Raw genomic sequence first — 55,188 nt, 5'->3', positions numbered from 1 at the left:
AGACGATTCCGATGACGCCGACGAGGGAGAGGGCGACGCTGGAGAGGTCCCAGGGGCCGTGGCTCGGGCTCTTCGACTCGGGGATCAGCCTGGCGCCGACGAGGACGAGGACGGCCATGACGGGCAGGTTGATGAGGAAGACCGAGCCCCACCAGAAGTGCTCCAGGAGGAACCCGCCGACGACCGGTCCGACGGCGGCGCCGGCCGAGGCCATGGCGCCCCAGATGCCGATGGCGAGGCTGCGCTCGCGCGGGTCGTGGAAGAGGTTCCGGATGAGCGCGAGGGTCGACGGCATGAGGGTCGCGCCGGCGACGCCGAGGAGGGCGCGGGCGACGATCATCATCTCGGGGCTGGTCGCGTAGGCGTTCAGGACCGAGAGGGCGCCGAAGGCGGTGGCGCCGATCAGCAGCAGCTTCTTGCGGCCGATGCGGTCGCCGAGGCTGCCCATGGAGACCAGGAGTCCGGCGATGACGAAGGAGTAGACGTCGCCGATCCAGAGGAGCTGGGTGCCGGAGGGCTTGAGGTCCTCGGAGAGGAAGGGCGTGGCGAGGCCGAGCACCGTGGCGTCGACCGCCACGAGCAGGACGGCCAGGACGAGCACGGAGAGGGCGAGCCACCGGCCGGGGCGGCGCACGCCCTCGGTATGGCTCTCGGTACTGATGCTGCTGGTGATCACTTCTCCACGCTCCTGCGCGCTCCGCCGAGCAGCAGCTCGACGATCATGTACTGGAAGTCCTTGGCGGCGACCCGGCCGTCCTGCACGGCCCAGGCGCCGGAACCGACGAGCCCGTAGAAGGCCTCGGTGAGCCAGGCGGGGGTCAGGTCGATGCGGAAGACGCCCTGTTCCTGGCCGCGCCGGAAGAGCGCGGAGACGCGGGCGTCGAGGCGTTCCCAGCCCTCGTTCTGCTGGTCGCCCTCGAAGAGCTGGTTCTCGGTGACGAGGAACGACAGCAGGGGCGCGACGGGCTCGACCTCGGCGACGAGCCGCCGTACGGCTCCGTCGGCGGGTCCTTCGTCGATGCGGGCCCGGTCGTGGGCCGCCTCCAGCTCCTGGAGCCCGAGCTCCTCCAGCGCCCGCACCAGGGCGTCCCGTCCGGCGAAGTGCCGGTGCAGCGTGGCGCGCCCGATCCCGGCGGCCCGGGCGACCTCGTCCATGGTGGCGGTCGCCTTGCGGGTGAGGAGGGCGGCGGCGGCGCGGAGCACCTGGGTGCGATCGACTGACATGAGACAAGAGTACACCGACTGAGACACCAGTGTCTCATTCGATATTTCGAAGCCTCATCGGGTCGGGGAAGGAATGCCGTGATCATGAGGAAGCCACTGCTGCTGATCGACGTCGACGGGCCGCTGAATCCGTACGCGGCGCAGCCCGAGCGGCGCCCGGCGGGGTACGAGACCCACCGGATGAGCCCGACGGGCTGGACGGGGGCGAAGCCGCTGCGGGTGTGGCTCGATCCGGAGCACGGCGACGAGCTGCTCGCGCCGGCGGAGGCGTACGAACCGGTGTGGGCGACGACCTGGAAGGGCGAGGCGAACGAGTGGATCGGGCCCCGGCTCGGGCTGCCGGAGCCGCCCTGGATCGACTGGCCCCGGATGCACGGGAAGGCCCCTCGCGGGACCTTCCGGAAGACGCAGTACGTCCTGGAGTACGCGGCGGGGCGGCCGTTCGCCTGGATCGACGACGACATCACCCCGTACGACCGCGAGTACGTGGAGCGGAACCACCTCGCCGCCGCCCTGTTGCTGCGCGTCGACGAACGGATCGGGCTGACCCGGCCGGACTTCGACGCGCTCGCGGAGTGGGCGGCGGCGCTGTGACGTGCTGAGGACTACTTCTTGGCCTCGGCCCAGGCGTGCTGGATCACCAGGTCCGCCTTGACCTCGATCAGCTGGGTGGCGACCGCCGAGGGGGCGGTGCCGCCGCGGCCGTTGCGGGAGGCGAGGGCGCCGGGGACGTTGAGGACGGTGCGGACCTCGGGGGTGAGGTGCTCGGAGATCTTGGCGAACTGCTCGTCCGTGAGCTCGTCCAGCTCCTTGCCCTCGGACTCGGCGACCTTCACGCACTCGCCGGCCACCTCGTGCGCCACGCGGAACGGCACGCCCTGCTTGACCAGCCACTCGGCGATGTCGGTGGCGAGGGAGAAGCCGGCCGGGGCCAGTTCCTCCATCCGGTCGCGGTTGACCGTGAGCGTCGCCATCATGCCGGTGAACGCCGGGAGCAGGACCTCCAGCTGGTCGCAGGAGTCGAAGACCGGCTCCTTGTCCTCCTGGAGGTCCCGGTTGTAGGCGAGCGGAAGGGCCTTGAGGGTGGCCATCAGGCCGGAGAGGTTGCCGATGAGGCGGCCGGACTTGCCGCGCGCCAGCTCGGCGATGTCCGGGTTCTTCTTCTGCGGCATGATCGACGAGCCGGTGGAGAAGGCGTCGTGCAGGGTCACGAAGGAGAACTCCTTCGTGTTCCAGATGATGATCTCCTCGGCGATCCGCGAGAGGTTGACGCCGATCATCGCCGTGATGAAGGCGAACTCGGCGACGAAGTCGCGGGAGGCCGTGCCGTCGATCGAGTTGCCGGCCGAGCCCCGCTCGAAGCCGAGGTCCTTCGCCACCGCCTCCGGGTCGAGCCCGAGGGAGGAACCCGCGAGGGCGCCGGAGCCGTACGGGGAGACGGCCGTCCGGGTGTCCCACTGCCGCAGTCGCTCGGCGTCCCGGGAGAGGGCCTGGGCGTGGGCGAGGACGTGATGGGCGAAGAGCACCGGCTGCGCGTGCTGGAGGTGCGTACGGCCGGGCATGGCGACGTCCGGGTGGGCCTCGGCGAGGCCGACCAGGGCGTCCTGGAGGTCGGCGATCAGGCCGCCGATGATCCGGGCGTGGTCGCGCAGGTACATGCGGAAGAGGGTCGCGACCTGGTCGTTCCGGGACCGGCCGGCGCGCAGCTTGCCGCCGAGCTCGGCACCGAGGCGCTCCAGGAGGCCCCGCTCCAGGGCGGTGTGGACGTCCTCGTCGGCGATGGTGCCGACGAAGGAGCCGTCGGCGACGTCCGCCTCCAGCTGGTCGAGTCCGGCGAGCATGCGGGTCAGCTCGTCCTCGGTGAGCAGGCCGGCCTTGTGCAGCACGCGCGCGTGGGCGCGGGAGCCGGCGATGTCGTACGGCGCGAGACGCCAGTCGAAGTGGACCGAAGCGGAGAGCTTCGCCAGGGCCTCGGCGGGGCCGTCGGCGAACCGTCCGCCCCAGAGCCGGACGTCACCGTTGTTGCTGCTCACTGCTGCTCCTCGATCGAACGTGGGCGGATGGCGCGGGGTCGACGTTGATGGGCATAACTATGCGGATGGCCGTATGTTTTGTCAATCAGGGTGCCTGAGGGGCGAAATCCGGAAGCGTCCCCGGACACCCTCCCCCTACGCTCCGCCCATGGACGACACCCACACCGCAGGGGCCACCCGACTGGCCCGGGGCACGCCGCTCACCTCGGCGATCGACACGTCGGACGCCTCGGCCTGGACGGGTCTCGACCTCGCCGTGCGGGAGCTCGCCCGCACCCGCCCGTCCGCGCTGCCGGACCACGCCTGGGCGACCGGCCGCCGCCTCCACTGGTCCTGGGACGCGCCGCTGCCCACCCTGAACCTCTCCCGCCTCGCGCCCGACGGGCCCGCACTCGCCCTCGCGCTCTGCCACCCCGACGGCCGGATACGGGAGGCGGCCCTGCGGCGCGCGGCCGGCCTTCCCGCCTCCGACCTGCTTCCGCTGCTGCCCCTCGTGGCGATCCGCTGCGCGGACTGGGCGGAGCCCATACGCGAACCCGCCCGCGACCTGCTGCGGACCGCGCTTCCCGGTGTCGGGCCCGACACGATCGTCGTGCTGGCACCCGTCGTCCTGCGCGTCGCCGGGCGCCGGCACGGGGAGGCCGCCCGGGCCCTCCTCGAAGCGACGCTCGGGGAGGGCCCGGCACCCGTCCTCGAAACCGCCCTCGTCCACGACGACCGCGCGACCCGGCGTCTGGCGCACCGGATCGCGGTCGAGCGCCGGCACTTCTCCCCCGAGCGGTTCGCCCGGACCGCCGCCGCCGACCCGGACGTGGCGATCCAGGACGTCTGCGCGGACGGCGCGGTCGCCGGAGTGGGGCCGGAGACCGGGGACGAGGTGCTCCTCCCGCTGCTGCGCTCCCCGCACCCCCGGGTGCGCGCGGCCGGTGTGACGGCGCTGCGGCGGGCCGGGCGCCCCACGCGGGCCGAGGCGTTCCTCACGGACCGGTCGGCGCTGGTGCGGGCGTGCGCGCGGTACGTGCTGCGCCGGTACGACATCGACCCGGCCCCGCTCTACCGGGCCCTGTGCGCGGGAGGGTCGGTGCCTCCCGCCGCGCCCCTCGGGCTCGCCGAGTGCGGCGCACGGGACGACGCCGCCGTGCTGTGGGGCCTCACGGACCACCCGCACCCGGGCGTGCGCGCCCGCGCGGTGGCCGGGCTGCGCGTACTGGACGCGGCGGACTGGGCACGCCTGGTGCCGCTGCTCGACGACCCGGCGCCCGGGGTCGTACGGGAGACGGTGACCGCCCTCGTACCGTCGACCGACCGGCTGCCGCGGGCGGAGCTGACGGCCCGGCTCGGGACCGAACACCCCCGGCACGTGCGCGTAGGGGCGTTCCGGCTGCTCGTGGCGCACGGCGGTCCCGAGTTGCGGGAGATCGCCTGGACGCTGATCGACGACGCCGAGCCGAAGTTGCGTGCCAACTCCCTGTCCCTGCTCCGGAACTGACGCCCCGACCGACCAGGTTCGAGTGAGGGAGAATCAGGCCATGGCAAAAACGTATGAGCGTATCGACGGACGGCTCCGGGCCTTCATCGAGGACCAGCCGGTCTTCTTCACCGCCACCGCGCCGCTCGCCGGCGACGGGCACGTCAACCTCTCCCCCAAGGGGCGCAGGGGCACCCTCGTCGTGCTCGACGAACTGACGCTCGCCTACGTCGACTTCGGCGGCAGCGGTGCCGAGACGATCGCGCACCTGCGGGAGCCCGGGAACGGACGGATCACGCTCATGTGGACCGCGTTCTCCGGGCCGCCGACCGTCGTGCGGGTGCACGGCACCGGGGAGGCCGTGCTGCGGGACGACCCGCGCTGGGGCGAGCTGTTCACGCGGTTCCCCGCCGAGGCCGTCGAGGGCCAGGGCAGCGCGCGGGCGATCGTCCTCGTGCACGCGCGGCGGATCAGCGACGCGTGCGGGTTCGCCGTCCCGCTGATGGAGTACCGGGAGGACCGGACGCTGCACGCCGAGTACTTCAACCGGAAGACGGACCGGGAGTTCAGCGACTACTGCGAGAGCAAGGACCACATCGCGACCAGCCTCGACGGACTGCCCGGGCTGCCGCTCCCGCTGCCCCCGCTGCCCGCCGAATAGCCCCGTACGACGGGCGGGGACCCGTGCGCGGTCCTAGCGTCGCGGCATGCGCACCCTCATCGCCCTCGGCGCCGTCCTGCTCTCCTCCCTGGGCGCCCCGCCCGCTCCCGTACCGCTGCCCGAGCGGATGGCCGACACCGGCGGGGGCTCCCAGCTGATCACCGCCGAGGCCCCGGACCCGGGCGCCACGGCGGGCACGCTGACCTGGTGGGACCGGCGCGGTGGGCGCTGGGTGGCGGCGGGGTCCGCGCCCGCCCGGTTCGGGGCGAGGGGGCTCGCCGAGGGCGCCACGCGCCGGCAGGGCACGAACACCACGCCCACCGGGCTCCACCCGATGCCCTACGCCTTCGGGGTGCGGGACAGGCCGGCCGGGACCCGCTTCCCGTACGCCCGGGTCACCGACCGCTCCTGGTGGTGCCAGGACAACGCCTCCCGCGCGTACAACCGCTGGGTCGAGGGGCTGCCCCGCGACTGCCGGGCCGGCGAGGCCGAGCACCTCGTCGCGTACGGCACGCAGTACGCGTACGCGCTCGTCATCGGCTTCAACTACGAGCGTCCGGTGCGCGGACGCGGGGCCGGGATCTTCCTGCACGTCAACGGGCGCGGGGCGACGGCCGGTTGCGTCTCCGTGCCGGCCGACGCGATGCGCGCGGTCCTCGCCTGGGCGGATCCCGCGCGCCGGCCGCACATCGCCGTCGGAACGCGGGGCGGTCCGACGGCGATCACCCGGTACTGAGCCCGGGGGCTATTTCTGCGCCAGCTTCAGCAGGTGGTCGGCGAGCGCCTGGCCGCCGACCGGGTCGCGGCTGATGAGCAGCAGGGTGTCGTCACCGGCGATGGTGCCGAGGATGGCGTGGAGTTCGGCCTGGTCGATGGCCGACGCGAGGAACTGGGCGGCGCCCGGCGGGGTCCGCAGCACCACCAGGTTGGCGGAGGCCTCGGCGGAGATCAGCAGTTCGCCGGAGAGGCGGCGCATGCGCTCCTCCTTGGCGGACTCGCCGAGCGGCGCCTGCGGGGTGCGGAAACCGCCCTCGCTGGGGACCGCGTAGATCAGCTCGCCGCCCGTGTTGCGGATCTTCACCGCGCCGAGCTCGTCGAGGTCGCGGCTGAGCGTCGCCTGGGTGACGCTCAGTCCGTCGTCCGCGAGGAGCTTGGCGAGCTGGCTCTGCGAGCGCACCGGCTGCCGGTTGAGGATGTCGACGATCCTGCGGTGGCGTGCGGTGCGGGTCTGCGGAACGGACGGCCCGCCGTGCTCGTTCTCCTGCGCGTCGGTCATCGTCGTCTCATTCTCCGGTTCGTCCTTGCCCGTTCGCCTCGTCCAGGACCCCGGGCAGGGCCTGGAGGAAGGCGTCCGCCTCGGCGTCGGTGAGGACCAGCGGGGGCATGATCCGTACGACGTCGGGGGCGGGCGCGTTCACCAGGAGGCCGGCGTCCTGGGCCGCCTGCTGCACCTGGGGTGCGAGGGGCCCGGTGAGCACGATACCCAGCAGGAGGCCCGCACCACGGACGTGGGAGACCAGCGGATGTCCCAGACCCTCGATTCCCTGGCGCAGCCGCTCCCCCACCGACTTCACGTGGTCGAGGGCCGCGTCGGCGCCGAGGGTGTCCAGGACGGCGAGTCCGGCGGCGCAGGCGACCGGGTTGCCGCCGAAGGTGGTGCCGTGGTGGCCGGGTGCGAAGAGCTCCGCGGCCTCGCCGAAGGCGACCGTCGCGCCGAGGGGCAGGCCGCCGCCGAGGCCCTTGGCGAGGGTGACGACGTCGGGTTCCACGCCCTCGTGGGCCTGGTGCTCGAACCAGTGGCCGCAGCGGCCGATGCCGGTCTGCACCTCGTCGAGGACGAGGAGGGTGCCGGTGGCGCGGGTGATCTCCCGGGCGGCCTTCAGGTAGCCGGCGGGCGGGACGACGACGCCGTTCTCGCCCTGGATGGGCTCGATGACGACGAAGGCGGTGTCCTCGGTGACCGCGGCCCGCAGCGCCTCCACGTCTCCGTACGGGACGTGGGTGACGTCGCCGGGGAGCGGCAGGAACGGGGTCTGCTTGCCGGGCTGGCCGGTGAGCGCGAGGGAGCCCATGGTGCGGCCGTGGAAGCCGCCGTCGGTGGCGACCATGTGGGAGCGGCCGGTGAGCCGGCCGATCTTGAACGCGGCCTCGTTGGCCTCGGCGCCCGAGTTGCAGAAGAAGACCTTGCCGGGCCGGCCGAAGAGGCCCAGGAGCCGCTCGGCGAGGGCGACGGGCGGTTCGGCGACGAAGAGGTTGGAGACGTGGCCGAGGGAGGCGATCTGCTTCGACACGGCCTCGACGACCGCCGGGTGGGCGTGGCCGAGGGCGTTGACGGCGATGCCGCCGACGAAGTCCAGGTACTCCTTGCCGTCGGCGTCCCAGACCTTGGCGCCCTCGCCGCGGACGAGCGGCAGCCGGGGGGTGCCGTAGTTGTTCATGAGCGAGCCCTGCCACCGCTTGGTCAGCTCGGTGTTGCCGGTCATCGGTCCCCCTGTCCGTCCGGCACGACCATCGTGCCGATGCCCTCGTCGGTGAAGATCTCCAGCAGGATCGAGTGCTGGACCCGGCCGTCGATGACGCGGGCCGTGGTGACCCCGTTCCGTACGGCGTGCAGGCAGCCCTCCATCTTGGGGACCATGCCGCTGGAGAGGTCGGGCAGGAGCTTCTCCAGCTGGGTCGCGGTCAGCCTGCTGATGACCTCGTCGCTGTTCGGCCAGTCCTCGTAGAGGCCTTCGACGTCGGTCAGGACCATCAGGGTCTCGGCACCCAGCGCCGCAGCGAGTGCCGCAGCCGCCGTATCAGCATTGACGTTGTAGACATGTCCGTCGTCCTGGGAGCGGGCGATGGAGGAGATGACCGGGATGCGGCCGTCCTCCAGGAGCGCCTCGATGGCTCCGGTCTCGATGGCGGTGATCTCGCCGACGCGGCCGATGTCGACGCGCTCGCCCTCGATGACCGGCTCGTGCTTGGTGGCGGTGATGGTGTGGGCGTCCTCGCCGGTCATGCCGACGGCGAAGGGGCCGTGCTGGTTGAGCAGCCCGACGAGCTCGCGCTGGACCTGGCCGGCGAGGACCATCCGTACGACGTCCATGGCCTCGGGCGTGGTGACCCGGAGGCCGGCCTTGAACTCGCTGACCAGGCCCGCCTGGTCGAGGGCGCGGTTGATCTGGGGGCCGCCGCCGTGGACGACGACCGGCTTGAGGCCGGCGTGCCTCAGGAAGACGACGTCCTGGGCGAAGGCGGCCTTGAGGTCGTCGTCGATCATGGCGTTGCCGCCGAACTTGATGACGACGGTCTTGCCGTGGTGGCGGGTGAGCCAGGGCAGTGCCTCGATCAAGGTCTGCGCCTTCGGGAGGGCGGTGTGTTTCCGCGCGGTGTTGGTCATGACGAGTACGCGCTGTTCTCGTGGACGTAGTCGGCGGTGAGGTCGTTCGCCCAGATGACGGCGGACTCCGTGCCGGCGGCGAGGTCGGCGGTGATGGTGACCTCCCGGTAGCGCATGTCGACCAGGTCGCGGTCCTCGCCGACGGAGCCGTTCTTGCAGACCCAGACGCCGTTGATGGCGACGTTCAGCTCGTCGGGCTCGAAGGCGGCGGAGGTGGTGCCGATGGCGGAGAGCACCCGGCCCCAGTTGGGGTCCTCGCCGTGGATGGCGCACTTGAGGAGGTTGTTGCGGGCGATGGAGCGGCCCACCTCGACGGCGTCGTCCTCGGTCGCGGCGTTGATCACCTCGATGCGGATGTCCTTGCTGGCGCCCTCGGCGTCGCCGATGAGCTGGCGGGCGAGGTCGTCGCAGACGGTCCGTACGGCCTCGGCGAACTCGTCCTGCGCGGGGGTGACTCCGGCGGCACCGGAGGCGAGGAGGAGGACGGTGTCGTTGGTGGACATGCAGCCGTCGGAGTCGACCCGGTCGAAGGTGAGCCGGGTGGCGGTCCGCAGGGCGGAGTCGAGGCCCTTGGCGTCGACGTCGGCGTCGGTGGTGAGGACGACGAGCATGGTGGCCAGGCCGGGGGCGAGCATGCCCGCGCCCTTGGCCATGCCGCCGACGGTCCAGCCGTCCTTGGTGACGACCGCGGTCTTGTGGACGGTGTCGGTGGTCTTGATGGCGATGGCGGCCTTCTCGCCGCCGTGCTCGGAGAGTTCGGCGGCGGCCGCCTCGACGCCGGGGAGCAGCTTGTCCATGGGGAGCAGGAGGCCGATGAGGCCGGTGGAGGCGACGGCGACCTCGCCGGCGCCGATGCCCAGGACCTCCGCCGCCTTCTCGGCGGTGGCGTGGGTGTCCTGGAAGCCCTGGGGGCCGGTGCAGGCGTTGGCGCCGCCGGAGTTGAGGACGACGGCGGTCAGTTCGCCGTCGGCGAGGACCTGCTGGGACCAGAGGACCGGGGCGGCCTTGACGCGGTTGGAGGTGAAGACTCCCGCGGCGGCGCGGCGGGGCCCGGTGTTGACCACGAGGGCCAGGTCCGGGTTGCCGTTCTGCTTGATTCCGGCGGCGATGCCCGCCGCCGTGAATCCCTTCGCTGCGGTGACGCTCATGGAGCGACTCCAATCGTGGAGAGTCCGGTGTCCTCGGGGAGGCCGAGGGCGATGTTCATGCTCTGCACCGCGCCGCCGGCGGTGCCCTTGGTGAGGTTGTCGATGGCGCTGATGGCGATGATCCGGTTCGCGTTCGCGTCGTACGCGACCTGGATCTGAACGGCGTTGGAACCGTGGACGGACGACGTGGCGGGCCACTGCCCCTCGGGGAGCAGGTGGACGAAGGGCTCGTCCGCGTAGGCCTTCTCGTACGCGGCCCGTACGGTCTCGGCGGTGACGCCGGGCTTCGCGGCGGCCGTGCAGGTGGCGAGGATGCCGCGGGGCATCGGCGCCAGGGTGGGCGTGAAGGAGACGGTGACCCGCTCCCCCGCCGGTCCGCTGAGGTTCTGGATCATCTCGGGCGTGTGGCGGTGGCCGCCTCCGACGCCGTACGGGGACATGTTGCCCATGACCTCGCTGCCGAGCAGGTGCGGCTTGAGGGCCTTGCCGGCGCCGGAGGTGCCGGAGGCGGCGACGATCACGGCCTCGGGCTCGGCGAGACCTGCCCCGTACGCCGGGAAGAGGGCGAGCGAGACGGCGGTCGGGTAGCAGCCGGGGACCGCGACGCGCTTGGTCCCTTCGAGGGCGGCGCGGGCGCCCGGCAGTTCGGGGAGGCCGTAGGGCCAGGTCCCGGCGTGCGGGGAGCCGTAGTACGTCTCCCAGTCGGCCGGGTCCTCGAGGCGGAAGTCGGCGCCCATGTCGACGACGAGCACGTCGGGCCCGAGCTGCTCGGCGACGGCGGCGGACTGGCCGTGCGGCAGCGCGAGGAAGACCACGTCGTGGCCGGCGAGCTCCTCGGCGGTGGTGGGCGCGAGGACGCGGTCGGCGAGCGGGAGCAGGTGGGGCTGGAGGGCCCCGAGTCGCTGGCCGGCGTTGGAGTGGCCGGTCAGTGTCCCGATCTCCACGTGGGGGTGGGCGACGAGGAGACGCAGGAGCTCTCCGCCCGCGTATCCGCTCGCACCCGCCACTGCTACTCGTACCGTCATCGAAACCCTCCTCATGGATAGCATGACTATACGTGTCGCCGAACTTTTATGCAACGATCTTCACGCGACGCACCACGCCACACCTCCGGTCTACCTCCGTCCGACCCCGACCGCCCGTCGCGGCACGGCCCGGCCGGACCCCGCTCCGGGGCGGCCCGCGCCAGGCCGGTCCGGACCGGAACTACGCTTCCGTCGGACGCGCGGTCCCGAGGGGCGGGGGAACTCATGACGATGCATCACGCGGTAGACGGCCTGGCGAGCAATCCGGCGGCCCCGGCCGACGTCCTGCTGCGACTCCTCGCGCTCGACGACGACTGGATCGCCCGCCGGCTAGCCTGGCGCCGGTCGATGCCCGACCGCGTCGCCGAGGCCATGCTCCACCACCCCCGCCGCCGGGTGCGGACCCTGCTGGCGGAGAGCGCGGGCGCCGCCCCCGAGCTGCGCGCCCGCCTCCTCGACGGCCCGCCGTCGGACGCCCTCGCGGTCGCCGTCGGGCCGGAGCCCTACCGGGCCGTGGCGCCGCCCCTGCCCGACCGGGCGTACGAGCGGCTGCTGAACCACGAGCGTGACGCTGTCCGGCACCTGACGGTGGAATCCGCCGGCGTGCCGGCGCACGTACTGGTACCACTCGCCGACCACGAGGACCCGCTGTTCCGGCGGGCCGCCTGCCGACGCGTCTGGAGCGAGCTCACCGACGACGTGCGCGCCGCGCTCCTCGCGGACGCGGACCCGGAGGTACGGACGGCCGCTCGCCTGCAGGTCATGCACGAGGACGAGGAGCGCACGGCCGAGCTCGCCGAAGCCTTCGCCGACGACTGGCGGCTCGGGGACGTCGCGGAGCGGGGGCGGCTCGGGCGCGCCCTCGCCGAGCGGCTCCTCGCCGGGGGGACGCGGCTCGCGCAGCTCGTGCGCAACCCGACCTTCCCCTCCGACCTGGCGGCGGGGCTCGCCGGCCACGAGGACCCCGCCGTGCGGCTCGCGGTCTCCGCCCGGCCCGGCCTCTCGGAGGAGGAGCGGGCCGCGATCGACTGGGAGGTCGGCCCCGAGGACCGGCTCGACACCCTGTGGTGGGTCTGGGACGCCCGCGAGGACGCGGACGTCCTGCGCGCGTGCGCGAGGTCCGCGCACACCTGGCTGCGGCGCAGCGCCGCGGTCTGCCCGGGGCTGCCGGAGGACTGCGTGGAGCTGCTGGCGGGCGACGAGGACTTCGCCGTACGGCTGCTGCTGGCCGAGCGGCACCCGATGGCGCCGCCGGAGCTGCTGCTCGATCTGTACCTGAACGGCTCACACCGGGCCGTCGGCATGCTGACCTCCCTCCCCCGCTTCCCGGCGGCGGGTCTCGCCGCGCGGTTCGCGGACGCGCCGGAGCCGGAGGCCCGTGCGCTGGCCCTGCGCGATCCGGGTGCGACGCCCGCGCTCGTCGAGCGGCTGAGCCGGGATCCGGCGGCGGGGGTGCGGCAGGCGGCCGCCCTCGACGAGCGGCTTCCGGTGGCCCGACTGGTGGAACTGCTGGAGGATCCGGAAGTGGGCTCGGCGGCGGCCTGCAACGGGAGGCTGCCGGTGGAGGAGATGCGGGCGCTCCTGGACCGGGCGGGCGTTCCCGGCCTCCCCGAACGGCGGGAGCCGCTTCCGGGCGGCGGCAGGAACCGCGCCTGAGCGGCGGCCCCCGCCGCCCGGGTGGGAGAGCCGGCCCCGGAGCGGCGAGCGTCGCCTCCGGGCGGGCCGGAACCGCCTCCGGGCGGGAGGTCCGGCTCCGGCGGGCGGGGATCGCCTCCGGGCGGGAGGTCCGGCTCCGGCGGGCGGGGATCGCCTCCGGGCAGGAGGACCGGCTCCGGCGGGCGGGGATCGCCTCCGGGCAGGGGGACCGCCTCCGGCGGGCGGTCGTGCGCCTCCGCGAGAACCACCCTTTGCATGACCATGCGCAATGATGCATACTCTTCCCATGTCCAAGGTCCTCACCTCCCTGCCCGCCGGCGAGCGCGTCGGCATCGCCTTCTCCGGCGGCCTCGACACGTCCGTCGCGGTCGCATGGATGCGCGACAAGGGCGCCATCCCCTGCACCTACACCGCCGACATCGGCCAGTACGACGAGCCCGATATCGCCTCGGTGCCCGGCCGCGCGAAGACCTACGGTGCCGAGATCGCGCGCCTGGTCGACTGCCGCGCCGCGCTCGTCGAGGAAGGCCTTGCGGCGCTCGCCTGCGGCGCGTTCCACATCCGCTCGGGCGGCCGCGCCTACTTCAACACCACCCCGCTCGGCCGTGCCGTCACCGGCACCCTGCTGGTCCGGGCGATGCTCGAGGACGACGTCCAGATCTGGGGCGACGGCTCGACCTTCAAGGGCAACGACATCGAGCGGTTCTACCGCTACGGCCTGCTCGCCAACCCGCACCTGCGGATCTACAAGCCCTGGCTGGACGCGGACTTCGTGACCGAGCTCGGCGGCCGCAAGGAGATGTCGGAGTGGCTGCTCGCCCATGACCTGCCCTACCGGGACAGCACCGAGAAGGCGTACTCCACCGACGCCAACATCTGGGGCGCCACCCACGAGGCCAAGACCCTGGAGCACCTGGACACGGGCGTCGAGACCGTCGACCCGATCATGGGCGTGAAGTTCTGGGACCCCTCGGTCGAGATCGCCACCGAGGACGTCACCATCGGCTTCGAGCAGGGCCGCCCGGTGTCGATCAACGGCAAGGAGTTCCACTCCGCCGTCGACCTGGTGATGGAGGCGAACGCCATCGGCGGCCGCCACGGCATGGGCATGTCCGACCAGATCGAGAACCGGATCATCGAGGCCAAGAGCCGCGGCATCTACGAGGCCCCCGGCATGGCCCTGCTGCACGCCGCGTACGAGCGCCTGGTCAACGCGATCCACAACGAGGACACCCTCGCCCAGTACCACAACGAGGGCCGTCGCCTCGGCCGGCTCATGTACGAGGGCCGGTGGCTGGACCCGCAGGCCCTCATGGTCCGCGAGTCCCTCCAGCGCTGGGTCGGCGCGGCCGTCACCGGCGAAGTGACGCTGCGGCTGCGGCGCGGCGAGGACTACTCGATCCTCGACACCACGGGCCCGGCCTTCAGCTACCACCCGGACAAGCTGTCCATGGAGCGCACCGAGGACTCGGCCTTCGGCCCGGTGGACCGGATCGGCCAGCTCACCATGCGCAACCTCGACATCGCCGACTCCCGCGCCAAGCTGGAGCAGTACGCCGGCCTCGGCCTGATCGGCACCGGCAGCCCCGCCATCGGTGCCGACCAGGCGGCCGCGACCGGGCTGATCGGCACCATGCCGCAGATGCCCGAGGGCGGCGCCGAGGCCATCGCCTCCCGCGGCGAGGTCTCCGAGGACGAGGAGATGCTCGACCGGGCCGCGATGGAGTTCGGCACGGACTGACGCACGGCACCACCGTCCCGGAAAGGCCGGTCCGACACCTCTGTGTCGGACCGGCCTTTCCGCTGCCCGACCCCGGTTCCGCGGACGTCCGGGACGGTCGCTGTCACACCCCGGCGGGCCCTCGCGTCAACGCGGTGACGGAACCGACGAGGAGTGAGGCGCCATGCACGACGACACGTTTCTGACCGCCCTGGCCGGGCGGTTCGACGCCCACGAGGAGCAGCTGCGGGCCGTCGCGCTGCGGATCGCGGGCTCCCCGGCGGAGGCCGAGGCTGCGCTCGCGGCGGCGCGGGCGGAGCTCGGGCGGGACGACGGTGCGACGGTACGCGCCTGGCTGACGGCGGCCGTGGGCCGGGCGTGCGTGCGGGGACTCCAGGAGCGGGAAGCGGAGGGGCGGCGGCGCGAAGGGCCCGAGGGGGACGGGCGGGTGCCGGGGGACGAGGACGCGGGGATCGGGAGCGGGCCGACGCCAGGCGCCGGGGGCGCGGGCGGCGGGGGCGGGCGGGTGCCGGGCGCCGGGGGCACGGGCGGCGGAGGCGGAGGTGCGGGCGGCGGGGGCGGGCGGGTGCCACGGGCCGGGGGTGAGGGCACCGGGAGCGACGGGGACGCGGGCGCCGGGAGCGGTGGGGACGCGCGCCACGACGTCGAGTCCCTGTGGTTGGCGTTGCTCGTGATGCTGGAGAGGCTCGGGGGCGAGGAGCGGCTCGCCTATGTCCTGCACGACGTGTTCGGGCTGCCCCCGTACGAGACCGCGCGGATCGTCGGCGGCTCCCCGGACGCGGCGGCGCGGCTGGCCCGGCGGGCGCGGGAGCGGCTCCGGGGCGGCGGGGCGTCCCGCACCGAGGGCGAACGGGGGCGGCAGCGCGCGGTGGTGGACCGGTTCCTGGCGGCCGCACGCGCGCGTGACGCCCGCGCGCTGGCGGCCGTCCTCGCCCCGGACGTCGTGGCGTACTCCGAGGACGGCCCGGTGCACGGGGTCGCCGCGGTCGCCGAGACGGCCGCCGCCTTCGCGGGGCGCGCGGACGTGTCCCGGCCCGCGCTGGTCGACGGGGCCGTCGGCGCGGTCGGGTTCGCCGCCGGCCGGCCGGTCTCGGCGGTCGGCGCCACCCTCCGCCGGGGCCGCATCGTCACCCTCTCGCTGACCAGCGGGGAGGACCGGGTGCGCGCCCTCGACCTGGCCTTTCCCGACAGCTGAGGCACGGGCCGGGAGAAATTCCGGTGCGCTCGAAGGGACGGCCCCGTTAGCCTCGGTGGCATGTCGACGCCCCGAATCTCCTAGCTGAGGACCCGTACTCACGCCACCCGTGTGTCCTCAAGTCCGTTCGGAGCGTTATCCCATGATCACCGTTCGTGGTGCCGACGTGCGCGTCGGCGCCCGGCTCCTGCTGTCCGGCGTCTCCTTCCACGTCGCCCCCGGCGACCGGATCGGCCTCGTCGGCCGCAACGGCGCCGGCAAGAGCACCCTCCTCGACACCCTGGCCGGGCTGCGCGCCCCGGCCGCCGGCACCGTCACCCGTACCGGCTCCGTCGGCCATCTCGCCCAGGACTCCCGGGCAGCCGATCCCGCCGTGACCGTCACCGACCGGATCCTCTCCGCGCGTGGCCTCGACCGGGCGGCCCGGCGGCTCGCGGAGGCCGCCCGCCGGCTCGCGGAGGCGCCCGACGCGCGGGCGCTCGCCGCGTACGACGCCGCCGAGACCGCCTTCGAGGCGGGTGGCGGGTACGCGGCGGAGGCGGAGGCCGCCCGGGTCGCCGCCGGCCTCGGCCTGCCCCACGCGCTCATGGACCGGCCCGTCGGCCGGCTGTCCGGCGGCCAGAAGCGCCGGGTCGAGCTGGCCAGGATCCTCTTCGCCGGTCACGGCCGGGACGGCACCCTGCTGCTCGACGAGCCGACCAACCACCTGGACGCCGACTCGATCGGCTGGCTGCGCGGCCACCTCGCCGCCCACCGGGGCGGCCTCGTGCTGATCAGCCACGACGTGCGGCTCCTCGCCGACACCGTCAACCGGGTCTTCCACCTCGACCCGCGGCGCGCCTCGCTGGACGTCCACAACACCGGCTGGGACGCGTATCTCGCCCAGCGGGACGCCGACGAGCGGCGCCGGGTGCGCGAGCGCGCCAGCGCCGAGCGGAAGGCCGCCGCCCTGCACGCACAGGCGGACCGCATGAAGTCCCGGGTGGCGACGGCGACGACCGCCCGCAGCATGGCGCGCCGGGCCGACCGGATGCTCGCCGGGCTCGACCCGGCGCGGCGGGCCGAGCGGGTCGCCCGCATCCGGCTGCCCGAGCCTGCCGCCTGCGGCCGGACGCCGCTGGGCGCCGTGTCCCTCACCAAGGCGTACGGGGAGCGGCCCGTGCTCGACGGGGTGGACCTGGCCGTGGACCGGGGCAGCCGGCTTGTCGTCCTCGGGCTCAACGGGGCCGGCAAGACGACCCTGCTGCGGCTCCTCGCCGGGCAGGAGGCCCCCGACGCGGGACGGGTGGTGCGCGGGCACGGGCTGCGGCTCGGCTACTTCGCCCAGGAGCACGAGACCCTGGACCCGGAGCGCACGGTCCGGGAGAACCTCGCGGCGGCGGCTCCGCACCTGACGGACGGTGAGGTACGGGCGGTGCTCGGCGCGTTCCTGTTCCGGGGCGACGACGCCGACAAGCCGGCCGGGGTGCTCTCCGGCGGCGAGAGGACACGGCTCGCGCTGGCCGCCCTGGTGCACTCCGGCGCGAACGTGCTGCTCCTCGACGAGCCCACCAACAACCTGGACCCGGCCTCGCGCGACGAGGTCCTGGCGGCCGTGGGCACCTACCCGGGCGCGATCGTGATGGTCACGCACGACGAGGGCGCGATCGAAGCGCTGCGCCCGGAACGGGTCCTGCTGCTCCCGGACGCGGCCGAGGACCTGTGGAGCGCGGAGTACGGGAAGCTGGTCGCCATGGCGTGAGGCCCGTCAGCCGGTCACCCCGGAGGAGGTCTCCGGGGCGCAGCCCGCTGCCGTCCGGAGCGGACACGACCTCGCCGACGGCGGCGCCGACGAGCGGGTCGCCGGGTTCGACGGGCGGGAAGGGAGCGTCCTTCACCCCGCCGCCGATGAGGGTCCGCAGCGCGGCGGAGACCGCGAACCAGCGGTTCCTGACGAGGACTTCGCCGGGAGCGGGGACGGGCAGGGCGGTGCGGACGAGTGCGAGGTGCTCGGGTGCCGGGAGTCCGCGCTCGGGTCGGGTGCGCAGCCGGATCTCGCGATGGGTGGCCATGAGGCGCTCCATGAGGAGGTGGGTCGGGTCCGCAGGACCGTAGACCCTGACCCGCGCGTCAGGGTCAAGTCCGGGACGGCCGGGGGCGGTCCCCGAGGACCGAAGGCGCGGGGGCGGCCTAGCCTTGAAGCATGATCGATGCACAGAACCACGTACGGGTCGCCCGCCCCTCGCGGGACCTCGCCGCCGCCGAGCGTTTCTATGTCGACGGGCTGGGCCTCGAGGTGCAGTGGCGGACCGCCGACCCCGCCCCCGGGGAGCACGAGCTGCTCATGGTCGGTCCCCCGGGCGGCGGTTGGCATTTCGAGCTGACCCGTGATCCGCTGCACCCGCTGGAGCCCGCCCCGACCGTCGACGACCTGTTCGTGGTCTACCTCGGCGCGCCCGTCGAGGAGGAGCAGGTGGAGCGGCTGCTCGCCGCCGGGGGGACGCGGGTGTCCGCGCACAACCCGTACTGGGACGAGTGGGGCGTCACGGTCGCCGACCCCGACGGGTACCGGCTCGTGCTGTGCTCCCGTTCCTGGAACATATGAGGCGGGTGTCCGGCCGGGCCGGCCGGACACCCCGTCGGACCGGCCCCTAGGCCTGGCGTACGGCGCGGAGCACCACGAACTTCCGGTCGCTGGCGACGAGTTCGCTGTTGCCGAAGATGCGGCGGAGCGTGACGTGGTAGCCGAGGTGCCGGTTGCCGATGACCCACAGTTCGCCGCCGGGCCGCAGGGCGCGCCGCGCGTCCGTGAACATCCGGCGGGCGGTGCGGTCGGTGGTGGCCTGGTGGCTGTGGAAGGGCGGGTTGTTGAGGACGAGGTCCACCGAGCCGGCGGGCAGGGCGGTGAGCCCGTCGCCGACGATGAAGTCGGCCTTGCGGCCGGTGCCCACATGGGTGCGGAAGTTCTCCTCGGCCGAGGCGACGGCCTGGTACGACTCGTCGGTGAAGACCAGTTCCGCCTCGGGTTCGTGGAGGGCGATGGCGAGTCCGACGACGCCGTTGCCGCAGCCGAGGTCGGCGACCCGGGCCCGGCCGAGGCCGCCCGGCAGGTTCGCGAGGAAGAAGCGGGTGCCGATGTCGAGGCGGTCGGCGCAGAAGACCCCGGCGTGGTTGGTGACGGTCAGGCCGGGGAGGCCGGGCGCGGGGGTGTCGGCGGGGAGGTCGTACCGGTACGGCCAGGGGTTCGGTCCGGGCGCGGCGGCCGGGTCGGGGGTGGTGTGGATCAGCCGGGCCTTCTTCACCGCGAGCGAGGTGCGGGTGGGGCCGAGGATCCGTTCGAAGAGCTTGAGCGTGGAGGTGTGGATGTCCTTGACCATGCCCGTGCCGACGATCACGGTCCCCTCGTGCACGGCGGGCGCGAGCCGGTGCAGCTGGTCCTCCAGGAGCGCGAGGCTCTTGGGGACCCGGACGAGGAGCACGTCGATCCGCTCGGGCGGCGGGTCCTGGGTGGTGAGCAGCCGGACGGCGTCCGGGGCGGCTCCGGCGCGCGCGAGGTTGGCCCGGGTCGCCTGTCCGCCGAGGTACGAGTCGGTGATCTGGACGAGTTCGCGGGGTCCCGCGGCCTGCAGTGCGGTGACGAGGGCCCCCCAGCGGTCGCCGAGGACGGCGACGGTGCCGGAGAGGTCGGTCCCGGTCTCGGCGAGGTGCCCGAGGAGGTACTCGTCGGACGCGTCCCAGGCGCGCAGCTGGTCGCGTGGGTCCTCGGGGAAACGGGTCAGCGTGAAGGCGCCCCATGACGTGCTCAAACGGTTCATCGTGCTCTCAGGCTAGCCGGTCGGGGCCGCCGGTTCTCGCGGTCAGGGCCTGTCGTTCGGATCAGGTCCCGCGAGCCCGGCGTGATCCGAACGACAGGCCCTAGCACGGGGCGGTGGCGAGGTGGAGGTGCCAGAGGCCGGGGCGGCCGGTGAGGGTGACGGTGGAGAGGGGGCGGACGTCCACGTTCCAGTAGGTGGCGGGCGGTGCCTTGAGGGCGTACACGAGGGCGGCCCGTACGACGGAGGGCTCGGCGACGGCGACGATGGAGCCGTCCTCGGCGGGGCGGGTGTCGAGCCAGTTCCCTATGCGGGTGATGAAGGCGAGGAGCGGTTCGCCGCCGTGCGGAGCCGTGCGGGGGTCGGTGAGCCAGGCGTCGACGGCGGCCGGTTCGAGGGCGGCGACCTCGGCGAGGGTCAGGCCGCGCCAGCGGCCCATGTCGCAGTCGCGGAGCGCGGGTTGGGCGAGGGGCGCGTAGCCGAGGGCGGTGCCGGTGGCGCGGCTGCGGGGGGTCGGGGAGCAGTAGCGGAGTTCGGCCGCGCCGAGCGGGATGAGCGCGGGCGCGGCCTGCTGCACCTCGTACCAGCCGGCCTCGTCGAGCGGCCGGTCGTCGTCGAAGCGTTCGGCGAGCAGGGAGGAGCTGCGTGCCGCCGTGACGAGCGTCACCCGAAGACTCATGGCCGCGATCGTGGGGCCGGTGGCGCCGCTGGTCAAGGGGTCATTCGCGGGGACCCGAGGGGAGCGGGCTCACTGCTGTCCGAGAGCCATCCACTTGTCCGGATTCCGCAGTGGCGCGAAACCCACCTTCTCGTACACGCCGTGCGCGTCGGCGGTGGCGAGCATGATGCGGCGCAGCCCGTAGGGGGCGAGGTGGTCGCGGACGGCGGTGACGAGCGCGGTGCCGAGGCCGGTGCCGCGGGCCGGGCGGTCGACGTAGACGTCGCAGAGCCAGGCGAAGGTGGCGTAGTCGGTGACGACGCGCGCGTAGGCGCTCATCTCCCCGGTCTCCCGGTGGTAGGCGCCGAGGTTCAGCGAGCCCGCGATGGCGCTGTCCTGCTTCTCCCGAGGTCGGCCGAGTGCCCAGTAGGCGTCGGTGGAGAGCCAGTGGTGGACGCGGGCCGCGTCGATGCGGGCGGGGTCGGCTGAGATCTCGTACGCCCCGTGCATGACGGGGGTGCCGGGGGCGTCGGGAGTGGTGCTGTCGCTCATGGGTGAAGGCTTCCAGGGGGCGCGGGAGCTTGTCAGGCGAATTTGCCCCGGGCCGGGAACGGGGGGGCGGGCCGCGCCGGGGCCCGGTGCGGCCCGCCCTCCGGGTCAGCCGGTGAGTTCGTCGACCGCCGTCCGCAGGCGGCGGACGCCCTCGACGATCTCCGTGGGGCCCGCGACACCCGCGAAACTCAGCCGGATGTGGCCGGCGGGGGGTTCGGCGCAGAAGTAGGGGCGGCCGGGGGCGGCGGTGACGCCGGCGCGCAGTCCGGCGGCGAGGAGGGAGGACTCGGGGAGGGTGTCGGGGAGGCGCAGCCAGAGCTGGTAGCCGCCGGAGGGGACGTACGGGAGGGCGAGTTCGGGGAGGTGGAGGGCGAGGGCGCCGGTCATGACCTCCCGGCGGTTCCTGAGCTCCTGGGCGACGGCGCGGAGGTGGCGGGGCCAGGCCGGGGAGCCGACGAGTTCGAGCGCGGCCTCCTGGAGGGGCCGGGGGACGAAGAAGCTGTCGACGACCTGGATGGCGCGCAGGCGTTCGAGGACCGGGCCGCGGGCGGCGAGGGCGCCGACGCGGAGGCTCGCCGAGGTGATCTTGGTGAGGGAGCGGACGTGGACGACGACGCCGTCGGGGTCTTCGGCGGCGAGGGGTGCGGGGAGCGGGGCGGCGTCCTCGTGGACGAGGCGGCGGGCGAAGTCGTCCTCGACGACGAAGGCCCCGGCGGCGCGGGCGATGCGGACGACCTCGCGGCGGCGTTCGGGGCGCAGCGTGGTCCCGGTCGGGTTCTGGAAGAGCGGCTGGCAGACGAAGACGCGGGCGCCGGTGGCACGGAAGGCGGCTTCGAGGAGTTCGGGGCGCACCCCGTCGGTGTCGGTGGGGACGGGGACGGGGCGGAGTCCGGCGGCGCGGGCGACGGCGAGCATGCCGGGGTAGGTGGGCGACTCGACGAGGACGGGGGTGCCGGGCGGGGCGAGGGCGCGCAGGGCGGTGCTGATCGCGGACTGGCCGCCGGCGGTGACGAGGACCTCGGCCGCGGTGACGCTGCCGCCGATCTCCCGGGCGAACCATTCGCGCAGTTCGGGCAGGCCGTCGGTGGGCGGTCTGCCCCAGGCGCCGGGGCGGCGGCCGGCCCGGGCGAGGGCGGCGGCGAGGGCGCTCTCGGGCTGGAGGGAGGGGTGGAGGTAGCCGCCGTTGAACTCGATCACGCCGGGCGGGGGCGCGGAGAGGGTGACGAGGACGCCGGAGGCGTCGACGGCGCGGGGGACGAGTTCGGTGGCGCTGTCGGCGCTGAGGGCGACCTCCTGCCAGGAGGTGTCACCGGCGACGGGGGTGGGGGTGCGCGGTTCCGCGCGGAAGGCTCCGGCGCCGGGGCGGGTGACGACGAGCCCTTCGGCGGCGAGCTGGGCGAGGGCCCGGGTGACGGTGACCGGGGAGACACGATAGCGCTCGACGAGCGCCCGACTCGATGGCAGTTTTCCGCCGGGAGAGTAGCGGTCCAGCTCTGCTCTCAGGGATTTCGCCAGTTCCGCAACACTGCTACGCTCATGCATGAGGACACAGAATAGCGCTACTAGCCGGACCACGATAGCGGTCACCGCCACCGGGTCCTCCCGGACCGAGACGACCGGAACCGGAACCGTCTCCGGGGCCGCCTCCCCCGCCGGGGCCGGTGGCGCCGCCTCCGCCGTCGGCACCACCGGCGCCTCCGGCACCCGCGCCGGGTCCGCCGCCGACGCCCGCGCCGCCTCCGCCCCCCGCTCCCGTGGCACGCTGCTCGCCGGGCTCGGCGTGGTCTCCTTCTCCCTCACCTTCCCGTCGACCGTGTGGGGCCTGGAGAGCTTCGGTCCCTGGTCGCTGGTGGCCGTGCGCTCCACCCTCGCCGCGCTCATCGCCGGCGCCTTCCTCCTCGCGGGCCGGGTGCCGCTGCCCGAGCGGCGCCACTGGGCGGGCCTCGCCGTGGTGGCCTGCGGTGTCGTCATCGGCTTCCCGCTCCTGACGACGCTGGCCCTGCAGACCTCCACCACCTCGCATGCCGCCGTGGTCGTGGGCCTCTTGCCGCTCACCACCGCGACCATCGCCGCCGCGCGGACCGGGCGCCGGCCGTCCCGCGCCTTCTGGCTCGCGGCCGTCTCGGGTGCCGTGGTGGTGCTGGGCTTCACGCTCCAGCAGAGCGGCGGCTCGTTCTCCACGGGCGACCTGTACCTCTTCGGGGCGCTGCTCGTGTGCGCGGCCGGCTACACCGAGGGCGGCCGGCTCGCCGCGCTCATGCCGGGCTGGCAGGTCATCGGCTGGGCCCTGGTCCTCTGCCTGCCGCTGATGGCGGTCGCCTCGGCCGTCGCGCTGTCGATCGAGCCGGTCCACCTGAACGCGCACGGCGTCATCGGTCTCGTCTGGGTCGCCGCCGGCTCCACCTTCTTCGGCCTGTACGTCTGGTACCGCGGCATGGCCGCGATCGGCATCCCCAAGGCCAGCCAGCTCCAGCTGGCCCAGCCGCTCCTCACCCTGTTCTGGTCGGTCTTCCTGCTCGGCGAGAGCCTGCCGCTGGCCGCCCCGGTCGCCGCGGTGGCGGTCCTGGTCTGCATCGCGGTCACCCAGCGGGCGAAGAGCTGACGCGACGAATCTGTGCATACCGGGTCACAATGACAGACAGAGGCCCTGCGCAGTACGGGGCAGGACCGGCCCGGTCGCGAGGAGGACAGCCCGATGCAGGCGAGCGTGGGCGACAAGCTGCTGGTACACGGCCGGACCGTCGGTCACCACGACCGTACGGCCAAGGTCCTGGAGGTACTGGGGGAGAACGGCGCTCCCCCGTACCGCGTGAAGTTCGAGGACGACGGTCACGAGGCTCTGATGTCGCCGGGCCCCGACAGCGTCGTACGCCATCGTCCCGAGGCGGGGACCGGCTGAGGCCCCGCCCCGGAGACCCGACCCCCTATTTCGGCGGACGGACCCGCGTCGGGTAGTGATCGGCCACCAGGGTGGTCATCGCCCCGATCGGGTCCGCGGCGACCTCCTTGGCGGAGAAGTAGCAGTGGCCGCCGACCGAGGGGTACGTGCCGGCCAGCTCCAGGTGGCGCGAGAGCTCCCCCGGGTCCTGCCAGGCCGCGGGCTGGGCGGGGTCGCCCGCCTTGTAGAGCGCCTCGCCGATGTAGAGCCCCACGCCGGTGTCCCGGACCACCGCGTCCCACCAGGGCAGCAGCTTGGCGTAGTCGGCGGCGGGCAGCCCGATGTTCCAGTAGAGCTGCGGCAGCACGTAGTCGATCCAGCCCTCGCGGATCCACTTGCGGGTGTCGGCGTACAGGTCGTCGTACGTCTGGACACCGGCGCGGGTGTCCGAGCCTTCCGGGTCGGTGGCGGCGTTCCGCCAGACCCCGAAGGGGCTGATGCCGAAGGCCGTGCGCCGGTCGGTCTCCTTGATCCGGGCGGACATCTCCGAGACCAGCAGGTCGGTGTTGTTCCGCCGCCAGGACGCCTTGTCGGGGAAGTCCCCGCCGTACCGCGCGTAGGCCTCGTCGTCGGCGAAGACCTGCCCGGCCACCGGGTACGGGTAGAAGTAGTCGTCCCAGTGCACGGCGTCGATGTCGTAGCGGCGCAGCGCGTCCAGCATCGCGTCCTGGACGAAGCTCCGGACCTCGGGCAGCCCGGGGTTGTAGTAGAGCTTCCCGCCGTAGGGCAGTACCCATTCCGGGTGGATCCGGGCCGGGTGGGAGGCGACGAGCCTGCTCGGGTCCGCGTGGTTCGCCACGCGGTACGGGTTGAACCAGGCGTGCAGTTCGAGCCCCCGGGCGTGGGCCTCGTCGACGGCCGTGCCCAGCGGGTCCCAGCCCGGGTCACGGCCCTGCGTGCCGGTCAGGTACTGCGCCCACGGCTCGTACGGCGAGGGCCACAGCGCGTCGGCGGTCGGCCGGACCTGGAGGACCACCGTGTTGAGCCGACGCTCGACCGCCGTGTCCAGGTGGCGGAGGAGCTCGGCGCGCTGCTGTCCGGCGGTCAGTCCGGCGCGGGAGGGCCAGTCGCGGTTGGCGACCGTCGCCAGCCACATGCCGCGGAACTCCCGTCCGCGGTGCGGCTTGCCGCGCGCCGCGGGAGCGGTGCCGGCGGCGGGCGGCGGCACCGCGTCCGTCACGTCCGTCGCGGGAAGCGCGGAACCCCTCGTGCCCGGCGCGGGGAGGGCCGCTCCTGTCGTTCCGGTCACGGCGAGCACCGCTCCGGCGGCACCGTTCACGAACCCTCTTCTCCCGAAAGGCCGCACTTGTCCCCCTCCTCTGTCGGATACGTCACACCCACCGGGACAGCATGCCCACTCCGGACGATCGATCATCGGTTAATGAGCGGTAACGTCGTGGGGGTAGAGGCGGACGCACCCGGAATCACACGGGCCTCCCGCCGCCGGAGAAGAGCGAAAGGCACGAGGTGACGGACTCCATGGCCGACATTGAGCGCGTCGGAGTGGTGGGCTGCGGCCAGATGGGCGCGGGCATCGCGGAGGTGTGTGCCCGGAGCGGGCTCGAGGTGAAGGTCGCCGAGACCACCGGCGAGGCGCTGGAGATCGGCCGCACACGGCTCTACAACTCGCTGAACAAGGCCGCCGAACGCGGCAAGATCAGCGAGGAGGAGCGGGACGCGACGCTCGCCCGCCTCAGCTTCACCACCGACCTGGGCGAGTTCGCCGACCGCGACCTCGTCATCGAGGCGGTCGTGGAGAACGAGCAGGTCAAGACCGAGATCTTCCAGGTCCTCGACCAGGTGATGACCCGGCCGGACGCCATCCTGGCCTCGAACACCTCCTCCATCCCGCTGGTGAAGCTGGCCGTGGCGACCTCCCGCCCCGACCAGGTCATCGGCATCCACTTCTTCAACCCGGCCCCGGTGCAGAAGCTCGTCGAGCTGATCCCGGCCCTCACCACCTCCGAGGGCACGATCAGCCGGGCCCAGGTCTTCGCGGAGAAGGTGCTCGGCAAGCACGCGATCCGTGCCCAGGACCGCTCCGGCTTCGTGGTGAACGCGCTGCTCGTGCCGTACCTGCTCTCGGCGATCCGGATGTTCGAGTCGGGCATCGCGAGCCGCGAGGACATCGACAACGGCATGGAGTTCGGCTGCGCCCACCCGATGGGTCCGCTGAAGCTCTCCGACCTGATCGGCCTGGACACGATCGCGTCGATCGCCGACTCGATGTACGCCGAGTTCAAGGAGCCGTTGTACGCCGCTCCCCCGCTGCTCCAGCGCATGGTGGACGCCGGCCGGCTGGGCCGGAAGACGGGCTCGGGCTTCTACCCGTACTCCTGAACCACCGGCTCCCTCCCAGACCCGGAGCCCGGCGTCCGACCCCTGACGCCGGCGCTCCGGCCGGACGGCCCGTACACCCGCACAGGTACGGGCCGTCCGGCACATCCCGCTCCGTTCCTCAGCCGAGGCGCAGATGGTGGAGCATCAGCAGTCCGGCGGCCGTGTTGGCGGCCGGGACCTCGCCCCGGGCGATCATCTCGGGGATCTCCTTCAGCGGTATCCAGGCCCTCCGTGAGGACTCGAAGGCGTCCTCGGGCGGCCCGGTGTAGGTGGCCCGCTCCGCCCAGTAGAGGTGGTGGCGGGCGTCGGTGAGGCCGTTCGAGGGCTCGACGGTGAGGAGATGGCGCAGCGGCCCCGGCCGCCAGCCGGTCTCCTCCTCCATCTCGCGGGCGGCGGCGGTCTCCAGGTCCTCGCCGTCCTCGACGACGCCGGCGGCCAGTTCCCAGCCCCAGCTGTCGGTGATGAAGCGGTGGCGCCAGAGCATCAGGACCTCGTCGGCCTCGTTGACCGCCGTCGCGACGGCGACCGGGCGGAGCCGGATCAGATAGTGGTCGAGGTGGCGGCCGTCGGGGAGTTCGACGTCCGCGAGATTCACTCGGAACCAGCGGTTCTCATAGACCGAGTGTTCGCTGAGTTTCGTCCATTGCACGTTTCTTGCCACCTTCCGATCGGTCGGTGCTTGTTTGGTGGCAATATCGCAGCAGTTGGCGGCTCAGAGGGGAACGCGCAGCGCCCCCTCGATGAGAGCGGCGGCCTCCCGGGCTTCCCCGCAGCCGCTCGCGAGGAGCTGCTCCCGCACCTGTGTCAGCCGGTCCCGCAGCCGTCGCGACTCCATCCCCCGCGCCCGCTCCGTCATCTCCACCGCCGTGCGCGCCGCCTCCTCGGCCTCCCCCTGCCGCAGCTCGATCCGGCACAGCATGGCGAGCCGGTGCACCCGGCCCCGGTCGTGCGAGGGCACGCCGACCGCCGCCGAGGCGTGCTCGTGGGCGGCGTCGAGGTCGCCCAGGCCGAACAGGGCCTCCGCCACCTGGACGTTGACGAGCCCCGGCTGCACGTAGCCCGTCTCGACCGGCTCCTCCCCCGGGCTGATCCGCTCCGCCGCCGCCTCGGCCCGCCGGATGCAGGCCAGCGCCGCGGTCCTGTCGCCCAGATGCGCGTACGCCTTCGCCTGCATCGCCGTCAGATCGGCGGCGAGCGCCGGGGTGATCTGCCGCCCCGCCGCCCGCAGCGCCGCCTCCGCGAACGCCACGGCCTGCCGGTACTCCCCCGTGAACAGCGACTGGTTGACCAGGAGCGCGATCACGTACGCGCCGAGCCCCCGGTCCCCGCTCGCCTTCGCGAGCCGCAGCGCCTGGTGGAAGTAGCGCTGGGCGAGGCCGTGCGCGTCCGCGTCGTAGGCGCAGATTCCGGCCACCGCGACGAGCCCGCCGGCGGCCCGGTGCAGCCGCCGCCCCAGCGCGTCGCCGTACGCGCCCCGCAGCAGCGGCGCGGTCTCGGTGTTGAGGAAGCCGACGATCCGCGCCCGGGTCGCGATGCCGCCGGCCCTGCGGTACATCTGCTCGTAGTGCGACCGGGCGGCGCTCAGGACGGCGATGTCGGCCGCCGAGACCGTCGTCCGGCCCGTGCGCGAGACGTCCACGTCCTCCGGCGGGTTCTCCCACTCCCACACCGGCATCACCGCCTGGGTGCCGGTCACCGCCGGAGCGGCCACGATGTGCGGCCGCTGCTGCTCGTCGGAGCGCCACAGCGCGGCCGCCCGCTCCACGAAACCGGACAGCGGCGTCCCGGCGGCCGGCGGCGGTCCGCCCGGCACCCCGAGGCCGATGTCGTCCAGGGTCACCTGCCGGTGCAGCCGGGCGGCGAGCACCTCGCAGATCAGGTCCGGCACCTGGCCGCGCGGCCGCTGCCCCTTCAACCAGCGGGCCACGGCGGTGTGTTCGTACCGCAGGGCGAGGCCACGGGCCCGGCCCGCCCGGTTCACATGGGCGGCCAGGCCGGCGTGGGAGACGCCCGCTTCGTCGAGCAGGGCGTCGAGCAAGGTGTTGGGCTGCATGGCCGCTCCGGTCACTCGCATGGCCGCTCCGCTCGGGGAACTCAGCGTAGCGGTGGCCGAATTCATACGGAGCGAACCGAACGGAAGCCCCCCGTACCGGTGATTTCGCACGGGGTGTGAACGAAGTACCCGTTCTCCCGGCCCGCGTGCTCTGCCACGCCCGCCCCGGCCCCGGTTGACTGTGCTTCTCGCCGCAAGGCGACGACCGGGCCGCCGGCTCCCCCCTCATCACAGTGCGGCCGCCCGGTCCGCGCCGCCCGCCCCGCTGATCTGCCCGACACTCCGTGGCGGGGCGGGCGGCGCCGGTCCCGCCCCTCCGCTCAGCGGTGGGAGGAGGGGGCGGGCCGGGGTCGGCGCAGCCCGGGTTCGGCGGGCTGCGCCGGCACCCGGACGCGGTCGTTGCGCACGACGAGCAGCGCGACGTCGTCGGCGAGCCGGCCGCCCGTGTGGTGCAGCAGCTCCGCGTGGACCCGGCGGACCAGGGCGGCGGGCGCCTCGCCCGGCGCTCCGGCCAGCGCGGCGTCGAGCGCGAAGAACCGGCCCCGCCGGTCACGGGCCTCCTCCGCGCCGTCCGTGTGCAGGACCAGCGTCTCGCCGGGCAGCAGCCGGGCCGCCGTGTACGGCACGATCCCGGCGGGCAGCGGCAGCACCCCGAGCGGGGGCAGCGGGTCCCCGATCGCGAGCCGCTCCGCCCGCTTCCCCAGGCGGTACGGGCCGGGGTGACCGCAGTTGAGGACCGTGAGCCGCCCGTCGGGGCGGACCTCCACGAGCAGCAGGGTGACGAACTCCTCCGCCGCCGGATGCTCGGGCTCCGCCCCGGCCCGCGCCGGGTGCTCCTCCCGCGCCCGCTCCCGCAGATGGCGCTCCAGGGCCCGTTCGAGCCGCCGCAGCACCCCGGCGAGTTCGGGTTCGTCGTGCGCGGCCTCGCGGAAGCTGCCGAGCACCGCGACCACCGCACCGAGCGCGGGCAGCCCGTGGCCCCGGACGTCCCCGATGACGAGCCGCACGCCGTAGGGGGTGGCCACCGCCTCGTACAGGTCCCCTCCGACGGATGCCCCCCGGGAGGCGGAGAGCTGCCCGGCGGCCAGCGCGAGGCCGTCGAGACGGGCCGGCAGGGGGCGCAGCAGGGCCTGCTGGGTGGCGGCCGCGACGGCCCGGGCGCGGGCGAGTTCCCGCGCGAGCCCGTGCCGGACGCCCAGCACCATGCCGAGGCCGACGGTGAGGAAGACGACGCTGGTGGCGATCCGCATGGGCGGTCCGGGCTGCCGGGCCAGCGGACAGCCGTACTTCCACGCGACGGCCACGGCGCCCCACGTGGTGGGAAGAGCGAGCGGGGCCAGCCGGCGGAGCCGGGAGCCATCGGCGAGCAACGACCTGGTACGGATCATGCACGGCCCTTCCCGAGCCCCGACAGCGCCCGGAAGCGCTGCGGCACACAGGTCCGCCCCTGCGGCCGCGTCGATTCTGCCGACCGCGCGGGATGGCATGGAACAGCCCCCGTCGATCTCACCCGAAGGAGTGAGCACCCCCGCTCCGCCGCCCTTCGCCAGGGCTTCGCCACGCGCACGGACGAACGGGACCGGGGCAGGCGTACGGTTCCCGGGCACCGCGGAGGACCGCCCCGGACGCGGTCCCGGGAGACGCACGGACGGCGAGCCGCCCGGCCGGCGCCCCGGGTACCGGTGACGCGGAGGGCCGCCCCCGGTACCGGTGACGGCGAGGGCCGCCCCCGGGTACCGGTGACGGCGAGGGCCGCCCCCGGGTACCGGTGACGGCGAGGGCGCCTCCGTGTCCCGGGAACGGCGGAGGGCCGCCCCGGGGAATCCCCGGGGCGGCCCTCCTGGTGGTGCTGCGATGCCTCAGGCGCCGCGCAGGACGGCGCCCGTGCGCTCGGCGGCCAGGGCCACCGCGGCGTCGCGGGCCGCGCTGGCCTCGTCGACCGTCAGGGTGCGGTCCGGGGCGCGGAACTTCAGCGCGTACGCCAGGGACTTGCTGCCCGCGCCGAGCTGGTCGCCGGTGTAGACGTCGAACAGCCGGATGGACTCCAGGAGTTCACCCGCGCCCTCGGTGAGGGCGGCCTCGACCTCGGCGGCCGGGACGTCCGTGGCGACGACGAGGGCGACGTCCTGGGTGGCGACCGGGAAGGAGGAGATCCGGGGGGCCTTCACGGGGCCCTCGTTCGCCTTCTCCAGGAGGTCCAGGTCGATCTCCATCGCGCAGGTACGGGCCGGCAGGCCGAACGCCTTCACCACGCGCGGGTGGAGCTCACCGGCGTGACCGACGAGGATCTTCTCGCCGTCCGCCTCGACGTGGAACGCGGCGCAGCGGCCCGGGTGCCAGGGCGCGTGCTGGTCGGCGCTGATGATCAGCTCGACGCCCGCCTCGGCGGCCACGGTCCGGCCGGCCTCGATCGCGTCCGCCCAGTCGGACGGGCGGCCCTTGCCCCACCAGCCGGCCTGCTCACGCGCACCGGCGAGGACGACGGCGGCGCGGCGCGGCTGCGCGGGCAGCGCGGCGTTGACCGAGGCGATCTCCTCGTCGGTGGGCCGGCGGTCGACGCCCAGGCGGACGGCGACGCCCGGCTCCTCGCCCGGCCGGAAGACCAGACCGGTCTCGAAGAGCGCCAGGTCGTGGCTGCCGCGGCTGTCGTTGCGGCGGAGCGCGCCGAGCAGACCCGGGAGCAGCGTCGTGCGGAGCGCGGGCTCCTCGTCCGACAGCGGGTTGACCAGCTTCACGAGGCGGCGACGCTCGTCGTCCGCGTCGAGGCCGAGGTGGTCGAGGGCCTGCTCGCCGATGAACGGGTAGTTCAGCGCCTCGACGTAGCCGGCACCGGCCAGGGCGCGGCCCACCCGGCGGTGGACGCGCTGGCGGTCGGTGAGCCCGCGGCCGGCCGGGGGCTTCGGCAGCGTGGAGGGCAGGTTCTCGTAGCCCTCCAGGCGGATGACCTCTTCGGCGAGGTCGTTCGGCTCGTTGAGGTCGGGGCGCCACGAGGGCACGGTGACGACGAGTTCGTCCTGGCCGTAGACGTCGCAGCCGACCTCCTGGAGGCGGCGGACGACGGTCTCGCGGCCGTAGGCGACGCCCGCGACCTTGTCCGGGTGGTTCGCCGGCATGGCGATGGTCCGGGGCGCGGCCGGGGCCGCGACCTCGGTGACCCCGGCCTCGGCCGTGCCGCCCGCGAGCAGCACGAGCAGGTCGACGCAGCGCTGCGCGGCAGCGGCGGCGGCCTGCGGGTCGACGCCGCGCTCGAAGCGCTTGGACGCCTCGGAGGACAGCTTGTGGCGGCGGGCCGTGCGGGCGATCGAGATCGCGTCGAAGTGCGCGGCCTCGATGACGACCTCGGAGCTGCCGGTGACGATCCCGGTCTCCGGGTCGGTCACCGGGTCGGCGATCTCCGTGTTGGCGCCGCCCATGACGCCGGCGATGCCGATCGGGCCGCGGTTGTCGGTGATGACGAGGTCCGCGGCGTCCAGGACGCGCGCGGTGCCGTCGAGGGTGGTGATCTTCTCGCCGGCCTCGGCGCGGCGGACCCCGATGGGGCCGTCGAGCCGGGTGCGGTCGTAGGCGTGGATCGGCTGACCGAGCTCCAGCATCACGTAGTTGGTGATGTCGACGGCCAGCGAGATCGAGCGCATGCCGGCCTTCTGGAGGCGGCGCTGCAGCCAGATCGGGGAGCGGGCCTCGGGGTCGAGGCCGACGACCGTGCGGGCCGTGAAGCGGTCGCAGCCGATCGGGTCGGTGATCTGGACCGGGTAGCCGTACGAGTTCGGCGCGGGCACGTCGAGGAGCGCCGGGTCGCGCAGCGGCAGGCCGTAGGCGGTGGCCGTCTCGCGGGCGACGCCGCGCATCGAGAGGCAGTAGCCGCGGTCCGGGGTGACGGCGATGTCGAGGACCTCGTCGAACAGCTCCAGGAGGACCGTGGCGTCGGTGCCGACCTCGTGCTCCGGCGGCAGCACGATGATGCCGTGCGAGCCGTCGTCGCCCATGCCGAGCTCGTCGCCGGAGCAGATCATGCCCCGGGAGACGCGGCCGTACGTCTTGCGCTCGGCGATCCGGAAGTCACCGGGGAGCACGGCGCCGGGCAGCGCCACGACGACCTTGTCACCCTCGGCGAAGTTCCGGGCGCCGCAGATGATCTCCTGGGGCTCGCCGGTGCCGTTGGCCTGGCCGACGTCGACGGTGCAGAAGCGGATGGGCTTCTTGAACTCCGTCAGCTCCTCGATGGTGAGGACCTTGCCGACCACCAGCGGGCCGGTCAGGCCGGCGCCGAGCTGCTCGACGGTCTCGACCTCGAGGCCTGCCGAAATGAGCTTGGCCTGGACGTCGCGGCCGGTCTCCGTCGCCGGCAGGTCGACGTACTCCCGCAGCCAAGAAAGCGGGACCCGCATCAGATCTCCATCCCGAACGGCCGGGTGAACCGGACGTCACCCTCGACCATGTCTCGCATGTCTTCCACGTTGTGGCGGAACATCAGCATCCGCTCGATGCCGAACCCGAAGGCGAATCCGCTGTACTTCTCGGGGTCCACGCCGCAGGCGATCAGCACCTTCGGGTTGACCATGCCGCAGCCGCCGAGCTCGATCCAGCCCTCGCTGCCGCAGGTGCGGCAGGGCCGGTCCGGGTTGCCGACGGACTCGCCGCGGCAGACGTAGCAGAGCATGTCCATCTCGGCGGACGGCTCGGTGAACGGGAAGAAGTTCGGGCGCAGCCGGGTCTTCATGTCCGGGCCGAAGAGCGCCTGGACCATGTGGTCGAGGGTGCCCTTGAGGTCGGCCATGGTCAGGCCCTCGTCGACGGCGAGCAGCTCGATCTGGTGGAAGACCGGGGTGTGCGTGGCGTCGAGCTCGTCGGTGCGGTAGACGCGGCCGGGGCACACCACGTAGACCGGGGGCTCCCGGTCGATGAGGGTGCGGGCCTGCACCGGCGAGGTGTGCGTGCGGAGCACGACGCCGGACTCGTCGCCGGTCGTCCCCTCGGGGCCCTGGACGAAGAAGGTGTCCTGCATCTGCCGGGCCGGGTGGTCCGGGACGAAGTTGAGGGCGTCGAAGTTGAACCACTCCGCCTCGACCTCGGGGCCCTCGGCGACCTCGTACCCCATGGAGACGAAGACGTCGGAGACGCGCTCCATGAGCGTGGTGAGCGGGTGCCGGGCGCCGGCGGGGACGCGGTCGTACGGCAGGGTGACGTCGACGGCCTCCTCGACGAGGACACGGGCGTCGCGCTCGGCCTCCAGCTCGGCCTGGCGGGCGGCGAGCGCCTTGGAGACGGCACCGCGGGCCTGGCCCACGAGCTTTCCGGCGGCGGCCTTGGCCTGCGGCGGCAGGGCGCCGATCTCGCGGTTCGCGAGCGCCAGCGGCGAGGTGCCGCCGGTGTGCGCGGTCTTCGCGTGGGCGAGCGCGTCGAGGTCGCCTGCGGCGGCGAAGGCGGCGAGCGCCTCGTCCCGCATGCGCTCGATCTCTTCCGGTTTCAAGGCCTCGACCTCGACCGGGTCGTACGACTTATTGGGTGCCGACATCTCTTCCCGTGCTTCCGTTGGCTGGCTGGGCGGCCCCGCTCGACGTCAAGGGCGCAAACGTGCCAAAGGACGAGTCTAACGGGGCGCGGGGACGCGAATGAGCCCGTGGGCAGGCCGGACGGCTCCTGATCTCGTGCGGTCTCGTCTGCTGAGACGTCAGAGGAGGTGGGCCGGGGTGCCGACGGGCAGGATAAATCGGAACTCGGCCCCGCCACGGGGGCCCCGTCCGACGGTGATGGTGCCGCCGTGGGCCTCGACGACGCCCTTGACGATGTAGAGGCCGAGGCCGGTGCCGCCGCGTTTGCTGCCCCGCCAGAAGCGGGTGAAGACGCGGCTCATCGACGCTTCGGGGATGCCGGGTCCCTCGTCGCTCACGGTGACCTCCGTCCCCTCTTCTCCGTCGTCGCCCAGCGTGGTGGGTGCCACCTCGATGGTGACGGTTCCCTCGCCGTGGCGCACCGCATTTTCGAGGAGGTTCCCGAGGATCTGGTCGATCTTGTCGGGGTCGGCCCAGAGCGCGGGCAGCTGGGGCCTGATCCGGACGAAGAAGCGGTCGGGGGGCTGGCCGGCGGTGGTGTGCACCTGGATGTGCCGGCCGACGGCGGCGGCGATGTCGACGGGCTGGCGGCGGACTTCGAGGCGGCCGGAGTCGATCCGGGAGATGTCGAGGAGTTCGGCGATGAGCCGCTTGATGCGGCCCGCGTCGGCGTCGACCGTCTCCAGCATGAGCCGCTTCTGCTCGTCGTTGAACCGCTCCCACTTGTCGAGGAGGGTGGCGGTGAAGCCCTTCACGGAGGTCAGCGGCGAGCGCAGTTCGTGGGCGACGGTGGCGATGAGCTCGGCGTGGCTGCGCTCGGTGCGGCGGCGCGCCTCGGTGCCGCGGAGGGAGACCACGACGCGGCGGACGGGGCCGGTGGGGTGCTCGCGGACGTACCGGGCGGAGACGAGGACCTCGCGGCCGCCGGGGAGCAGCAGGTTGCGCTCGGGCTGGCCGCGGCGGGTGGAGAGCCCGCCGTACGGATCGGTCAGCGCCCACCAGCGGCGTCCCTTGAGGTCCTCCAGGGGCAGCGCCTCGTCGAGGGGGAGGCCGAGGGCCCGGTCGGCGGGGACGGCGGTGATGCGGGCGGCGGCGGCGTTGAAGCGGACGACGCGGCCGGTCTCGTCGGCGATGACGAGACCGTCGGGCAGGTCGTCGGGGTCGATCCCGGCGAAACCGGCCGCCTCCGCGGAGCCCGGCACGGCGTCGTGCCCGGGCGGCTCCGGTGCGCCGCCGGGCCCGGACGGTTCCGGGGCGTGCTGAGCGCCGCCGGGTCCGGCCTGTCCCGGGGCGTGCGGCGCGGTGCTCCGTGCCTGTGCGGGACTGTCCGTGCCGACCGTCATCCCCGTACCCCACCCCTCCGTGTAGCGCAGTGGGCCCCCGAGTGCGTCACTCTACTGGGCGGGGAGAGCGGAATGGACCCCTCAGGCGGAGGTTCGGGGGCGCTGGGCACGGGCGGAGGCGTACAGGCAGACCGCGGCGGCGGTGGCGAGGTTGAGGCTCTCGGCCTTGCCGTGGATCGGGACGCGGACGACGGCGTCGGCGAGCGCCCGGGTCTCCTCGGGCAGCCCCCAGGCCTCGTTGCCGAAGATCCAGGCGGTGGGCCCGCCCATGGTGCCGGCGTCGAGCTCGTCGTCGAGGTCGTCCTGGCCGGCGCCGTCGGCGGCGAGGATCCGCACGCCCGCGCCCTTGAGTCCGGCGACGGCCTGCTCGACGGGGACGCCGACGGCCACCGGGAGGTGGAAGAGGGAGCCGACGGAGGCGCGGACGGACTTGGGGTTGTAGAGGTCGACGGAGGCGTCGGTGAGGACGACGGCGTCGGCGCCGGCCGCGTCGGCGCAGCGCAGCACGGTGCCGGCGTTCCCGGGGTCGCGGACGTGCGCGAGGACGGCGACCAGCTTGGGCCGGGCGGCGACGATCTCCTCGAACGGCGAGTCGAGGAAGCGGCAGACGCCGACGAGGCCCTGCGGGGTGACGGTCTGGGAGACCTCGGCGAGGACGGCGTCGGAGGCGAAGTGGACGCGGGCGCCGGCGGCGCGGGCGGCGTCGACGATCGCGTCGTAGCGCTCGGCGGCCTCGACGGTGGTGAACAGCTCGACGAGGGTGGGTTCGCCGCCGGGGCCGCGGTGCTCGACGGCCTCGCGGACGGCCTGCGGGCCCTCGGCGATGAAGAGGCGGTCCTTGCCCCGGAAGTTGCGCTTGGCGAGCCGCCGGGCGGCGACGACGCGCGGGGAACGCGGGGAGATCAGCTCGGGGGTGACCATGGGGTGCGGCGGTTCTCTCTTCGGGGCCGGGGCGCGACGGGGGCCGACGGCCGTGCGGGCCGGTGGCGCTGCGGGCCGGGACTACGGGTTTCGGGGGCCGACGCACCCGGACCCGCAGGCGCGAGCGCACCTGCGGGTCCGGGCGGAAGTACTGCGGGCCTGGAAGATCAGGCGGCGGCCTTCGGGGCGTTGACGTCGGCCGGGAGGGCCTTCTGCGCGACCTCGACCAGCGCGGCGAACGCGTTGATGTCGTTGACGGCCAGCTCGGCGAGGATCTTGCGGTCCACCTCGATGTTGGCGGCCTTCAGACCCTGGATGAGGCGGTTGTACGTCATGCCGTTCTGGCGGGCAGCGGCGTTGATGCGCTGGATCCACAGCTGACGGAAGTCGCCCTTGCGCTTCTTGCGGTCGTTGTAGTTGTAGACCAGCGAGTGGGTGACCTGCTCCTTGGCCTTGCGGTACAGGCGCGAACGCTGACCGCGGTAGCCGGAGGCCTGCTCGAGGATCGCCCGGCGCTTCTTGTGGGCGTTGACTGCCCGCTTGACGCGTGCCACTTCTTAACTCCTTGTAGCGGGGTCGTGGTGGTCCTCACACGACCCGAAAAACGGATGGGTCCCGGTCTGTGCCGGATGCCCTCGTCGCCGAGGGCGGAAGATCAGATCAGATGCCCAGCATCTTCTTGATCTTGGCGGAGTCACCCGGGGCCATCTCGGCGTTGCCGGTGAGGCGACGCGTCAGCTTGGACGACTTGTGCTCGAGCAGGTGGCGCTTGCCGGCGCGCTCCCGCAGGATCTTGCCGGAGCCGGTGACCTTGAAGCGCTTCTTGGCACCGGAGTGCGTCTTGTTCTTCGGCATAGCGCCGTTCTCTCCTCGTCAGTGGCGCTCCCCCCGGTGCGGGCACCGGGCAACCGGGAGCGTCATTCTTCGATTGGTGGGTCCGGACGGAATCCGGGGGCTGCCGGGAGGCAGCCCCCGTGGATCACGCCTCGGCGTTCTCGGCCGGGGACTCCGGCGAGGTCTCCTCGGCAGCGGCGGCGGGGGCCTCGGACGAACCGCCCTGACGCTCCGCCTTGCGCGCGGCCTGGGCCTCGCGAGCCTCGGCCATGGCCTCGGTCTTCTTCTTGTGCGGACCGAGAACCATGATCATGTTCCGGCCGTCCTGCTTCGGGTTGGACTCGATGAACCCAAGCTCCTGGACGTCCTCGGCGAGGCGCTGCAGAAGTCGGTAACCGAGCTCCGGGCGGGACTGCTCACGACCACGGAACATGATCGTGATCTTGACCTTGTCGCCCTGCTTGAGGAACCGGACGACGTGACCCTTCTTGGTGTCATAGTCGTGCGGGTCGATCTTCGGCCGGAGCTTCATCTCCTTGATGACCGTGTGCGCCTGGTTCTTGCGCGCCTCACGGGCCTTCATGGCCGACTCGTACTTGAACTTCCCGTAGTCCATGAGCTTGCACACGGGCGGGCGGGCGTTCGCCGCGACCTCGACCAGGTCGAGGTCGTACTCCTGAGCGAGCTCCAGGGCCTTGGCAAGGGGGACGATGCCCACCTGCTCGCCGCTGGGGCCGACAAGACGCACCTCGGGAACGCGAATCCGCTCGTTGATGCGGGGCTCGGCGCTGATGGATCCTCCTCGGTAGCACCACGCGACCGCCTTGGCGGACGGACACGTCACGTGAAACAGTTGAGACCAACCGGGCCGGTACATGAAAAATGCCCCGGACGGTACACAGGCGGGGCTCCACGGAAAACCGGAGCACCACCACGGTGAACCGCGGGGCGCGCATCGGGCGGCTCCATCGTCCGTACGGAACGATGGGCGCCACCTGACCGGTGACCCGCCACCCGCGAGGGTGGTCAGGTGGGAGTACGGAGCCTCCACTTGTGGGCCGGACACAGAGATGTCCAGCCGGTCGTTACACAAGGTTAGCAGGACCCGGCGGTCGGCGCGAACCGTACGTCCGCTTATCGTGTGGGCATGAGCGAGACGCCCCAGAACGAGTCCACGGACACCCCCGACTTCGAGAGCATGACCCGCGACATCGCGGAGGTCCCGGCGGTCGAGGTGATCGTGACCGTCGCCGTCAACCTGATGAGCGCCGCCGCCGTGAAGCTCGGGCTCACCGAGGAGGGCGAGAAGCACAAGGACCTCGACGAGGCGCGCAAGCTGATCCACGCGCTCGCGGGCCTCCTGGACGCCGGCGCGACGGAGGTCTCCTCCTTCCACGCGGCCCCCCTGCGGGACGGCCTGAAGTCCCTCCAGCTCGCCTTCCGCGAGGCCTCCCTGATCCCGGACGAGCCGGGCCAGGGACCGGGCGAGAAGTACACGGGGCCCGTGTACGGCTAGGAAATCACCGCTTCACGTAGAAGGGCTCGCCCGGAGGCGTGGCCGAGGCCGGCAGGAGTGCCAGGTCGAGGCCCCGCACCAGGCGGGCCCTCAGTGTTTCGTCGGCGGCCAGGCCACGGGCCACGCGCTGGGCCGCCTCCGCCGGGGAGGCGTCCGCGGCGAGGACCAGGGCGACCGTGCCGTCGGCGGTGCCGGGGCCCAGGTGGGCGCGGAGCACCGCGGGCTCGGCGGCCACGACGGCGCGCACGGCTTCCCGCACGGCGGGGTCGTCGAGCGGATCGGTGCTGGTGCGGCCCTCGGCGAGGGCGATCAGCGCGGAGCCGGTCACCTGGTACGGCACGGGGCCGGCCAGGTCCAGGACCAGGGTGTCGGCCTTCTCGTGGACGAGGGCCGCGATCGCCTGCTGGACGGGGACGGCGACGGGCCGGGCCTGCGGGTCCCAGAGGGCGAGCGAGGCGATCGAGGTGAAGGCCGGCAGGGCCCGCCGGTCGCCGGCCGTCAGGGTGGGGACGGCCATGTCGCTCGTCTTCTCCTGCTTCAGCCCCGTCTCGGGGTCGATCTCGACCTCGCCGAGGACGGCGACCACGGGGACGAGCAGCCGGGCCTCCTTCAGGGCTTCGAGGACCGGGCCGTGGGCGGTTCTGTCCTCCGCCCAGGCCGCGAGGGCCGCGGCCAGCCGCGGGTCGGCGGTGCCGTCGTCTTCGGAGAAACCGGGGTCCGGGATGTTCTTGAGCGCCACGCACCGAGCCTAGCCGCCGGGTCCGGGCCCCTGACTAGGAGGTCCGGTGGGCGCGCCGGAGTATCACGGCGGTGAGGAGCAGCAGGGCGCCGAGGCCGCCCGCGACGGGGGCGAGCAGGCCGAGGGGGTGGCTCTCCTCGGCGGCGGGGAGGGGGCCGGGCCCGAAGTAGCGGCCCCGGTAGCCGGTGCTGGTGCTCTTGGGGTCGCCGGCCTCGATCCGGCGGCCGGCGGCGATCGCCGCGGCCGGGTCGACCGTCCCGTACCCCTTGGCGTCGCTGCGTCCGCCCTTCGGCCGGTTGCGGGCGGTGTCGATGAGCAGCCGTTTGATCTGGGCGGGGGTGAGGTCGGGGTGTGCGGAGCGGACGAGGGCGACGGCCCCGGAGACGAACGCGGCGGCGGCGCTGGTGCCCCAGCCCTCGTAGTAGCGGCGGTCGGGGTCGGCGATGACGATGTCGTCGCCGGGGGCGCTGACGGTGGCGTACCAGCGGCGGGTGGAGAAGGAGGCGTGGGTGCCGTAGCGGTCCACGGCGGCGGCGGCGATGACGCCGGGGTAGGCGGCGGGGTACGAGATGTGGTCGCCCTTCTCGCCGCCGTTGCCGGCGGAGGCGACGACGGAGACGCCCTTGGCGAGGGCGTACTGGACGGCGGCGTCCTCGTCGGCGTCGGGGTGGGCGGACTTGGAGTCGTCGCCGAGGGAGAGGTTGATGACGTCGGCGCCGTGGTCGGCGGCCCAGCGGATGCCTTCGGCGAGGGCCGTGCCCCGGGTCTTGCGGGCCTTGTCGCGGGCGCCGTCGGTGGACTCCAGGATGACCCGCACGGGCAGGATCCGGACGTCGGGGGCGACGCCGAGGACGCCGTCCTGGCCGCCGGGGCCGTGGCCGTGTCCGGCGATGATGCCGGCCATGGCGGTGCCGTGCCGGGCCCAGGCGCGGTCGCCCTTCGACGCGCCGAAGCCGACGAGGTCGCGTCCGGCGAGGACCGAGCCCGCGAGGTCCGGGTGGTCGGCGTCGACGCCGGTGTCGAGGACGGCGACGGTGACGCCGTGGCCCTTGGTGGTGCGCCAGGCCTCCGTGGTGTGCAGGGCTTCGAGGCCCCACTGCCGGGCCCGGATGGTGTCGGCGTGGGCGGGGGCGGTGGTGGCGGGCAGGACGGAGAAGGCGGCGGCGAGCAGGGCGACCGCGCCGCCGCGGGTCCGGCGGTGGGCGTGTCGGGTCACCGGGCGTTCTCCTTGGCGGCCTTGGTGGCGGCCGTGCGCAGCAGTCGTACGAAGCGTTCGGTGATGCCCTTGGCCTCGTGGCCGAGACCGGACTGGGCGGTGGCGTCGGTACGGCGCGCGCCCAGGGCCTCGGTGGCGAGGACGGGGCCGCCGTCGACGGTCCGGCCGTCGGCGAAGCCGGAGACCGCGGTGACGGCGACGGGGAGGTCGGCGGGGGCGTCCACCCACCAGGCGGCGCGCTGCGGGGCGCCGAAGCGGGCGGCGACGGTGCCGGGTCCCGCGAGGGCCGGGGGGACGTCCGTACCGAGCCGGGTGGAGAGGTACGGGCCGAGGGTGCGCTGGGCGGCGGCGTCGGCACGGGTGAAGACGAGGCCGACGGTGATCACGCTGCTGGCGGTGGCGTCGGTGTACGTGGCGCGCAGGACGCGCTCGCAGCCGAACGGCTCGACGGCGGCGAGGAGGCCCTTGGCGAGGACGGCGGGGGTGCAGGCGGCGTCCGGGGCGACGACGATCCGGGTCCAGGTGCGGTCGGCGCCGCCGGGGCCGGCGCCGGGGCCGGCGACGGTGCGGGGGAAGAGGGTGTCGACGGGTGCGTTGTGCCAGAGGTCCTTGGCCTCGGCGTAGCCGACGGGTTCGACGGGCTTCCCGGGCTCGGACGCGGCCAGCCAGACGCCGGCGAGGGCGCCGCCGATGAGCCCGAAGCCGAGCACGGCGCAGGCGGCGACGGCGAGGGTCCGCCCGGTCCGCCGCTCCGGCACGGGCCGAAGTCGCGTGGTGATCTCGACGGGCACCTCGGGCGGGAGCGGGCCGGGCCCGCGGTACGGGGCCGTGGCGCGGGCCGCCGCGTGAGGGTGCGCGTCCGGGCGCCCGGCGGCGGCGACCGGCCCGGCCGGGGGCCGGGTGGGGGCGGAGGCGGTCCGGGCGCCGGGGCCCGTCGGCCCCGTGGGGGGCGGCGTGGGCCGGCGCGGCGCGGCCGCCGCGTCCGAAGGAGCGGGCGCGGGCAGCGCCGCGCCGCCCTCGGGCGGCCCTGCGGGCCGGGGCGGGACGGCGGCCTGTGCGGACGTCACCGGGGCGGGCGCCGGTCGGTGGGCCGGCGGGGGCGGGACGGGCGTCGGCCGGGGCGGAACGGGCGAAGGGGCCGCCGGTGCCGGTGTCCCCGGGCGGGCCGGGGCGGCCGCCGGTGCCGGTGTCCCCGGGCGGGGCAAGGCCGCCGACACCGGTGTCCCCGGACGGGACGAAGCGGCTGCCGATGCAGGCGCCCCCGGGCGGGACGAAGCCTCCGCTTCCGGCGCCCCGCGGCGGGACGAAGCCGCCGACGCTTCCGGCACCCCCGGGCGGGCCGGGGCGGACGTCTGGGGTGGCGGGCCCGAGGGGCGGTCCGGTGCGGGGATCGGGCGGAGGCGGGTCGTGGTCTCCACCGGCGGGGGGTCCGCCGGGAGCAGGGCGTCCGTGATGCGGGAGGTCATGGGGCGGTGCTCGCCGGTCATCCCCGTCCCCCTGCTCTTGTCGACAATGCCCGTCACTCTACGGGCTGTTCCCCCGCGCACGGGAACCCAGGGGCTACCCACCCGTAAACCCGTCTGGCAAGCTCGGGCCATGACTCCCCGTGCCGCCGACCGGGCCCGTTACGACCGGGCCACCGCTCACCTCGACGCGCCCGTGGCGATCGTCGACCTGGAGGCCTTCGACGCCAACGCGGCGGACCTGGTGCGCCGGGCCGGGGGCAAGCCGGTCCGGGTGGCGAGCAAGTCGGTCCGGTGCCGGGCGCTCCTCGAGCGGGTGCTGTCGCGCGACGGGTTCGCCGGGGTCATGTCGTTCACGCTCGACGAGTCGTTGTGGCTCGCCCGTGCCGGGTTCGAGGACGTGCTGCTGGCGTATCCGTCGGCGGACCGGTCCGGGTTCGGGGAGCTCGCGCGGGATCCGAAGCTCGCCGCCGCCGTGACCGTGATGGTGGACGACGTGGCGCAGCTCGACCTGATCGACGCGGCCCGCGCGGGCGGGACGGAGGAGGTGCGGATCTGTCTGGAGCTGGACACGGCGCTGCATCTGCTCGGCGGGCGGATCCGGGTCGGGGCCCGGCGCTCGCCGCTGCGGGAGCCGGCCCAGCTCGCCGAGCTGGCCCGTTCCGTGGTGCGGCGGCCGGGCTTCCGGCTGGTCGGGATCATGGCGTACGAGGGGCACGTCGCCGGCGTCGGGGACGCGGTCGCGGGCCGGCCGCTGCGCTCGCGGGCGATCCGGCTGATGCAGTCCGCCGCCCGCAAGGAGCTGGCGGAGCGCAGGGCGGCCGTGGTGCGGGCCGTCCGGGCGGTGGCGCCGGACCTGGAGTTCGTGAACGGCGGCGGCACCGGGAGCGTGCAGCACACGGCCGCCGAGGACGCGGTGACGGAGATCGCCGCGGGTTCGGGGCTGTTCGTGCCGCGTCTCTTCGACAACTACACGTCCTTCAGCGGACGTCCGGCCGCGCTCTTCGCGCAGCCGGTGGTCCGCCGCCCGGGTGTGGGCGTGGTGACGGTGCTCGGCGGCGGCTACCCGGCGTCGGGTGTCGCGGGCGCGGACCGGCTGCCCGTCCCGTACCTGCCCGAGGGGCTCCGGTACGACCCGCAGGAGGGGCCCGGCGAGGTGCAGACCCCGCTGCTCGGCTCCCCCGCCGACGACCTGCGGATCGGCGACAAGGTCTGGTTCCGGCACGCGAAGGCCGGGGAGCTGTGCGAGCGGTTCGAGAGCCTGCACCTGGTGGAGGGCGACCGCGTCACGGCGACCGTGCCCACCTACCGGGGCGAGGGGATGACCTTCCTCTAGAACACCGTGTCCGGCTGGTCCGGGACGATGCTGCCGTCGGGGCGCCGGACCGGCTGCGCGGTGCCGTCGCTCGCGGTGTAGCCGGTGGTGGCGCACGGGTAGGGGGCCGTCTTCCGCTTCTTCGGCTCGATGAACATGGGGTTCACCAGCCAGCGGCCGTCGCCGTTCTCGTACGCCCGGCACATGAGTTCGTTCTTGTTGCGGTTGAGGACCAGGCGCAGCCCGGTGGCGTCCCGCAGGAAGGAGACGTCGGTGTCGGAGTCGCCGGCGGCGAAGACCTGGCGGCGGTCGGCGGGCTGGACGCGTTCGGCGGCGGGGCCGCGGACGCCGAAGATCTCCTGGTTGATCCAGCAGCGCTTGCCGTCGATGTAGGTGATCATCGTGTCCTCGCCGTCCCGGACGGTGCCGCAGCCCTTGAGGTGGCTGGTGAGGCGGCCGTGGTCGGTGGTGTTGCGGATGCCGATGGCGTGGGTGGGGTCGACCCCGGCGCCCTGCGCCCAGACGTCGACGACGGGTTCGGGTGAGGCGGAGACGATCCAGACGTCGAAGCCGCCGTCCCGGAGGGCGCGGATCAGGTCCCGCTGCTGGTCGTAGTAGCGGACCCAGCCGGTGACCTGTGCGGTGCCGACCCGCTGGGTGGCGCCCTGCGGGGCGGCGAGGTTCTCGGCACGGGCGGCGGCGGCGAAGGAGGCGGCCTGGCGGGTGGTCCAGCCGTGCAGGAGCTGGGCGAGCCAGGCGTACTGGGGTTCCGTGCGGCGGTGGTCGTGGCCGGCGAAGGCGGTCTCTCCGGCGGTCGTGGCGCCGTTCGCGTACACGGAGAGGAGTTCGTCGGCGCAGCGGGTGTCGGTGGCCGTGGGGAGGGTGCGGACGCCGGTGGGGCAGGCTTCGCCGAGGGCGGTCGCGGCCTCGGGGGTGAGGTGGCGGCTGGTGGTGGACCAGTCGCCGTCCTCCGGGGGCCGGATGCGGTCGTGGCGCAGGAGCCAGGAGAAGGTGGCGTCGCCGACGTCGTTCTTGACGACGGTGTTGTCCCAGTCGAAGACCGCGACCGGTTTCCGGCCGCCCCTGTCGCCGCAGTGGTCGGCCAGCAGGGCCTCGATGCGCGCCTCGTTGTCGCCGTACCAGCCGTCGGAGATCTTCAGGGTGGGGCAGCGGGCGGGCCCGGCCCCGGCGTGCGTCGCGGGGAGGAGGCCGGTGGCGGCGAGGGCGAGGGCGGCCGCCGTGGCGAGGGTGCGGAGCTTGCCGTTCATGAACACTCTCCTGGGTGTGCCTGGGTGTACGCGGACAGCCGGGCGCCTTGCGACGCCCGGCTGTCGGGTGGGGGAAGGGGGGGTGGCGGCGGTGCGGGTCTAGAGGGGGGTCACGTACGCGCCCGAGATGCCGCCGTCGACGAGGAAGTCGCTGGCGTTGACGAAGGAGGAGTCGTCGCTCGCGAGGAAGGCGACGGCGGCGGCGATCTCCTCGGCCTCGGCGAAGCGGCCGACGGGGATGTGCACGAGGCGGCGCGCGGCGCGCTCGGGGTCCTTGGCGAAGAGCTCCTGGAGGAGCGGGGTGTTGACCGGGCCGGGGCAGAGGGCGTTGACGCGGATGCCCTCGCGGGCGAACTGGACGCCCAGCTCGCGGGACATGGCGAGGACGCCGCCCTTGGAGGCGGTGTACGAGATCTGGCTGGTGGCGGCGCCCATGATGGCGACGAAGGAGGCGGTGTTGATGATGGAGCCCCTGCCCTGGCGGCGCATGTAGGGCAGGGCGGCCTTGCAGCAGAGGTAGACGGAGGTGAGGTTGACGTCCTGGACGCGCTTCCAGGCCTCCAGGCCGGTCTCCAGGATGGAGTCGTCGTCGGGGGGCGAGATGCCGGCGTTGTTGAAGGCGATGTCGACGGAGCCGTAGGTGTCGAAGGCGACCTTGAAGAGGTTCTCGACCTCTTCCGGGTCGGTGACGTCGACCTGGACGAAGGTGCCGCCGACCTCTTCCGCGGCGGCCTTGCCGGCGGTCTCGTCGATGTCGCCGCAGACGACGTTGGCGCCTTCGGAGGCGAGACGGCGGGCGGTGGCGAGGCCGATGCCGCTGCCTGCTCCGGTGATGACGGCGGTACGGCCGACGAGGCGGCGGCAGATGATCTCGTTGCTCACAGTGCGGGACCCTCCGTGCTGATGAAGACGTTCTTGGTTTCGGTGAAGGTGGTCAGGGCGTCGGGGCCGAGTTCGCGGCCGAGGCCGGACTGCTGGTAGCCGCCGAACGGGGTCCAGTAGCGGACGCTGGAGTGGGAGTTGACGGAGAGGTTGCCGGCCCGGACGGCGCGGGAGGCGCGCAGGGCGCGGCCGACGTCCCGGGTCCAGATCGAGCCGGAGAGGCCGTACTCGGTGGCGTTGGCGAGGCGGATCGCGTCGGCCTCGTCCTCGAAGGGGAGGACGACGGCGACGGGTCCGAAGATCTCCTCGACGGCGCAGGGGGCGTTCTCGGCGACGCCGGTGAGGACGGTCGGCGGGAACCAGAAGCCGGGGCCCTCGGGCGCCTTGCCCCGGATGCCTTCGAGATCGTCCGTGACGTAGGAGCGGACGCGGTCGAGCTGGGCGCGGGAGATGAGCGGGCCCATCTGGGTGCGCTCGTCGGCGGGGTCGCCGACGACGATCTCCTCGATGGCGGGGGTGAGGAGCTCCAGGAAGCGGTCGTACGCGCTCCGCTGGACGAGGATGCGGGTGCGGGCGCAGCAGTCCTGGCCGCTGTTGTCGAGGAAGGCCATCGGCGCCGCGGCGGCGGCCGCCTCGATGTCGGCGTCGGCGAAGACGATGTTGGGGCTCTTGCCGCCGAGTTCGAGGGTGACCCGCTTCACCTGGTCGGCGCACTTCGCCATGATCGACTTTCCGACCCTGGTGGAGCCGGTGAAGACGATCTTGGCGATGCCGGGGTGTTCGACGAGGGCGTTGCCGGCGACGGGGCCGGTGCCGGGCAGGACCTGGAAGAGGCCTTCGGGGAGGCCCGCTTCGAGGGCGAGTTCGGCGAGCCGGAGCGCGGTGAGCGGGGTGGTCTCGGCCGGCTTGAGGAGGACGGCGTTGCCGGCGGCGAGGGCGGGTGCGGTGGCCCAGGCGGCGATCGGCATGGGGAAGTTCCAGGGGGCGATGACGCCGACGACCCCGAGCGGTTCGAGGATCGTGACGTCGAGGCCGCCGGCCACCGGGATCTGGCGGCCGTTGAGGCGTTCCACTCCCCCGGCGGCGAAGTCGAGCAGGTCGCGGACGTTGCCGGCCTCCCAGCGGGCGTTGCCGATGGTGTGGCCCGCTTCGGTGACCTCCAGGCGGGCCAGTTCCTCGACGTGGTCGTCGACGACGGCGGCGAAGCGGCGGAGCAGCCGGGCCCGGTCGGCGGGCGCGGCGGCGGCCCAGCCGCGCTGGGCGGCGGTGGCACGGGCGACGGCGGCGTCGACGTCGGCGGGGGTGGCGGCGGGGACGGTGGCGACGGGTTCCTCGGTCGCCGGGTTCAGTACCTGGAGCAACGCGTTCCTCTCAGTGGCGTCGAAGGAGCTCGGTGGCGTTTCGGTGGCGCCGGGGGAGCTCAGTGGCGTTCGAAGGAGCGGCGCAGCTCCCAGTCGGTCACCGCGGCGTCGAAGGCGTCGAGTTCGACGCGGGCCATGTTGCGGTAGTGGGAGACGACCTCGGCGCCGAAGGCGGCCTTGGCGATCTCGCTGGTCTCCCAGAGTTCGGCGGCCTCGCGCAGGGTGGTGGGGACGTGCGCGTACTCGGCGGTGTACGCGTTCCCGGTGCAGGGCGGGGGCAGTTCGAGGCGCTGCTCGATGCCGTACAGGCCGGCGGCGACCAGGCCGGCGACGGCGAGGTAGGGGTTGACGTCGCCGCCGGGGAGGCGGTTCTCGAAGCGGGTGGAGCGGCCGTGGCCGACGACCCGGAGCGAGCAGGTGCGGTTGTCGTGGCCCCAGGCGACGGCGGTGGGCGCGAAGGATCCGGGCTGGAACCGCTTGTAGGAGTTGATGTTGGGGGCGTAGAGGAGGGAGAAGTCGCGGAGGGCGGCGAGCTGTCCGGCGAGGAAGTGCCGCATGGTCTCGGACATGTGGTGCTCGTCGTCCCCGGCCATCACGTTCTCTCCGTCGGCGTTCTGGAGGGAGAGGTGGATGTGGCAGGAGTTGCCCTCGCGTTCGTTGTACTTCGCCATGAAGGTGAGCGAGTAGCCCTCCTGGGCGGCGATCTCCTTGGCGCCCGTCTTGTAGACGGCGTGCTGGTCGCAGGTGACGAGGGCCTCGTCGTACTTGAAGGCGATCTCGTGCTGGCCGGGGTTGCACTCGCCCTTGGCGGACTCGACGGTGAGCCCGGCGCCGGCCATCTCGTTGCGGATGCGGCGCAGGAGCGGTTCGATGCGTCCGGTGCCGAGGACGGAGTAGTCGATGTTGTACTGGTTGGCGGGGGTGAGGCCGCGGTAGTTCGCGTCCCAGGCCTGCTCGTAGCTGTCCTTGAAGACGATGAACTCGAGCTCGGTGCCGACGTGGGCGGTGAGGCCGAGCTCCGCGAGGCGCTCCAGCTGGCGGCGGAGGATCTGGCGGGGCGCGGCGACGACGGGGGTGCCGTCGGCCCAGGCGAGGTCGGCCGTCACCATGGCGGTGGCGTCGTTCCAGGGCAGGCGGCGGAGGGTGGTGAGGTCGGGGTGCATGGCGAAGTCGCCGTAGCCGCGGTCCCAGGAGGACATCTCGTAGCCGTCGACGGTGTTCATCTCGGTGTCGACGGCGAGGAGGTAGTTGCAGCCCTCGGTGCCGTGGCCGAGGACCTCGTCCAGGAAGAACGGTGCGGCGAACCGCTTGCCCTGGAGTCTTCCCTGCATGTCGGGGAAGGCCAGGACGACGGTGTCGATCTCGCCGCTCGCGACGAGGGCTCGGAGCTCCTCGACGGTGAGCGGGGGTGTGCGGTCTGCCACGGGATTGCTCCTCCTTCGGCGTGCCGGGAGCCATAAGGTATTGCGGAAGACCATTGCTTGGGAAGTGCTGGAGGAAGGGAAACGAGAACGTGGCCAGTACGAGTGAATCGGCGGACCGGCTGACGCCCGTGCTGCGGCCGGTGCGGGCGGGCAACGGATTCGAGGAGGCCCTGGAGCAGATCCTCCAGGTGGTGCGGCTCGGCCTGGTGCCCGGCGGGGAGCGGCTGCCCGCCGAGCGGGAGCTCGCCGACCGGATGGGGATCAGCCGGGTGACCCTGCGCGAGGTCCTGAAGGTCCTCCAGGAGCAGGGGCTCGTGGAGAGCCGGCGCGGCCGGTACGGCGGGACGTTCGTGCTGCCCCGGGTCCAGACGGCCGACGAGGACGAGCTGCGCCGCCGGATCGCCACGGTCGACATGGAGGACACCCTGCGCTTCCGTGAGGTCCTGGAGGTGGGGGCCGCCGGGCTGTGCGCGGCCCACGGCCTCGACGCGGCGGGCGCCGAGCGGCTGCGGACGGCCCTCGCGGCGACCCATGACGCCCCGCTGGCCGATTACCGCCGCCAGGACACCCTGCTCCACCTCACGCTCGCGGAGCTCTCCGGCTCGCCGACGCTGACGGCCCAGTACGCCGCCGTCCGGGCGACGGTGAACGACCTCCTGGACTGCATCCCCCTGCTCGTACGCAATCTGGAGCACTCCCAGCACCAGCACACCGCCCTGGTGGAGGCGGTGCTCGACGGGGACGCGGACGCGGCGCGCGAGGTGATGCGGGAGCACTGCTCGGGCACGGCGGCGCTGCTGCGGGGCTTCCTGACGTGAGCCCCGCGCCGGGACCGCCGGAGGACGCGTAACCCGAAAGTAACGCAGAGGGGTTGCGCATCCCGTACGGCCACCGCAAAGGTATGGCACCAATCCATTGGGCCCGTTGCGGGGAGCTGACGCTGCCATGACGCTGGAAGACACCACGCAGTCGAAGGACGACTACCTCGAACGCCGGACCCTGCGCCGCGGCAGCGCCGGCTGGCTGCTGCTGACCGGCCTCGGCGTGGCGTACGTCGTGTCCGGGGACTTCTCCGGCTGGAACATCGGCCTGTCGAAGGGCGGCTTCGGCGGGCTCGCCGTCGCCACCGTCCTGATGGGCGCGATGTACGCCTGTCTGGTCTTCGCGCTCGCCGAACTCTCCGCCATCCTGCCCACCGCGGGCGGCGGCTACGGCTTCGCCCGCCGGGCGCTCGGCACCTGGGGCGGCTTCCTCACCGGCACCGCGATCCTCATCGAGTACGTCCTCGCCCCCGCCGCGATCTCCATCTTCATCGGCGACTACGTCGAGTCCCTCGGCCTCTTCGGCCTGGAGTCCGGCTGGCCGGTCTATCTGGTCTGCTTCGCGCTCTTCATCGGCATCCACCTGTGGGGCGTGGGCGAGGCGCTGCGCTTCAGCCTGATCGTGACGGCGATCGCGGTCGCGGCCCTGGTCGTCTTCGCGCTCGGTGCGTTCACCGACTTCCACGTGGACGGCCTGAACGACATCCCGGTCGACGGCACGGCCCTCGGGTCGAACTCCTGGCTGCCCTTCGGACTGCTCGGGATCTGGGCCGCGTTCCCCTTCGGCATGTGGTTCTTCCTCGGCGTCGAGGGCGTGCCGCTCGCCGCCGAGGAGGCGAAGGACCCGGTGCGGTCGATGCCGAGGGCGCTCGCGATCGCGATGGGGATCCTGGTGCTGCTCGCCGTCATGACGTTCTTCGCCGCCACCGGGGCGCGCGGCGCGGCCGCCGTCCAGGAGGCCGGCAACCCGCTGGTCGTGGCGCTGCAGGGCGACGGGGAGCCGACGGCGCTCAGCCGCTTCGTGAACTACGCGGGCCTCGCGGGCCTGGTCGCCTCCTTCTTCTCCCTCATCTACGCCGGTTCGCGCCAGCTGTTCGCCCTCTCCCGGGCGGGCTACCTGCCCCGGTTCCTCTCCCTGACCAGCCGCCGCAAGTCGCCCTACCTGGGACTCCTCATCCCGGGCGCCATCGGCTTCGCGCTCGCCGCCGGGACCGGCAACGGGGCGCGGATGCTGAACATCGCGGTCTTCGGCGCCACCATCTCGTACGCCCTGATGGCGCTCTCCCACATCGTGCTGCGCCGCCGCGAGCCGGGGCTGCACCGGCCGTACCGCACGCCCGGCGGGATCGTGACCTCGTCGGTGGCCTTCGTCCTGGCCCTGTCGGCGCTGGTCGCGACCTTCCTGGTGGACCGGACGGCGGCGTTCATGGCGCTCGGGGTGTACGTGATCGCCCTCGCCTACTTCGCGTTCTACAGTCGACACCATCTGGTGGCCAGGGCGCCCGAGGAGGAGTTCGCGGCACTCGCCGCGGCCGAGGCCGAACTCGAACGCGACTGATCCACCGATGCTCCGCACTTCTGGAGGAAGTTCCGTGACCGAGCCGCTCATCGGCGTGACCACCTACCTGGACCAGGCGCGCTGGGGCGTGTGGGACATGACCGCCGCGCTGCTCCCGGCGCAGTACCCGCGTCTCGTACGGGAGAGCGGCGGGCTCGCGGTCATGCTGCCGCCCGGCGGGCCCGAGGAGGCCGCGGCGGTCGTCGCCCGGCTCGACGGGCTCGTCGTCGCGGGCGGGGCGGACGTCGAGCCCGTACGGTACGGGGCCGAGCCCGACCCCCGTACCGGCCCGCCGGCCCGCGCCCGGGACAGCTGGGAGCTGGCCCTCATCGACGCGGCGCTGGCCTCCGGCACCCCGCTCCTGGGCATCTGCCGGGGCATGCAGCTCCTGAACGTGGCGCTCGGCGGCACGCTGGTCCAGCACCTGGACGGGCACGTGGAGGCGGTCGGCGTGATCGGCCGGCACGCGGTGAAGCCGGTGCCGGGCACGCGGTACGCCTCGCTGGTGCCCGAACTCGCCGAGGTCCCGACCTACCACCACCAGGCCGTCGACCGCCTCGGCGCGGGGCTCACGGCCTCGGCGCACGCGGAGGACGGCACGGTGGAGGCCGTGGAACTGGCCGCGCCGGCCTGGGCGCTCGGGGTGCAGTGGCACCCGGAGATGGGCGAGGACCTGCGCGTGATGCGCGGTCTGGTGGAGGCGGCGGGCCGATAGTCCTGCCGGAAGGGAGCGGGGCGGCCGGGGTGGGCATCCGGCCGCCCCGCGGTTCGGGGACGGGCCCGGAGGGGCGGTGAGGGCCCCCACCGGTCAGGGGCTCGTCGCCGCCACCGCGCGCCGGCCGAGGAGCACGTACAGGCCCGAGGCGACGATCATGCCGACCGGCATGGAGAGGTCGATCCCGCCGAGCGCCGACGCGACCGGGCCCGTGTAGAGGGTGTTGACGCAGAGGGCGGCCGAGGCCACGCCCACCACCAGGGAGAGGGCGCCCGCCCAGTTGACGCCGCCGGTGAACCAGAAGGGGCTGCCAGGTGTCTCGTCCGCGAGCGCGCGGCCGTCGTAGCGGTTGCGGCGCAGCACGATGTCGGTGGCGTACACGGCCATGAGGGGGCCGATCAGGACCACGATCACCTGGAGGGCGTTGCTGACGGTGTCCAGGAAGTTGGAGACCAGCAGTCCGTAGAGGGTGGCGGCGACGGCGACGGTGCCGTCGAAGAGGACGCTGACGGTGCGCCGGATGCGGAGGCCGACGGCCTGGAGGGCCAGTCCCGCGCTGTACGCGGTCAGGGCGTTGATGGAGATGGTGCCGAGGACGAGGGCGAGCAGGAAGACGGGCACGAACCAGCCCGGCAGGATCTCCTGGAGCGCGTTCTGGGGGTCGGTCATGTCGACGGCGGTCGCCGCGAAGGCGCCGAGCGAGCCGACGATGACGCTGGGGACGAAGGCGCCGAGCGCGGTCCAGCCGGCGATCGCCTTCGGCGAGGCCGCACGGGGCAGGTAGCGGGAGAAGTCGGCGCTCGTGGTGTACGAGAGCGGGCCCGAGGCGACCAGTGTGACGCCCGCGATGATCACTGCCCAGAGGTCGGTGCCGGTCGGCGGCGCGGTCGGCGCGTACGAGAAGTCGGCGTGGCGGAAGACCGAGAGGGCGACGACGGTGAACGCGCCCGCCAGGGCCAGGGTGATCGGCAGGTACAGCTTGATGATCAGGGCGTGGCCGTAGACGCTGATGGCCAGCGTGAGGGCGGCGATCACCACGATGACCACCACCTTGACGGGGGTGTTCGCGGTGATGCCTGCCTTCTCCACGAGCGCGAAGGCGGCGGTCGCGGCGGCCGCGAGGTTGAGCGCGAAGTAGCAGACGGAGACCAGCCAGCCGCCGATCGCGTTGTTCACCCTGTTGCCGATGACGCCGTACAGGGCGCGGGTGATCACCTCGCTGGGCGCGCCCGCGGCCGGCCCGGAGGTGGCGAGGAGCCCGGTCAGCACCCAGAAGAGATTGCCCACGGCGGTCACGGCCACGGCCTGCCACAGGCCCAGGCCCATCAGGACGAGGGCACCGCCGATGACGAGGCTGAGGTAGTTGACGTTCGCCGCGGCCCACACGGAGAAGAGCTCGCGCGGATGTCCGTGGCGCTCGCTGTCGGGGATGTGATCGATGCCGTGGGCCTCGATGCGGCCGGGCCGGTCGGCCGGCGGGGTGACCTCGGCGCGGGCGGCGCCGGGGTCGGGGATCGTGGAAGCCATGCGGCCCTCCGGATGCGTGTGGTGCCCACCTGGTTGCTTATTGGTCGCACACTCAATAGCATCGCCGGTATGCCGTCAAGCGTCCAGCGCAAGAGAATTCGGAAAACTCCCGAGGCCCGCAGGGCGGAGATCGTGGAGACCGCGGCCCGCGTCGCCCTGACCGAGGGCCTGGAGTGCGTCACGCTCCGGCGCATCGCCGACGAGCTCGCCGTACGACCCGGGCTGATCAGCCACTACTTCCCCTCGGCGGAGGATCTGGTGGCCGAGGCCTTCAGCGTCGCCGCCACCGGTGAGCTCGACGCCCTGCTGCCCGCCGACCGCCCCGACGGGACCCCCACGCAGTACCTCGCGCGCTACTTCGCCCTCTCGGCCGGAGAGGCGTACGACGACATCAGCCGCCTGTGGATCAACGCCCGGCACCTCAGCCGCTACCGGCCCGTGCTCCGCGACCGGGTCGCCGAACAGGAGCTCGCCTCCGACGACCGCCTCGAAGACCTCATCCGCGAGGGCGTCGAGCGCGGCGAGTTCCGCACGGACGACCCGCGCGCGGCGGCCATCCAGATCCTGGTGGTCCTCGACGGCCTCGGCGCCCACGCCAACACCGACCGCACCAACCGCCCGGAGGCGGTGACGCGGATGGCGGTGACGACGGCGGAACGGGAACTCGGCCTGCCGTACGGCGCCCTGACGGACGTACGGCTGCCGGGGGAACCGGCTGAACGGACCGGCCCGGCCGAACTGACCGACCAGGCCGATCCGGTGCCACCGGCCGAGCCACGCTGACGAGCGGAGGCCGCCACGTCACACCGGACGGCGCGCACCCGCGCGCCCGCAGGTCCCGCTGACGGGCGGCGCCTCCGCCGGCGAGCGACACCGGGCTGCCTCCGCCCACGACCGGCACCGGGCCGGCGGCCGTCCCGCCCACCGTCCCCTCCCCCGCCACACCAGCCCCCCCCACCCTCCACCTCCACCTCCACCCCGCCTTCCGCACCTTCCTGGAGCCACCGTGCGCACCCGACTCGTCCTGCACTCCGCCCGTCTGCTCGACCCCGGCACGGGGGCGTTCCTGCCGGAGACCGCGCTCGCCGTCTCCGACGACGGCCGGATCGCCGCCCTGGGCGACGACCGCGAGATCCGGGCGCTGGCCGCTCCGGCGACGACCGTCGTCGACCTCGGGGGAGCCGTCGTCACCCCCGGCTTCGTCGACGGCCACCTGCACCCCGTCTCCGGGGCCGAACTCACCCACGGCCTCGACCTGTCGTACTGCGCCGACCTCGACGACGTACGGGAGGCGCTGGCGCGCGAGGTGCGGTCCCTCGACCGCGGCCAGTGGCTCTTCGGCTGGGGCCTGGACCCGAACGTCTTCGGCGACCGGCCCGTCGGGACCGCCCCCTTCGACGCGGTGCTCGACGGGGTGCCGGCCTTCCTGCTGCTCTTCGACGCGCACTCGGCCCTGGCCAGCCGCCGGGCCCTCGAACTCGCCGGGGTCGACGGTCCCCGCACCTTCGACCAGGCCTCCGCCGAGGTCGTCTGCGACGCCGACGGACGCCCGACCGGACTGCTCCAGGAGGACGCCGCCTGCGAGCTGGTCGAGCGGGTCGCCCCCCGGCCGACGCGCGAGGAGAGCCGGCAGCGGCTCGCGGCGGCGCTGCGGTCCATGGCGGCGGCGGGCCTCACCGGCGGTCACGCCATGGACGCCAACGGCGACAGCCTCGCCCTGTACGAAGAGCTCGACGCGGCCGGCGAGCTGCCACTGCGGCTCCGGGTCGCGCCCTGGTGCCAGCCGGGCACCGACGCCGACGGGGTGCGCGCGCTGATCGAGCAGCAGGGCACGGGCGGGGAGCTGTGGCGGGTCGCCGGTGTGAAGCTCTTCATGGACGGGACGATCGACAACGGCACGGCGTGGCTGGAACGGCCCGACTGCCACGGCGAGTCCACTCACGCGTTCTGGCCGGACCCCGAGGCGTACACCCGGATCATCGGGGAGCTGCACCGGGCCGGGGTGCCGACGGCGACGCACGCCATCGGCGACGCGGCCGTACGGCACGTCCTGGACTCCGTCGAGAAGGCGCGGGCGGGCGAGGACGGCGGTGCGGTACGGCACCGGGTCGAGCACATCGAGACGGTGCCGGACGACACGCTGCGCCGCTTCGCCGAGCTGGGCGTCCTGGCGTCGATGCAGCCCACGCACTGCTGCGACTTCACCCGCGCCGACCACACCGACAACTGGTCGCGGCGCCTCGGCGAGGAGCGCGCCGCGCGCGCGTGGCGCTGCCGGGACCTGGCGGACTCGGGGGCGACCGTGGTCCTCGGCTCGGACTGGCCGATCGCGCCGTTCCCGCCGCTGGGCGTGATGGCGGGGGCCCGGCACCGGCGCCCGAGCCGTGACCTCGGGCAGGCGCCGCACGGGCCGGAGCAGGCGCTCACGGCGCTGGAGGCGCTGCGGGGGATGACGACGGCGGCGGCGTACGCGGCGGGCGAGGAGCACGAGGCGGGTCGGCTGGCCGTCGGCTTCCGCGCCGACCTGACGGTCCTGGGGGCCGACCCCCTGACGACCCCGGCGACGGAACTCCCGGACGTCCCGGTCCGCCTGACGGCGGTGGCGGGGCGGGTGATGTTCCGAGCGACGGACCTCTGACGGCCCCGACCCGCGCGACCGCACGTCCTGCCGGGGCGGTGCCCCACCACCCGCCCGCGGGCGCCCGCCCTGCGGGGCGGTACCCCCGCCCACCCGCCGTGTGCCCGCGCCCGTGCTGGGCGTTGCCCCCTGCCCGTGTGGGGCCCGCGCCCTGCGGGGCGGTGCCCCTCGCCCACCCCCGTGTGGGCAATCGTCCCGCTGGGGCGGGACGGGTGGGCACACGGGAC

At 73.7% G+C, this 55,188-nt stretch carries 51 protein-coding genes (1 of these 51 only partly in view); 19 read left to right on the top strand and 32 right to left on the bottom strand.

Annotated elements, in window-relative coordinates:
* Both ACIGW4_RS30880 and ACIGW4_RS30875 read right to left on the bottom strand, forming a co-directional pair.
* Window positions 1–673: the beginning of an MFS transporter gene (locus ACIGW4_RS30880; RefSeq protein ID WP_399584318.1), read on the bottom strand. The gene continues 857 nt to the left of window position 1, outside the view; the window shows 673 of its 1,530 coding nt (coding positions 1–673); its start codon is at window positions 671–673; its stop codon lies off the left edge, out of view.
* The gene (locus ACIGW4_RS30875) at window positions 673–1,224 is read right to left on the bottom strand and encodes a TetR/AcrR family transcriptional regulator (RefSeq protein WP_123450481.1); all 552 of its coding nucleotides are present in this window, start codon (window positions 1,222–1,224) and stop codon (window positions 673–675) included. Before ACIGW4_RS30875 ends, ACIGW4_RS30880 begins: the two co-directional genes overlap by 1 nt.
* 84 nt (window positions 1,225–1,308) lie before the next feature.
* Between ACIGW4_RS30875 and ACIGW4_RS30870 the strand changes: the two genes are divergently transcribed.
* Window positions 1,309–1,818, top strand: a complete 510-nt coding sequence (locus ACIGW4_RS30870) for an HAD domain-containing protein (protein WP_399584277.1) — start codon at window positions 1,309–1,311, stop codon at window positions 1,816–1,818.
* Window positions 1,819–1,829: 11 nt separating this feature from the next.
* Here the strand turns inward: ACIGW4_RS30870 and argH are convergent, their stop codons facing one another.
* Window positions 1,830–3,257, bottom strand: coding sequence for an argininosuccinate lyase (gene argH / locus ACIGW4_RS30865; protein WP_123450483.1), 1,428 nt, complete (start codon window positions 3,255–3,257; stop codon window positions 1,830–1,832).
* Window positions 3,258–3,405: 148 nt separating this feature from the next.
* Between argH and ACIGW4_RS30860 the strand changes: the two genes are divergently transcribed.
* From ACIGW4_RS30860 to ACIGW4_RS30850, 3 genes are read left to right on the top strand one after another with little or no spacing between them, the layout of a single operon-like run.
* Window positions 3,406–4,746, top strand: coding sequence for a hypothetical protein (locus tag ACIGW4_RS30860; RefSeq protein ID WP_399584274.1), 1,341 nt, complete (start codon window positions 3,406–3,408; stop codon window positions 4,744–4,746).
* Between the two features lie 40 nt (window positions 4,747–4,786).
* Entirely contained in the window at window positions 4,787–5,386 is a 600-nt protein-coding gene (locus tag ACIGW4_RS30855; protein WP_399584271.1) for a pyridoxamine 5'-phosphate oxidase family protein, read from the top strand.
* Window positions 5,387–5,432: 46 nt separating this feature from the next.
* Entirely contained in the window at window positions 5,433–6,122 is a 690-nt protein-coding gene (locus ACIGW4_RS30850; protein WP_399584269.1) for a L,D-transpeptidase, read from the top strand.
* A gap of 9 nt (window positions 6,123–6,131) precedes the next feature.
* Here ACIGW4_RS30850 and ACIGW4_RS30845 read toward each other — a convergent pair whose 3' ends face one another.
* From ACIGW4_RS30845 to argC, 5 genes are read right to left on the bottom strand one after another with little or no spacing between them, the layout of a single operon-like run.
* Window positions 6,132–6,662, bottom strand: coding sequence for an arginine repressor (locus ACIGW4_RS30845; RefSeq protein WP_030214728.1), 531 nt, complete (start codon window positions 6,660–6,662; stop codon window positions 6,132–6,134).
* A gap of 7 nt (window positions 6,663–6,669) precedes the next feature.
* Complete coding sequence (locus tag ACIGW4_RS30840; RefSeq protein ID WP_399584266.1) at window positions 6,670–7,869, bottom strand: acetylornithine transaminase; 1,200 nt, start codon at window positions 7,867–7,869, stop codon at window positions 6,670–6,672.
* On the bottom strand, window positions 7,866–8,771 hold the full coding sequence (argB, locus tag ACIGW4_RS30835; protein ID WP_123450493.1) for an acetylglutamate kinase: 906 nt from the start codon (window positions 8,769–8,771) through the stop codon (window positions 7,866–7,868). Before argB ends, ACIGW4_RS30840 begins: the two co-directional genes overlap by 4 nt.
* Window positions 8,768–9,919, bottom strand: coding sequence for a bifunctional glutamate N-acetyltransferase/amino-acid acetyltransferase ArgJ (gene argJ / locus ACIGW4_RS30830; protein ID WP_123450495.1), 1,152 nt, complete (start codon window positions 9,917–9,919; stop codon window positions 8,768–8,770). The genes argB and argJ overlap by 4 nt, the downstream gene beginning before the upstream one ends.
* A complete protein-coding gene (argC, locus tag ACIGW4_RS30825; protein WP_123450496.1) occupies window positions 9,916–10,944 on the bottom strand; it encodes an N-acetyl-gamma-glutamyl-phosphate reductase in 1,029 nt (342 codons plus the stop codon). The genes argJ and argC overlap by 4 nt, the downstream gene beginning before the upstream one ends.
* A 225-nt stretch (window positions 10,945–11,169) precedes the next feature.
* Here argC and ACIGW4_RS30820 point away from each other — a divergent pair, with 225 nt between their 5' ends.
* From ACIGW4_RS30820 to ACIGW4_RS30805, 4 genes are all read left to right on the top strand, one after another.
* Window positions 11,170–12,600, top strand: a complete 1,431-nt coding sequence (locus tag ACIGW4_RS30820) for a hypothetical protein (protein ID WP_399584261.1) — start codon at window positions 11,170–11,172, stop codon at window positions 12,598–12,600.
* A 286-nt stretch (window positions 12,601–12,886) separates the two neighbouring features.
* Window positions 12,887–14,341: an argininosuccinate synthase gene (gene argG, locus ACIGW4_RS30815; protein WP_359590838.1), complete on the top strand. Its 1,455-nt coding sequence runs from the start codon at window positions 12,887–12,889 to the stop codon at window positions 14,339–14,341.
* Window positions 14,342–14,504: 163 nt separating this feature from the next.
* Window positions 14,505–15,536 carry a sigma factor-like helix-turn-helix DNA-binding protein gene (locus ACIGW4_RS30810; RefSeq protein WP_399584257.1) on the top strand — a complete coding sequence of 344 codons (1,032 nt, stop codon included), beginning with the start codon at window positions 14,505–14,507 and terminating at the stop codon, window positions 15,534–15,536.
* 142 nt (window positions 15,537–15,678) lie between these two features.
* A complete protein-coding gene (locus ACIGW4_RS30805; RefSeq protein ID WP_399584255.1) occupies window positions 15,679–17,277 on the top strand; it encodes an ABC-F family ATP-binding cassette domain-containing protein in 1,599 nt (532 codons plus the stop codon).
* On the opposite strand, the gene ACIGW4_RS30800 is transcribed toward ACIGW4_RS30805, so the two are convergent.
* Window positions 17,162–17,587, bottom strand: a complete 426-nt coding sequence (locus ACIGW4_RS30800) for a hypothetical protein (protein WP_398710732.1) — start codon at window positions 17,585–17,587, stop codon at window positions 17,162–17,164. The two genes, ACIGW4_RS30805 and ACIGW4_RS30800, sit on opposite strands and share 116 nt — an antisense overlap.
* A gap of 131 nt (window positions 17,588–17,718) precedes the next feature.
* On the opposite strand from ACIGW4_RS30800, the gene ACIGW4_RS30795 reads away from it, so the two are divergent.
* Entirely contained in the window at window positions 17,719–18,120 is a 402-nt protein-coding gene (locus tag ACIGW4_RS30795) for a VOC family protein (RefSeq protein WP_359590845.1), read from the top strand.
* A gap of 46 nt (window positions 18,121–18,166) precedes the next feature.
* Here ACIGW4_RS30795 and ACIGW4_RS30790 read toward each other — a convergent pair whose 3' ends face one another.
* From ACIGW4_RS30790 to ACIGW4_RS30775, 4 genes are all read right to left on the bottom strand, one after another.
* Complete coding sequence (locus tag ACIGW4_RS30790; RefSeq protein WP_359590847.1) at window positions 18,167–19,330, bottom strand: methyltransferase; 1,164 nt, start codon at window positions 19,328–19,330, stop codon at window positions 18,167–18,169.
* A gap of 100 nt (window positions 19,331–19,430) precedes the next feature.
* Window positions 19,431–20,006 (bottom strand): histidine phosphatase family protein, encoded by a 576-nt coding sequence (locus ACIGW4_RS30785; protein ID WP_123457220.1) that lies wholly within the window; start codon window positions 20,004–20,006, stop codon window positions 19,431–19,433.
* Between the two features lie 69 nt (window positions 20,007–20,075).
* Window positions 20,076–20,537 carry a GNAT family N-acetyltransferase gene (locus ACIGW4_RS30780; protein ID WP_398710730.1) on the bottom strand — a complete coding sequence of 154 codons (462 nt, stop codon included), beginning with the start codon at window positions 20,535–20,537 and terminating at the stop codon, window positions 20,076–20,078.
* A gap of 105 nt (window positions 20,538–20,642) precedes the next feature.
* The gene (locus ACIGW4_RS30775) at window positions 20,643–22,079 is read right to left on the bottom strand and encodes a PLP-dependent aminotransferase family protein (RefSeq protein ID WP_399584248.1); all 1,437 of its coding nucleotides are present in this window, start codon (window positions 22,077–22,079) and stop codon (window positions 20,643–20,645) included.
* Here ACIGW4_RS30775 and ACIGW4_RS30770 point away from each other — a divergent pair.
* Window positions 22,078–23,139 (top strand): DMT family transporter, encoded by a 1,062-nt coding sequence (locus ACIGW4_RS30770; RefSeq protein WP_399584245.1) that lies wholly within the window; start codon window positions 22,078–22,080, stop codon window positions 23,137–23,139. The two genes, ACIGW4_RS30775 and ACIGW4_RS30770, sit on opposite strands and share 2 nt — an antisense overlap.
* 93 nt (window positions 23,140–23,232) lie before the next feature.
* On the top strand, window positions 23,233–23,436 hold the full coding sequence (locus ACIGW4_RS30765; protein ID WP_123450504.1) for a DUF1918 domain-containing protein: 204 nt from the start codon (window positions 23,233–23,235) through the stop codon (window positions 23,434–23,436).
* Between the two features lie 25 nt (window positions 23,437–23,461).
* Here the strand turns inward: ACIGW4_RS30765 and ACIGW4_RS30760 are convergent, their stop codons facing one another.
* Complete coding sequence (locus ACIGW4_RS30760) at window positions 23,462–24,754, bottom strand: glycoside hydrolase family 10 protein (RefSeq protein WP_399584242.1); 1,293 nt, start codon at window positions 24,752–24,754, stop codon at window positions 23,462–23,464.
* A gap of 200 nt (window positions 24,755–24,954) precedes the next feature.
* On the opposite strand from ACIGW4_RS30760, the gene ACIGW4_RS30755 reads away from it, so the two are divergent.
* Window positions 24,955–25,815: a 3-hydroxybutyryl-CoA dehydrogenase gene (locus ACIGW4_RS30755; protein WP_123457224.1), complete on the top strand. Its 861-nt coding sequence runs from the start codon at window positions 24,955–24,957 to the stop codon at window positions 25,813–25,815.
* 118 nt (window positions 25,816–25,933) lie between these two features.
* Here ACIGW4_RS30755 and ACIGW4_RS30750 read toward each other — a convergent pair whose 3' ends face one another.
* The 10 genes from ACIGW4_RS30750 to infC all read right to left on the bottom strand — a co-directional run bounded on the left by ACIGW4_RS30750 (window position 25,934) and on the right by infC (window position 37,395).
* The gene (locus ACIGW4_RS30750; RefSeq protein WP_123450506.1) at window positions 25,934–26,464 is read right to left on the bottom strand and encodes an NUDIX hydrolase; all 531 of its coding nucleotides are present in this window, start codon (window positions 26,462–26,464) and stop codon (window positions 25,934–25,936) included.
* Between the two features lie 63 nt (window positions 26,465–26,527).
* Entirely contained in the window at window positions 26,528–27,868 is a 1,341-nt protein-coding gene (locus ACIGW4_RS30745) for a transcriptional regulator (RefSeq protein ID WP_123450507.1), read from the bottom strand.
* Between the two features lie 320 nt (window positions 27,869–28,188).
* Window positions 28,189–29,256 carry a PP2C family protein-serine/threonine phosphatase gene (locus ACIGW4_RS30740; RefSeq protein WP_399584239.1) on the bottom strand — a complete coding sequence of 356 codons (1,068 nt, stop codon included), beginning with the start codon at window positions 29,254–29,256 and terminating at the stop codon, window positions 28,189–28,191.
* A 471-nt stretch (window positions 29,257–29,727) separates the two neighbouring features.
* The gene (gene pheT / locus ACIGW4_RS30735; protein ID WP_123450512.1) at window positions 29,728–32,256 is read right to left on the bottom strand and encodes a phenylalanine--tRNA ligase subunit beta; all 2,529 of its coding nucleotides are present in this window, start codon (window positions 32,254–32,256) and stop codon (window positions 29,728–29,730) included.
* Entirely contained in the window at window positions 32,256–33,383 is a 1,128-nt protein-coding gene (gene pheS, locus ACIGW4_RS30730; RefSeq protein ID WP_123450514.1) for a phenylalanine--tRNA ligase subunit alpha, read from the bottom strand. Before pheS ends, pheT begins: the two co-directional genes overlap by 1 nt.
* A 156-nt stretch (window positions 33,384–33,539) precedes the next feature.
* Window positions 33,540–34,763, bottom strand: a complete 1,224-nt coding sequence (locus ACIGW4_RS30725) for an ATP-binding protein (RefSeq protein WP_398710723.1) — start codon at window positions 34,761–34,763, stop codon at window positions 33,540–33,542.
* Window positions 34,764–34,844: 81 nt separating this feature from the next.
* Window positions 34,845–35,684 carry an RNA methyltransferase gene (locus ACIGW4_RS30720; RefSeq protein ID WP_123450516.1) on the bottom strand — a complete coding sequence of 280 codons (840 nt, stop codon included), beginning with the start codon at window positions 35,682–35,684 and terminating at the stop codon, window positions 34,845–34,847.
* Between the two features lie 167 nt (window positions 35,685–35,851).
* Complete coding sequence (rplT, locus tag ACIGW4_RS30715) at window positions 35,852–36,238, bottom strand: 50S ribosomal protein L20 (RefSeq protein WP_030493496.1); 387 nt, start codon at window positions 36,236–36,238, stop codon at window positions 35,852–35,854.
* A gap of 106 nt (window positions 36,239–36,344) precedes the next feature.
* The gene (gene rpmI / locus ACIGW4_RS30710; protein ID WP_041128339.1) at window positions 36,345–36,539 is read right to left on the bottom strand and encodes a 50S ribosomal protein L35; all 195 of its coding nucleotides are present in this window, start codon (window positions 36,537–36,539) and stop codon (window positions 36,345–36,347) included.
* Window positions 36,540–36,663: 124 nt separating this feature from the next.
* The gene (gene infC / locus ACIGW4_RS30705; RefSeq protein WP_398710722.1) at window positions 36,664–37,395 is read right to left on the bottom strand and encodes a translation initiation factor IF-3; all 732 of its coding nucleotides are present in this window, start codon (window positions 37,393–37,395) and stop codon (window positions 36,664–36,666) included.
* A gap of 270 nt (window positions 37,396–37,665) precedes the next feature.
* On the opposite strand from infC, the gene ACIGW4_RS30700 reads away from it, so the two are divergent.
* Window positions 37,666–38,034 (top strand): DUF1844 domain-containing protein, encoded by a 369-nt coding sequence (locus tag ACIGW4_RS30700; RefSeq protein WP_041128341.1) that lies wholly within the window; start codon window positions 37,666–37,668, stop codon window positions 38,032–38,034.
* A 4-nt stretch (window positions 38,035–38,038) separates the two neighbouring features.
* Here the strand turns inward: ACIGW4_RS30700 and ACIGW4_RS30695 are convergent, their stop codons facing one another.
* Genes ACIGW4_RS30695 through ACIGW4_RS30685 form a run of 3 tightly spaced genes read right to left on the bottom strand, consistent with a single transcriptional unit; the run spans window position 38,039 to window position 41,056 of the window.
* Complete coding sequence (locus tag ACIGW4_RS30695; protein ID WP_398710721.1) at window positions 38,039–38,773, bottom strand: SseB family protein; 735 nt, start codon at window positions 38,771–38,773, stop codon at window positions 38,039–38,041.
* Between the two features lie 34 nt (window positions 38,774–38,807).
* Entirely contained in the window at window positions 38,808–39,989 is a 1,182-nt protein-coding gene (gene mycP, locus ACIGW4_RS30690) for a type VII secretion-associated serine protease mycosin (protein WP_399584233.1), read from the bottom strand.
* The gene (locus ACIGW4_RS30685) at window positions 39,986–41,056 is read right to left on the bottom strand and encodes a hypothetical protein (RefSeq protein WP_399584231.1); all 1,071 of its coding nucleotides are present in this window, start codon (window positions 41,054–41,056) and stop codon (window positions 39,986–39,988) included. Before ACIGW4_RS30685 ends, mycP begins: the two co-directional genes overlap by 4 nt.
* Window positions 41,057–41,585: 529 nt before the next feature.
* Between ACIGW4_RS30685 and ACIGW4_RS30680 the strand changes: the two genes are divergently transcribed.
* On the top strand, window positions 41,586–42,788 hold the full coding sequence (locus tag ACIGW4_RS30680; protein WP_399584228.1) for an amino acid deaminase/aldolase: 1,203 nt from the start codon (window positions 41,586–41,588) through the stop codon (window positions 42,786–42,788).
* Here ACIGW4_RS30680 and ACIGW4_RS30675 read toward each other — a convergent pair.
* From ACIGW4_RS30675 to ACIGW4_RS30660, 4 genes are all read right to left on the bottom strand, one after another.
* Entirely contained in the window at window positions 42,785–44,035 is a 1,251-nt protein-coding gene (locus tag ACIGW4_RS30675; protein ID WP_399584225.1) for a haloacid dehalogenase-like hydrolase, read from the bottom strand. The two genes, ACIGW4_RS30680 and ACIGW4_RS30675, sit on opposite strands and share 4 nt — an antisense overlap.
* Window positions 44,036–44,134: 99 nt before the next feature.
* Complete coding sequence (locus ACIGW4_RS30670) at window positions 44,135–44,917, bottom strand: 3-oxoacyl-ACP reductase (protein ID WP_123450528.1); 783 nt, start codon at window positions 44,915–44,917, stop codon at window positions 44,135–44,137.
* Entirely contained in the window at window positions 44,914–46,278 is a 1,365-nt protein-coding gene (locus tag ACIGW4_RS30665; RefSeq protein WP_399584220.1) for an aldehyde dehydrogenase family protein, read from the bottom strand. The genes ACIGW4_RS30670 and ACIGW4_RS30665 overlap by 4 nt, the downstream gene beginning before the upstream one ends.
* A gap of 59 nt (window positions 46,279–46,337) precedes the next feature.
* Window positions 46,338–47,702 carry a glutamine synthetase family protein gene (locus ACIGW4_RS30660; RefSeq protein WP_398710716.1) on the bottom strand — a complete coding sequence of 455 codons (1,365 nt, stop codon included), beginning with the start codon at window positions 47,700–47,702 and terminating at the stop codon, window positions 46,338–46,340.
* A gap of 89 nt (window positions 47,703–47,791) precedes the next feature.
* Here ACIGW4_RS30660 and ACIGW4_RS30655 point away from each other — a divergent pair, with 89 nt between their 5' ends.
* The 3 genes from ACIGW4_RS30655 (at window position 47,792) to ACIGW4_RS30645 (ending at window position 50,796) form a co-directional block, all read left to right on the top strand.
* Window positions 47,792–48,520, top strand: coding sequence for a FadR/GntR family transcriptional regulator (locus ACIGW4_RS30655; RefSeq protein WP_093876986.1), 729 nt, complete (start codon window positions 47,792–47,794; stop codon window positions 48,518–48,520).
* A 127-nt stretch (window positions 48,521–48,647) separates the two neighbouring features.
* Entirely contained in the window at window positions 48,648–50,081 is a 1,434-nt protein-coding gene (eat, locus tag ACIGW4_RS30650) for an ethanolamine permease (protein WP_123450534.1), read from the top strand.
* A 34-nt stretch (window positions 50,082–50,115) separates the two neighbouring features.
* Window positions 50,116–50,796: a gamma-glutamyl-gamma-aminobutyrate hydrolase family protein gene (locus tag ACIGW4_RS30645; protein ID WP_123450536.1), complete on the top strand. Its 681-nt coding sequence runs from the start codon at window positions 50,116–50,118 to the stop codon at window positions 50,794–50,796.
* A gap of 93 nt (window positions 50,797–50,889) precedes the next feature.
* Here ACIGW4_RS30645 and ACIGW4_RS30640 read toward each other — a convergent pair whose 3' ends face one another.
* Complete coding sequence (locus ACIGW4_RS30640; RefSeq protein ID WP_399584217.1) at window positions 50,890–52,323, bottom strand: purine-cytosine permease family protein; 1,434 nt, start codon at window positions 52,321–52,323, stop codon at window positions 50,890–50,892.
* Window positions 52,324–52,392: 69 nt separating this feature from the next.
* Here ACIGW4_RS30640 and ACIGW4_RS30635 point away from each other — a divergent pair, with 69 nt between their 5' ends.
* Together ACIGW4_RS30635 and ACIGW4_RS30630 are read left to right on the top strand one after the other, a co-directional pair.
* The gene (locus ACIGW4_RS30635; RefSeq protein ID WP_399584214.1) at window positions 52,393–53,106 is read left to right on the top strand and encodes a TetR/AcrR family transcriptional regulator; all 714 of its coding nucleotides are present in this window, start codon (window positions 52,393–52,395) and stop codon (window positions 53,104–53,106) included.
* 223 nt (window positions 53,107–53,329) lie between these two features.
* Window positions 53,330–54,961 (top strand): amidohydrolase, encoded by a 1,632-nt coding sequence (locus ACIGW4_RS30630; RefSeq protein ID WP_399584211.1) that lies wholly within the window; start codon window positions 53,330–53,332, stop codon window positions 54,959–54,961.
* Window positions 54,962–55,188 lie beyond the last annotated feature (227 nt).

Origin of the sequence: Streptomyces sp. NPDC053513, assembly GCF_044544765.1 — a bacterium.
Classification (GTDB): Bacteria; Actinomycetota; Actinomycetes; order Streptomycetales; family Streptomycetaceae; genus Streptomyces; species Streptomyces litmocidini.
The sequence above is the reverse complement of the archived record's forward strand: the minus strand, read 5'-3'. Positions and strand labels throughout refer to the sequence as shown.

What these genes read in the sequence shown, in the direction of transcription:
- argG (WP_359590838.1), top strand. Translation starts at nt 12,887, where the DNA reads ATGTCCAAGGTCCTCACCTCCCTGCCCGCCGGCGAGCGCGTCGGCATC.
- ACIGW4_RS30820 (WP_399584261.1), top strand. Translation starts at nt 11,170, where the DNA reads ATGACGATGCATCACGCGGTAGACGGCCTGGCGAGCAATCCGGCGGCC.
- ACIGW4_RS30720 (WP_123450516.1), bottom strand. Translation starts at nt 35,684, where the DNA reads ATGGTCACCCCCGAGCTGATCTCCCCGCGTTCCCCGCGCGTCGTCGCC.
- ACIGW4_RS30765 (WP_123450504.1), top strand. Translation starts at nt 23,233, where the DNA reads ATGCAGGCGAGCGTGGGCGACAAGCTGCTGGTACACGGCCGGACCGTC.
- ACIGW4_RS30745 (WP_123450507.1), bottom strand. Translation starts at nt 27,868, where the DNA reads ATGCAGCCCAACACCTTGCTCGACGCCCTGCTCGACGAAGCGGGCGTC.
- ACIGW4_RS30840 (WP_399584266.1), bottom strand. Translation starts at nt 7,869, where the DNA reads ATGACCGGCAACACCGAGCTGACCAAGCGGTGGCAGGGCTCGCTCATG.
- ACIGW4_RS30855 (WP_399584271.1), top strand. Translation starts at nt 4,787, where the DNA reads ATGGCAAAAACGTATGAGCGTATCGACGGACGGCTCCGGGCCTTCATC.
- pheT (WP_123450512.1), bottom strand. Translation starts at nt 32,256, where the DNA reads ATGCGGGTCCCGCTTTCTTGGCTGCGGGAGTACGTCGACCTGCCGGCG.
- ACIGW4_RS30800 (WP_398710732.1), bottom strand. Translation starts at nt 17,587, where the DNA reads ATGGCCACCCATCGCGAGATCCGGCTGCGCACCCGACCCGAGCGCGGA.
- ACIGW4_RS30640 (WP_399584217.1), bottom strand. Translation starts at nt 52,323, where the DNA reads ATGGCTTCCACGATCCCCGACCCCGGCGCCGCCCGCGCCGAGGTCACC.
- ACIGW4_RS30680 (WP_399584228.1), top strand. Translation starts at nt 41,586, where the DNA reads ATGACTCCCCGTGCCGCCGACCGGGCCCGTTACGACCGGGCCACCGCT.
- ACIGW4_RS30810 (WP_399584257.1), top strand. Translation starts at nt 14,505, where the DNA reads ATGCACGACGACACGTTTCTGACCGCCCTGGCCGGGCGGTTCGACGCC.
- ACIGW4_RS30795 (WP_359590845.1), top strand. Translation starts at nt 17,719, where the DNA reads ATGATCGATGCACAGAACCACGTACGGGTCGCCCGCCCCTCGCGGGAC.
- ACIGW4_RS30700 (WP_041128341.1), top strand. Translation starts at nt 37,666, where the DNA reads ATGAGCGAGACGCCCCAGAACGAGTCCACGGACACCCCCGACTTCGAG.
- argJ (WP_123450495.1), bottom strand. Translation starts at nt 9,919, where the DNA reads ATGAGCGTCACCGCAGCGAAGGGATTCACGGCGGCGGGCATCGCCGCC.
- ACIGW4_RS30850 (WP_399584269.1), top strand. Translation starts at nt 5,433, where the DNA reads ATGCGCACCCTCATCGCCCTCGGCGCCGTCCTGCTCTCCTCCCTGGGC.
- ACIGW4_RS30805 (WP_399584255.1), top strand. Translation starts at nt 15,679, where the DNA reads ATGATCACCGTTCGTGGTGCCGACGTGCGCGTCGGCGCCCGGCTCCTG.
- ACIGW4_RS30635 (WP_399584214.1), top strand. Translation starts at nt 52,393, where the DNA reads ATGCCGTCAAGCGTCCAGCGCAAGAGAATTCGGAAAACTCCCGAGGCC.
- infC (WP_398710722.1), bottom strand. Translation starts at nt 37,395, where the DNA reads ATGTACCGGCCCGGTTGGTCTCAACTGTTTCACGTGACGTGTCCGTCC.
- ACIGW4_RS30755 (WP_123457224.1), top strand. Translation starts at nt 24,955, where the DNA reads ATGGCCGACATTGAGCGCGTCGGAGTGGTGGGCTGCGGCCAGATGGGC.
- ACIGW4_RS30770 (WP_399584245.1), top strand. Translation starts at nt 22,078, where the DNA reads ATGAGGACACAGAATAGCGCTACTAGCCGGACCACGATAGCGGTCACC.
- pheS (WP_123450514.1), bottom strand. Translation starts at nt 33,383, where the DNA reads ATGTCGGCACCCAATAAGTCGTACGACCCGGTCGAGGTCGAGGCCTTG.
- ACIGW4_RS30875 (WP_123450481.1), bottom strand. Translation starts at nt 1,224, where the DNA reads ATGTCAGTCGATCGCACCCAGGTGCTCCGCGCCGCCGCCGCCCTCCTC.
- ACIGW4_RS30790 (WP_359590847.1), bottom strand. Translation starts at nt 19,330, where the DNA reads ATGAACCGTTTGAGCACGTCATGGGGCGCCTTCACGCTGACCCGTTTC.
- ACIGW4_RS30740 (WP_399584239.1), bottom strand. Translation starts at nt 29,256, where the DNA reads ATGATCCGTACCAGGTCGTTGCTCGCCGATGGCTCCCGGCTCCGCCGG.
- argB (WP_123450493.1), bottom strand. Translation starts at nt 8,771, where the DNA reads ATGACCAACACCGCGCGGAAACACACCGCCCTCCCGAAGGCGCAGACC.
- ACIGW4_RS30845 (WP_030214728.1), bottom strand. Translation starts at nt 6,662, where the DNA reads ATGACCGACGCGCAGGAGAACGAGCACGGCGGGCCGTCCGTTCCGCAG.
- argC (WP_123450496.1), bottom strand. Translation starts at nt 10,944, where the DNA reads ATGACGGTACGAGTAGCAGTGGCGGGTGCGAGCGGATACGCGGGCGGA.
- ACIGW4_RS30780 (WP_398710730.1), bottom strand. Translation starts at nt 20,537, where the DNA reads ATGAGCGACAGCACCACTCCCGACGCCCCCGGCACCCCCGTCATGCAC.
- ACIGW4_RS30675 (WP_399584225.1), bottom strand. Translation starts at nt 44,035, where the DNA reads ATGAACGGCAAGCTCCGCACCCTCGCCACGGCGGCCGCCCTCGCCCTC.
- ACIGW4_RS30860 (WP_399584274.1), top strand. Translation starts at nt 3,406, where the DNA reads ATGGACGACACCCACACCGCAGGGGCCACCCGACTGGCCCGGGGCACG.
- eat (WP_123450534.1), top strand. Translation starts at nt 48,648, where the DNA reads ATGACGCTGGAAGACACCACGCAGTCGAAGGACGACTACCTCGAACGC.
- ACIGW4_RS30775 (WP_399584248.1), bottom strand. Translation starts at nt 22,079, where the DNA reads ATGCATGAGCGTAGCAGTGTTGCGGAACTGGCGAAATCCCTGAGAGCA.
- rpmI (WP_041128339.1), bottom strand. Translation starts at nt 36,539, where the DNA reads ATGCCGAAGAACAAGACGCACTCCGGTGCCAAGAAGCGCTTCAAGGTC.
- ACIGW4_RS30725 (WP_398710723.1), bottom strand. Translation starts at nt 34,763, where the DNA reads ATGACGGTCGGCACGGACAGTCCCGCACAGGCACGGAGCACCGCGCCG.
- ACIGW4_RS30870 (WP_399584277.1), top strand. Translation starts at nt 1,309, where the DNA reads ATGAGGAAGCCACTGCTGCTGATCGACGTCGACGGGCCGCTGAATCCG.
- ACIGW4_RS30785 (WP_123457220.1), bottom strand. Translation starts at nt 20,006, where the DNA reads ATGAGTCTTCGGGTGACGCTCGTCACGGCGGCACGCAGCTCCTCCCTG.